Below are 57,671 nucleotides of genomic sequence, written 5' to 3'. Positions count from 1 at the left end.
AGCAAGGAAGAAAAAGACGCGCGCCTGGCGCACCTGCGCGACTTCCAGGCCCGGCACGCGTTTCCCGAGCTGTGGGCGCAGCATCAAAACCGGCCGGTACCCAATCCCGAGCTGGACGCCCTGCCCCCCTGGCAGCGCCCCTCGGCCTACGCCCTGGCCCGCCTCCAGCACGCCGCCCTCACCGGGAAAAACCTCTTCGCCGAGCTTTTGGAAACCGTTTGCTCCTGCTCCTTGGGCCAAATCACCCACGCCCTGTTCGAAGTGGGCGGCCAGTACCGCCGAAACATGTGAGCAAAACACGCTCTTTTTAGAGCCCGTGGTCCATTCCTGGGCTTTTCAGGGCTGCCCCTCGGCTACGCCTAAGGCCAGCGCCAGCGGTACCCCCCACACCCTCGCGGCCAACCGCTGGCACTTGTTGCCGGCGTGGAGCAGAAGCCCAAAAGGGGCCAGATCCGGGTATTCTGCCAAAAACGCAGCAAGCCCAGCCCAGTCCCGCGGGCGCGGGCGGGCGGTAAGCTTAACCTCCAGCGGCCACAGCTTCCCCTGCCATTCCACCACGAAATCCACCTCCGTACCCGACGCGGTGCGCCAGTAGAGGATTTCCGGCTGCGGCACCACACCCTCCCGCCACGCCAGAAGCTCCGCCAAAACCTTCGTTTCCAGCAAGGCACCAGCCACCTCCCCGGCCAGGGGCCGCTCGCGGTGAAATCCGGCCAAAAAAGCCGTCAAACCGGGATCGCAAAGGAAAAACTTCGGCGCCTTCAGCAAGCGCTTGCTGCGGTTGACCGCCAGAGCCGGCAGCCGCAGCGCCAGGTAGGAAGCCTCCAAGAGGTTGAGCCAGCGGTGGGCTGTGGCCTGGGGGATCCCGGCATCCCGGGCCAGCTCCGCAAGGTTCAAGATCTTGCCCCCCCGCAAAGCGGCAAGGCGCATAAAGCGCCGAAAGTCGGCAAGGCGATCAATGGCCGTGAACTGCTGGAGGTCCCGCTCCAGATAGGTGCGAACGTACCCCTCCAGCCACTCCCACTGGAAATCAGCATCGGGACCCAGGGCGGCAGGAGGAAAGCCGCTGCTCATGAGCCACAGGTCATTACAAACCACCGGGAATTGCGTTCCCTCCCACCGCTGGGGATTTTGGAAAAGCTCCTCCCAAAAACCGGCGCGCCCTAAACCAAGGCGCTCGGCTTCGCTAAAGGGCCAAAGGGTGATGTACACCGCTCGCCCCGCAAGGCTTTCGGAAACCTCCCGCAACAAAGCAAAGTTTGCGGAGCCGGTGAGCAAGAACCGGCCAGGCCTCCGGGACACATCCACCTCACGCTTAATGGCCAGCAGGAGCTTGGGGCTTCGTTGAATCTCATCAACTGTAAGCGGTTTGCTGCTGGCCAAGAGGGCAAAGGGGTCCGACTCCGCCCGCTCCAGAACGTCGAAATCATCCAAAGACAGGTATTCCCGAGTCGGCCCGGCCAGTAAAGTGCGGACTAACGTTGTCTTTCCCGTTTGTCGCGCCCCAGTGACCACCACCACCGGGTGCCGGGTTAAGGCCTCCTCGATGCGCTTGGCTAAGTACCGGGGCTTGCGTCCTTTCAAATCATCCACGCTGTGAATGATAAACGTCCATGATGTGGAACGCAACTTCTCGTAGAGGAGAGCTCCGTCACTCCCAACGGCGATGGCGGACCCGATGCCGGACGCCTGGGAACCGGGTTAGGGCCTCAGTTTTCCTGGCCCATCGCCCATATCTCATCCCCTTGGGAAGCCCATTCGGCCGAAACATGTGAGCTTCGCTTAAAGGCCCTGCTACGTGCCTTCCTTTTCCGGCTTGGGCCCGGGTTTGAGGCGGCCGGAGCGGCGGGCGGCCTCCCGGAGCAAAAACTCGATTTGCGCGTTGATGCTCCGCAGTTCGTCGGCGGCCCACCGCTCCAGCACCGCGTAGAGCTCGGGATCCAACCGCAACAGGAACTTCTTCTTTTCCGCCATGGCGCCGGCCGGCGCTTACTGGTAAAGGCTGCCGGTGTTCAGCACCGGTTGCGCTTCGCTTTCGGACACCAGGGCCACCAGCAGGTTGTTCACCATGGCCGCCTTGCGTTCCTCGTCCAGGCTCACCACGCCTTGCTCGGCCAGCTGCTCCAGGGCCATGGCCACCATGCCCACCGCGCCCTCCACGATCTTCTGCCGCGCGGCAATGATGGCTTGCGCTTGCTGGCGGCGCAGCATGGCCTGGGCAATTTCCGGGGCGTACGCGAGATGGGTCAGGCGCGCCTCCATGACCTCCACCCCCGCCACCTTCAGCCTCTCCTGCAGCTCCGCACGCAAATCGTGGGCAATGGTTTCCGGCTCCCCCCGCAGGGAGGGTTCCCCTTCCGGAGCATCGTAAGGGAAACGGCTGGCTAAAGCCCTGATGGCGGTTTCCGATTGGATAGCCACAAATGCCTCGTAGTTGTCCACGTCAAAAAGCGCCTTGGCCGAGTCCACCACCTTCCACACCACCACCGCAGCAATTTCAATGGGGTTGCCGTGGGCATCGTTCACCTTGAGCTTTTCGGAGTTGAAGTTGCGCACCTTCAGGGAAACCTGCGGCCGTACCGCAAAGGGGTTGGCCCAGTGGAAGCCCGCTTCCCGCACCGAGCCAATGTAGCGGCCGAGAAACACCAGAACGCGCGCTTCGTTGGGCTTGACCACAAAAAGCCCCGGCAGCAACAGCCCAAAGACCACGAGCAAGATCCCCAGGGCGGGCCACAGGAAGCCCCAGGCCACGCTAGCCTCAGAGCTCCTTTCGGCCGCCGCCACGCTGGCAAAGAAACGGTAAAGCAGCCAGAAGCTCCACAGGGAAAGGCCCAAAAGCGCCAAAAGCACGGGAAAGCCACTGATTGAAAACGCCTTCTTTTCGTTGATCGGCACCATAGCTCACCTCCGCTTTCAGTATGATATCATCACGCTAGCATTGTCAAGACCCTTGCGGTGTGCGAACCTTGGGGGCGAAAAGGACGTATGAAGCGCAACGGGGGAAGGAGGCTCGCACCATGAAAACCCAGAGGCTTTTGGTTTTCTTGCTTTCCGCTGTTATCGCCGGGCTCTTCTTGGCCTCGTCTGGAGCGGCCAAATTGCCGCCGCTTTTGGACCGGGAGCTTTTTTTTGGCAACGCGGAAATTCTCGGTGCGAAAATTTCCCCGGACGGCAAGTTCATTGCCTTCTTAAAACCCTGGAACGACACCCGCAACATTTGGGTGAAGGGCACCTTCGAGCCTTTTTCCGCTGCTCGGCTTTTAACTGCCGAAACCAAAAGGCCCATCCCCGGCTTCTTCTGGAGCCAGGATTCCCGCTTCATCCTGTTTGTGAAGGACAACGACGGGGACGAAAACTACAACGTTTGGGCGGTAAACCCCCAGGACCCACCGGAGGAGGGCAAACCCACACCCAAAGCCCGCAACCTCACCGACCTCAAAGGCGTGCGTGCCAGAATCTATAGCGTTCCCAAAAAGCAACCGGACATCATTTGGGTGGGGCTCAACGACCGCGATCCTTCCTGGCACGACCTCTACCGCGTGCATATTGCCACCGGTGAAAAGGAGCTTGTTTACAAGAACACCGACCGCATCGTGGGGTGGGAGTTTGACCTGGAGGGCCAGCCGCGCCTCGCTTCGCGCATTTTGGAAAACGGCGACACCGAAATCCTGGCGTTTGACTCCGGGCAGTTCAAGAAGGTTTACGGCTGCTCGGTGCTGGAAACCTGCGGCACCCTGCGTTTCAGCAAGGACGGGAACAAGGTGTACCTGCTCACCAACCGCGGTGAAAACGTCAACTTCATCCAGCTTTCGCTTTTGGATTTGACCACCGGGCAGGAAGAGAAAGTGGAAAGCGACCCGTTGGGGCGGGTTGATCTTGAGGATGCGATCTTTTCCGAGCGTACCGATGAGCTGGTGGGCACCGTGTACCTGGAAGACAAACCCAGGGTTTACTTCCGCGATCCCAGCTGGGCTGAGATGTACGCCTACCTCCAGAAAAAGCTTCCGGGCAAGGTGGTCAACATCTCCTCCATGACCCGGGACGAAAAACTCATGCTAATCACCGCCACCTCCGACACCGAGCCCGGCGAAACCTACCTTTTTGACCGGGAAAGGAAAAAGCTCACGTTCCAGTACCGCATCCGCGAGCGCCTCCCCCGGAAGTACCTGGCCTCGGTGCAACCCATCCGCTACCGCTCTTCCGACGGGCTGGAAATCCCCGCCTACCTCACCTTGCCCAAGGGCATCCCCGCCAAAAACCTGCCGCTGGTGGTGGTGCCCCATGGGGGACCCTGGGCGCGGGATTTCTGGGGATACTCCGGCATGGCGCAGTTTTTGGCCAACCGCGGCTACGCCGTGCTGCAGCCCAACTTCCGCGGCTCCACCGGCTACGGCAAGGCGTTTTTGAACGCCGGCAACAAGCAGTGGGGCGAAAAAATGCAGGACGACATCACCTGGGGTGTGAAATACCTGGTGGAAAAGGGCATTGCCGATCCCAAACGGGTGGGCATCATGGGCGGTTCCTACGGCGGCTACGCCACACTGGCGGGCGTCACCTTCACGCCCGACCTTTACGCGGCGGCGGTGGACATCGTGGGTCCGTCCAACCTCATCACGCTTTTGGAGTCCATCCCGCCTTATTGGGAGGCCATGCGGGTCATTTTCCACGTTCGCATGGGCGACCCCTCCACCCCTGAAGGCAAGGCCCAGCTGGAACGCCAGTCGCCGCTTAACCACGTGGACAAGATCAAAACCCCGCTCATGGTGGTGCAGGGGGCCAACGATCCCCGGGTAAAGAAGAGCGAATCGGACCAAATTGTGGTGGCCCTGCGGGATAAGGGCTTCGCGGTGGAGTACCTGCTGGCCGACGACGAAGGCCACGGCTTTGCCCGGCCGGTTAACCAGATGGCGATGTTTGCGGCGGTGGAAAAGTTCCTGGCCAAGCACCTGGGCGGCCGCTACCAAGCCGATATGCCTCCGGACGTGGCCAAGAGGCTTGCGGAAATTACCGTGGACGTGAGCAAGGTGGAAAAGCCCAAGAAGATCCAAGTTCAAGCTAAGCCGGCGGTGCATGTAGCCCTCCTCCCCGGGACTTTCCGCTACAGCTTGCGGGTGGAAGCCCAAGGGCAAAGCCAGAGTTTCGAGTCGGCGATTTCGGTGCAAGAAAAGGACAACGCCTGGGTGGTCACCGAAACCCTGAAGCTGCCCCAGGGGGAGGTCAGCGACACCGCGGAGGTTTCCAAAGCTGACCTGACCCTCCTGCGGCGCTCGGTCAACCAGGGGCCGCTTTCCCTCACCGCCCATTTTGAAAAGGAAAAGATCACTGGCACCATGACCATGGCGGGTCAAAGCAAGCCTTTTGAAATCGCGCTTTCCGGGCCGGTTATGGCCGATGGGCCAGCCACCGGGCCCACCCTGGTGGCCCTCGCCCAACAGGGTGGGGAAAGCTGGACCTTCTTTCGGGCCGACCTCCTGCGCCAGCAGGCGCAGCCCTGCCAGGTGACGATCTTGGGTGAGGAAACCGTGGCCTGGGAGAGCAGCAGCGTTCCCACCACCAAGCTGGAAATGGTGTGCGGGGAAGGGGAAGACCGGTTTACCTTTTGGGTCGACCGCTCCCGAAATGTTCTGCTGAAGTCTTCGGGTCAATCGGCCAGGATGGGAGGGGTCACCATCCACCGAACCCTTCTCCCTTAAGTTTGCTACCGGTGTTGCCCGCAAAAGCCGGGGCTTCCGCCCCGGCTTTTTGCTGTTTCACTGCCCTGGCAGCAGGCCATACCACCGCGCCGTTTCCTTCTGGTAGAGTAATGCAAGCGCTATGAGCGCTGGCCGTTTGAGGGCGTAGCTATGGAAGTCTTTCTCCAGGGGGTGACCATGAGCGCTCTCGAAATCGTCTCCAACGTTTTTGCGGCCCTAGTCGGTTTTGGCCTCGCGATTGCAGTGTTCTTGGGCGAGCCCCTGAAAGGTCCATCCCGCCGTCGTTCGTTGATCTTCGCGAGCGGCATGCTCGTGACCCTGCTGGCCCTGCTGGTCAACCGCATTTTGGACGGCCCGCGGGGCATCTGGTGGTGGCTGAGTGTGGTGGGAATAGGTGCGGGCTTGGTTGCCGCTGTGGTTTGGATTTTTTTGGCCAGCAAGCAGTGGCCAAAGGAGCAGGAACAACCGCAAGAGCCAAGGCGTTTCCGACCGGTAGCGCTGTTGCTCTTGCCTTTGAGCTTCAGCCTATTCCTTTTGGCTTATCTGGTTTCCGCGCCTTTTGCCCAGGTTGCGTTGGCCCTGCTGGCTTTCGTTGTGGGTTTGTCCTTCACCCACCTGGCCTGGGTAAAAGAAAAGGCAAGCTAAACCTTGGGGCTTGTTGTGCCCGCCGGTAGTTTCTTAGGCGCGCAAAGTGGGCGTCGCCTCTCCCTCCCAGTTCTTTAATTCGTCTTTCGCTGCGTGCTGGCGCATCTTTCATGGAGAAAAGCAGAGTTCTCCCCCGGCTTGCGCTGATGCAATTCCAATAATCGCTCCTAAGCAGTCGCGGTTCCGAAAAGGCCTTCCCCGATTCGAGCAGCAGGGTGTGCATGAATAAAATACATGACCAGCGGTGGCGGAATCGAAAGACCAACGACATGCGAGTTTGGGGTTCCGTAAAACGTTGGAGGTGGTCGATGGATAGACAGGTGGGAAAACCTTTTCTCTGTTTGCTGGCATTGGGGCTTAGCTGGCTCGTGACCGAGCCGGTCCTGGGTGCACCAGAGAGGCAGGCACCCACTCAGGACAAATTCAGGGCGGCCGTGAGCGTCATGCCTCGAGGCTTTGTGCCCAATGCGGGCCAATGGGACCAAAATGCGGCCTTTTCGGCACTGGGCTTTTACGGGGCTACGTGGGTCACCCACGATGGCGAGCTGCGACATGTCCTCCCCGCGGCCTCAGACTGCGAACAACGGGTGGACACGAGGAGGCACAGAGCGCTTCACGAGCAACGTTTTAACCAACCCTGTGAGCCGAAAGCCTGGGTGCTTTCCGAGCGTTTCGTTGGCGGCAAAGTTAGGCAAATTCGAGGGATGGAAGAGCTAGAAGGGAAAGTGAGCTTTTTTATTGGCAACGACCCCCGCAAGCATCAGGCAGGCCTTCCTACGTACCGCTACTTGGACTTGGGCGAGGTCTACCCAGGGATTAGGGTGAAACTGGCCGCCAGCCAACGGACCGTGGAAAAGCTCTTTGAGCTCGCGCCCGGCACCGATCCCGGGAAGATTCAAGTGAAGCTCGAAGGTGCCGAGGACGTTCACCTCAGGGCTAGTGGGGAGCTGATAGTTAAAACGGGCTTCGGAAATGTGGTGCTCTCCAAACCCATTGCTTGGCAGGAAAAAGGCGAAATCCGGCAAGAGGTAGAGGTCTCCTACCGTTTAGACAAACCGCGAAAAGAGTTTGGCTTTTCTCTTGGACCCTATGACCGGAGCAAGTCCCTGTGGATTGATCCCTTACTTCAATCCACATACCTGGGGGGCTCAGGATATGACGCAGCATTTGCCTTAGCCGTTCATCCCCTTACTGGGGAAGTGTATGTCACTGGTGAGACCGCCTCCCTAGATTTCCCGGGTTCGGCGGGCGGCGCGCAGGCAACGTACGGCGGTGGAGCGCGGGACTGTTTCGTGACGCGGCTCAGCCACAGCCTCACTCAAAACCTTCAGTCCACATACCTTGGTGGCACAGGAAATGACGAAGCCTACGCGCTAGCCATTAATCCCAGTACCAACGAGGTGTATGTGGCTGGGACCACCTCGTCTCCTGATTTCCCTAACACAGCAGGTGGAGCGCAGTCCAATCACGCTGGGTTTGGTGATGCTTTCTTGGCCCGCTTCGATGCAAGCCTCGCACAGAATCTTCAATCTACCTATCTCGGTGGATCAGATGGGGAAACCGCACTCGCGGTAGTCATTCACGCGCCGAGTGGAGAGGTGTATCTGACAGGATTCACTTGGTCCGACGATTTTCCGAACACCGCAGGTGGCGCCCAGCCAAGCCCCGGGGGCTGGGCCGATGCTTTTGTCGCCCGCTTGAATGCAAGCCTTACCCAGAACCTTCAGTCCACTTATATCGGCGGCCCATTGAGTGACGGCGGTTCTGCCCTCGCCATCCACCCTGCAACCGGTGAGGTGTACGTGGCGGGCGATTTTGGGTTGCGCGATGCCTTTGTGAGTCGCCTCAGTGCCTCGCTAACCAGTAGCCTGCAGACGAGTTTTTTGGGAGGGTGGATGGTCGACTATGCCACGTCCCTCGCCATTCACCCTCAAACCGGAGAAGTGTACGTGGCCGGCTATACTGAGTCCAGTGATTTTCCGAACACAGACGGTGGTGCCCAATCGAGCTATGCTGGTGGAACTTCCGATGCTTTCGTTAGCCGACTGGATGCTGATCTTTCCACGATTCTTCAGTCCACCTACCTCGGCGGCTTTGGCGAGGACTCTGCAGCAGCTCTGGCAATTCACCCGATTAGCGGGGAAATATACGTAGCAGGGACGACATCGTCGAGCAACTTCCCTAACACCGCAGGCGGAGCTCAAGCGATTTGCAATACGGCGTACGAAGCGGTTGTGGCGCGACTCAATCCGTTGCTCACTGTAAACCCTCAATCCACCTGCTTGGGGGGCACGGGATGGGACTTTGCCTACACAGTTGGGATCTATCCCGTCACAGGGGAAGTTTACGTGGCGGGGAGCACGGATTCCATTGGGTTCCCAAACGCCACCGGCGGTGCGCAGGAAAACTACGGCGGTGGGTTTAACGATGCCTTTGTGGCGCGCTTGACCCCGGCTTTAGCCGCGGTTGCAGATATGCAACCCAGTCTGGGGTTTTTCCCCTCGAGTTTTGGGCCAGGCTCTGTGTACCCAGGCTTGACCTTTTCTTGCACCAACAACGGTCCAGATGATGCTGTGAACGCTACTTGCTCCATTGCCGCATCAGCAGGAACAATTAGTAACTTGACCTGTTTGCCTTCCGTGCCGGTGGCTGTGCTTGCGGTTGGGAGCAGTACTACCTGCACCTTCCAATTCACTGCGCCTGATACACAAGGGGGGCAAGACACCCCACAAACCGGCGTCATGCTTACCGTCACGGCCGGTACGGATAATGAAGCAGATCCTTCCAACAACACCGCCAGCACGGCTTTGCCTATTCCGCTCGTAGATGCGTTGGACGATGCGGCCAGCTTCCCGGCCAGCACCCGCCCGACTTACAACGTCGGGGCGAACGATCAGTACGGCACCGGTAGCTTGCCAGCAAATGCCACCTTTACGTTGCTGGGAACCACTACCTGCCCGTCCTCAAGCATCGGCGCCGGCGGTGTGACCACCTTTCAGGTCCCGGCTTCGGGGACCTGCGTGGTGGCATATCGTGTGTGTGTGGACAACGCCTGCGACACTGCGGAGCTTTTGGTCACCGCCCAGGAACCCATTCCGACCCTGAATGATCACGGGCTAGTGCTTCTTGCAGGGCTCATCGTGGCAGCCGGGCTGTTCTTACTCCGTCGGGCAGCGGTTTAAGAAGCCGGAGGGCGACGGCCCTTCGGCTTCTGAGTAAGCCCGGGGTTGCTTTTCCCGCCGCTTTACGCGGCATTTAAAAGGCCGGCCGTTGTGCACGAAGGACGAAAAACAAGGGCTTACCCCCAGGGGGGCTTGACAAGGGTTATGGTGTACTACTACACTAATACAGTGTGACGGTAGGAGGTGAACGTGAACCTGAACCTGGACCCCACGGATCCCACCCCGCTGTGGAGCCAACTGGCCCAGCGGCTGCGGGAGCTGGTGGCCACCGGACGTTTGGCACCGGGGGATCCCGTTCCCTCGGTGCGGGTGCTGGCCCGGCAGCTCACCCTGAACCCCGCCACCGTATCCAAGGCCCTGCAGGCCCTGGTGGCGGAAGGGGTATTCACGGTGCGCCGGGGCGAAGGCACCTTCGTGGCCCCAGACCCACCCCGCATGTCCGACCAGCAGCGCCGGCAAGCGCTGGCCAAAGCTGCCTTTGGCTACGCGGTGCAGGCCCGAACCTTGCGAGCGAGCCTTGGCGAGGCTCAAGACGCCCTCGCCCAGCAATGGGCCCAGCTCGACCAAAACCGAGGTGAACCATGAGTGAACCGGCCATTCAAGTGCAGCACCTCAGCCTTTCCTTTGGGAAAAAGCAAGTCCTGAACGACGTCAGCTTTTCGGTCAACGCGGGAAGCTTTGCAGTGCTGGCCGGGCCCAACGGCGCAGGAAAAACCACGCTGTTGCGCTGTTTGATGGGCTTTTACCGGCCGGCGCAGGGCACCATCGAGCTTTTGGGACGCCCCCGCAAGTGCCTGCCGGGTCGAGAGGTGGCCTTTGGCGCCGAAGCGTGCGACTTCCCGTCCGACTGGAGCCTACGCCAGCTGGCCCGCTTTCGAAGCCTGGTTGGGGAAGTAAGCCCAGAAGCCGAAAAGGAGTTTGAGCGCCTGCTGGAGCAGGTGAAGCTTTCCCCTTCCCTGAAGGTTTCCCAGCTTTCCCGGGGGCAGCGGAGCCTGGCGCAGCTTGCCTGGGTTTTGGCGTCTCGCCCAACGTTGCTGCTTTTGGACGAGCCCACCCTGGGGCTGGATGTGGTAGCCCGGGACCTGGCTCTGGACCTCCTTTTGGGCTTTTTGGCCGAACAACCGGCCACGGTGCTCTTGGCGACCCAGGACTTAGACCTGGCCGAGCGCTTGGCCGATACCGTGATCCTGCTGCATCAGGGCCGCTGCCACTGGACGGGAACGCTGGAGGCCATCAAGACCCGGTACCAGGTGGTCACCGTTCCCCGCGGTTTTGCGCCACCGGAGCACGAAGCGCCCCTGGTTCGCCGGGATGTGTTGGAGGGCGAGCAGTGGGTTGTACCGGTCACCACCGATCACTGGAAGCGTTGGTTGGAGGACCGCGGAATTTCCGGTCGAACCCCAACTCTCGGAGAAGTGGCTTTTGCCCTGTGGCACGAGCCAAAGGAGGACACATGCGCAAGTTAATGGCAAGCGTGTATTTTTTCTTCCGTTACCACCTTTGGATTGCAAGCCTTGGGCTTGCGGTCCTGTTGGCAGCGGGCTTCTTGGGCCTCTTAGGCCCGGCCCTTTGGGCTTGGCAACCGCAAGACATTCGCCAAGCTTTGGCCCTTCTTTCCCTGGTCGCCTTACCTCCCCTCCTGGCCGCCTTAACCGGAGCCCGCAGCTTCACCACCGCCGAAGCGCTCCAAAACCAGCGGTTCTTGGAAAGCCTGGGCTTGAGCCCGGCGCACCTCTGGTGGGGAGCGTGGGGTGCAAGCCTGATTTTGGCTTTTCTTTCCAGTGTGGTGGGAGCCTTGCCCGCTTTCCGGTTGGCGTTGCGGGAGCTGCCCCGAAGCCCGTGGGACTACCTCTTTTTTGCGGTTTCGGTGGTGGCGTTGTGGGCCCTGGGGCACGTGCTCACCCTCATGCTCCGGGCCCGCACCCTTTGGCTGGCCGCCGATCTAGTAGGGGCCGCGCTGGCAAGCTGGATCTGGTACACCCTCTGGCAGCGCATCCAGAATCGCGTGGGGATGGAAGCGGTGTTGCCGGTGGCGGTGGTCGTTTTGAGCGCCGCCACGATCATCCTGTTGCTCACCAGCTTCCTCACGCTATCGAAGGCCCGAACCCACCTTCCCGCGGCGCACCGAGTGGCCACCCTCGGGCTCTGGCCTTCCCTCATTGCGCTGGCCGTCGTGTTTTTGGGGGTCATGACGTACCTGGAAGCCAGGGCTCCTTACCACCTCCGCTGGGTTTCCATCACCACCCCTGACCCCACCGGTCGGTATTGGTTTGGCTCTGGTGAGGCCTTTGGCCAGCTCAAGCTGCGGAGCACCTTCCTGTGGGACCGGGAAACCAACACCCGCCGGCATTTGCCGGTGGAGCAAGCGATGGATTTCTTCTTCCTGCTTCCCCCGTACCTCTCGTTTTCGCCGGAGGGCACCAAGCTCGCCTACCTGGACGGGGAAACACACTCCCGGTTGCTGCTGGTGGAGCTTGCCAGCGGTGCGCAAAAAACGATTTCCGGCCTCCAGCCCGACAGCACCCTCTGCGCTTTGGGTCCACACGGTCAAACCGCGGTGGTGCGAGAACCGGGGGGAAGCCTGGTGCTTCTCAACCCGCAAACTCTTGAACGGAAAACCCTCTTCGCCGGCTCGAAAAATCCGCGCGCCCTCTGGGTCTGTCGCGCCACCAATTCAATTTTGGAGGTGCTGGGCGGCGAATGGCAGGGCCCGGAAAGCGAAGAAGGCGAACGCCGCCTCCACCTCGCAGCCTGGCGCCTCCCTTGGAGCAACCTAACGCCCCGAGAGCTTTTCTCGCTGCAGTTTGCCGGTCCCTACCGAGACGCGAGCGCGCAAATTGGGGAGGACCGGATGCTGCTCACGCTGCGGGTAGCCGATCCCTTCGATCCCAGCCGCCGCAGCAGCATCGTGTACGTCCACCAGGGTCAAACCCTGTGGCAGCACGATCTGCCAGGCGGAGCCTCCGCCTACCTGGCGGACCCCGGCGTGGTTCTCATCCGCGTCACCGACGATGGTGGAACCGCACGCTGGGTGGACGACAGGGGCACCACCCTCGCGGAGACAACGCTTCCGCTCAAAAGCGGCACGAGGTGCGAGGCCTGGAAGGCAGCCAAAACCCAGTTTGTGCTGGCCTGCCACACCATTCCACTGAAAACCCACTTCCTCCTCTGGAACCCCGGCCAAAACCAAATCCAACCCTTAGCCCAAACCGACACTTACGCCACCGGCTACTGGCGCTCCTGGGTCAGGTACCAGTTCTTCTCGGAGTGGCCTCTCCCCACCCTCCACGGCCAGCCGACCTTCGAAACGGGAGGAGCGCTCTTTGCCCTTGACCCCTCATCCGGCCAGATACAAAAGCTGCTCCCCTAGCGTTACCACGGGTTTTTCACGTGGCAGGCGCGGCCGGTTTTGGCAATGTAGTCCTGGTGGTAGTCCTCCGCCGGCCAGAAGGTTTTGGCCGGCTCCACTTTTGTGACGATCTTGCGCTTGCCGAAGCGACCGGAACCCTCCAGTTCGGCAATGAACGCCAGGGCCTCGCGCTTTTGTTCCTCGTTCACGTACCAAATCCCCGAGCGGTACTGCTCCCCCACGTCGGGGCCCTGGCGGTTTTCCTGGGTGGGGTCGTGCATGTCAAAGAAGGCCTGCAAGAGACGACGGTAGCTGATGCGCTTGGGGTCGTAGGTGACCTTCACGGTTTCGGCGTGGCCGGTGGTGCCGGAGCACACCTGCTCGTAGGTGGGGTGATCCACGTGCCCCTGCATGTACCCCGATTGGGCGTCCAAAACGCCAGGTCCCTGCTGGAAGTAGTGCTCGATGCCCCAAAAGCAGCCGCCGGCAAAGTACGCCACTTCGGTTTTTACGGGCTGGCTTTCCGGGGGCAGCTCCCGACCCCGGGCATAAAAGCGCAGGGCCGCCGAGTTCACGCAGTGCCGCTCACCGGTGGGGGGAGGACCGTCATCAAAAACGTGGCCCAGATGGGCTCCGCAGCGGGCGCAGGTGATTTCCGTGCGCACCATGCCGTAGGAAAGGTCGGGCTTGCGGGCCACGTGCTCGGGGTCAAACTCCCGATAAAAGCTGGGCCAGCCGGTGCCCGAGTCAAACTTGTGGTCGGTGGTGAAGAGCGGCAAGCCGCACACCACGCACACGAAAATCCCAGGCTCCTTAACGTGTAGCAAGCCGCCGCAAAAGGGAGGCTCGGTGCCGGCCTTTTGCGTTACGCGGAACGCCTCGGGGTCCAACCTGGCCGCCAGGCGCGCCACGTCTTCCCGGGGAAGAGGGGTAATGTCGTAACCGGATTTGGAGTAACGGGGCTTCACCTTCACCTCCTGGGTCTGGGACGAGCCGGCATCTGAAAAGCCACCACAGCCCAAAAGCAACACCGCGAGACCCAACCCAAGCTTGCCACCCACGGAAGGTATAACCGCCCTCAGGGCCATTTGCTTCCAACGCCTCCCGCGGGGAAAGCGTACAATCATCAGGGCGATGCCATGTACGAGGCCTTTTACGGTTTGGCCAGCTCTCCGTTTAGCTTGACCCCGGACCCCCGCTTTTTGTTTTTTTCCCGCCAGCACCGGGAGGCCTTCGACAGCATCCTCTACGCCATTCACCGGGGGGAAGGGTTCGTGCAGGTCACTGGCGAGGTGGGGACCGGAAAAACCACCCTTTGCCGGGCGGTGCTGGCCAACGTCCCGGAAAGCTCCCGCACCGCCTTGATCCTCAACCCGGTGCTCACCAGCTTGCAGCTGCTCCGCGCCATCCTCAAGGAGCTGGGGCAGGAAGCCCGGGGCTCGGACCGTTCGCGGCTTTTGGATCGGCTTAACAACTACCTTTTGGAGGAAGCCCACGCCGGGCACCGGGTGGTGTTGTTCATTGACGAAGCTCAGGACCTCCCCGCCCCGCTCCTGGAGGACATCCGCCTGCTATCCAACCTGGAAACCGACGACCAGAAGCTGCTTTTGATCGTGCTTTTGGGGCAACCCGAGCTGAAGGCTAAGCTTGCCTCCCACGGCTTGCGTCAGCTTTCCCAGCGCATCACCGTGCGCTACCACCTCACCGGTTTGCGCTTTGTTGAAACCAAGCGCTACATCCTGCACCGTTTGGCGGTGGCCGGAGCCAACGGCCGCCCCACCTTTTCTACCCCGGCGCTGTGGGCCATTCAGGCCGCCTCCAAGGGCATTCCGCGTCTTGTCAACGCCGTGTGCGACAAGACGCTTCTGGCCGGCTTTGTGGAAGAGACCGACTTCCTGCGACTGCGGCACGTCCGCCAGGCGCTGGCGTCGCTGGGAGGTGGGCGATGAGCCTGGTGAGCGAGGCCCTGCGCAAAGCCCGGGCGCAGCAGCTGCGGCAAGCCGCAGAGGGCGGGCAGCTGCCGCCGGCGGTAGCACCGGCACCTCCAAGGAAGCGAGCCTTGTCTTTTCTGCTGGTGGTAAGCCTGCTTTCGGGCCTGGCCGGAGCCTCACTGGTAGCGATCTTCTGGTCTCACGGGCCGGCCTCACCCAAGCCCCATTTGGCGCCGGCCTCACCCTTGCCCTCACCCCAGCCGGCTCCGGCCATTGCCGCTGCCGTGCCCGTCCCTACGCCGGCGCCGTTGCAAAACCCATTGCCTTCAAGCTCACCCTCCCCCGAAGCGCCCCCGTCTCAGGAAGCTCCCGTGCCGAACCAAGTGCAGTTGCCCAGCGTCCCCCAACCTGTTCCCCCCCCCACGGCTAAGCCGGCGATCTCACAGGAGTTTGCGGTGCAAGCCAAGCTACCCGACAGGGTGCTTACCTTGGACTTTTTGGTTTACGGGCCCACAAGGTCTTTTGCCCGCATCAACGGCCAAGAGGTGGTGGAGGGCAGCACGGTGGCCGGCTTTGTGGTGGAAAAAATCCTGGAAGATCGGGTGATCCTGCGACAGGGCCAGGAAACCGTGGTGCTGAAGACCCGTTAGCGGTCCGGAAAGCACATTGATCCCACCGGGCCTGCGGAGGCCTCCTTTTGCTGACTGCTTAGGGAATCCGCCCAAACCCTGAGGGGCTTCCCAGGAGCACGGCGAGACCACAGGAAACTTTTGCCCTGGCTCCACCAGAGCGAAAAGGCAAAGAATTTTCGGCCAACAAACGAAACCGGCGTTCTAGCCGTGTGATTTTTTTGCGAAACTGTTGGCATCGTCTTAGGGATTTCGGATCGTCGACGAAGCCCTTGACACCCCGTAACCCACCGCTAGCCTAAGGGCCAGGAACGTTGGAGGGGGTTATGTGGGTCTCAAACCTCTCGCATACTTGGACCGCACGCACCTGCACCTTTGGGGCGCTTTTGGCTGCCCTTGTTGGCCTCTTGGCGGCCGGCACCACGGTTTTCGCCGGTGAGCGCATAAACAACCTCCAGGTGCGGGTTCGTTCTTTTGCCACCGGCGCCGACCTCACGGCTCAGGCCCAGGTGGAGGTCAAACCCAAGGAACGCCTGGTTGCTACCATGCAGCAGGCCGCCACCGAGCGGGAGGTGGAGCTGCGGGTTTCGGCACCCGGCTTTCGCCCCCTGGAAACCCGGTTTATGGTGAAAGCCGACGAGCAACTGCCCGTGCAGGTGTGGCTGGATCCCACCGACGGCAGCTTGGAAGCCCTGGCCCAAAGCCTGCTTCGGCGGCTACCACCGGAAAGTGGGGTGATTTACGGGTACCTTTACAACAAAACCAGCGGCCAGCCGTTAGGGGGAGCGCGGGTGGCGTTGGAAAGCCTTGGGCTTGCCACCACCAGCGATGAGCGCGGCTATTTCGAGCTTACCTACCCGGTGCTGGCGCCAGAAGGAGAAGACGTGCCCTGGCGGGATACCGTAGTGATTTCCGCCCCGGGCTTCGTGACCCAAAAGATCGAAGGGGTTCTCTTGCCGGCGGCAGCCCAGCGCTTCATTGAGGACCTGGAGCCGGGCTCCGGGGTTTCGGTGCGCGATGAAACCCCGGCGGCACTGCGCATGGAGGAGCAGGAGCAGCATCAAACGGCCCCGGAACCGCCAGCGCAATTGCCGCTTCCGGCAGCGGTGGACCAAGGCCCGGGATGGAACGCCCAAGCGTTGGGTTTTTCCGCCCGGGCGCAGTTGGTGGGCATGACGCCCCCTTCCACCATTCGCGTGGGCACCAACTGCACCGGCACCTCCTGCTCTTCGGTTTCGGTGATGAGTTTGGAAAGCTACGTGGCCGCCGGTTTAGATGAGGAGTGGATTTCCTCGTGGAACGGCCACGCTTTGCGGGCCGGGGCCATTGCTTACCGTTCGTACGGCGCTTGGTACGTGTACCACCCGTTGGCAAGCAACTACGACATTTGCAGCACTACGTACTGCCAGGTCTTCTCCGCCGACGTGGTCACCAGCACCCAGCAGGCGGCCAACGCCACCGCCGGCTTCATGCTGCAACGAGGGGGAAGCCTGTTTCGGGCTGAGTTTTCGGCGGAAAACAACGCCTGGGATGACCCTTACGATGGGCTCTCCTGCGTGAACAGCGACCTTTCCTGCGGGAACGGCAAAGCCGGTTCCCCGGCGAACTCCTGGCCCTGCCTTTCCGACTCGGTGTGCAGCAACAAGGGCTGCTTTGGTCACGGGCGGGGCATGTGCCAGTGGGGCACCTCACGCTGGGGCTCCCAGGGCAAGCTGTGGAACTGGATCACCGACCACTACTACAACGCCAACGGCGCTGGCTCCGGCATGCGCACCGCTTACATCACCAGCCCCATTACCATGCCGAGCTTTTCGCCCTCACCGAGCGCGGTAAGCCGCGGCGGAACCTTCACCATCAACCTCAACGTGAACAACAGCGCTGGGCTTTCCCACTCGCAAATCATGATTGGGGCCAGCATTTACTCCGCGGCCAGCGGCTACATTTCCGATCCCGGCCACGACAAGAAGGTTTCCCTGGCGGTAGGCAGCAACAGCGTTTCTCGGCTGTTTACCGTCCCCTCCACCGCCCCCACCGGCAGCTACAACCTCATCGTTTCCCTTTGGTACGACGTGGACGGCGACAACGCCATTACCAGCGCCGACTTGCCGTTGCTCACCGCCACCCAAACCGGGGCCATCACCGTTACCAACCCCACCACCAACATCATCAGTGACGGAGATTTCGAAGGCGGGCTTTACGGCTCCTCCAACTATGGAAGCTCCGGCACCACCGGGCCTTGGTCCTGGACCTCCACCGGCAACAACAACCCCATTTCCCAAGACGCCAGCCGCGCTTACGCCGGTTCCTGGCTTGCGTGGATGAACGGCTACGGCTACACCGAAACCGATACCCTGCGGCAAACCGTCACCATTTCCTCCACCGCCACCGCCGCCACCTTGAGCTTTTACCTCAAGGTGGTCACCTCGGAAACCACCACCAGCACCGCCTACGACACCCTCAAGGTGCAGGTGATCACCAGCTCGGGCAGCACCACCACCCTGGCCACCTACTCCAACCTCAACGCCAGCTCAGGGTACATCCAACGCACCTTTGACCTGCTTTCCTTCAAAGGCCAAACCATCACCATCAAGTTCGTGGGTCAAGAGGACAGCTCGCTGGCCACCAGCTTTTACATTGACAACGTGGCGCTCATGGTTTCCGGAAGCTAAGGGCGGATGGCAGTACAAGCCTGAGTCAAGAACAACGCAACCATCGCCGGGGGAGAAAGCCTCACGCTGGTCCCCCGGCTTTTTTGCCCTTTCCCCAAAACCACAGCTTGGAGGTAAAAACCGTTCGGCGGGTGCTGCCTCCTCCTACGTGAAAAGAAGGCCAATGGAGGCGTTTTCCCCTACGCTTGACCCAGAGAAGGCGCCACGCGACCCAGGGAGCCCGCTTGCGGAGCCAGGTGCGTGCGGGGCCCAAGGCTAAAGCTCTTGCCGCGCCAGCTCACGGTGCGGGCAAGCCACGCCCAGGCCCAGGTGACCACCGCCAAATGCTCAGCAACCAGCACCAAACCCGCGAGGCGCAGCCATGGCTCCTTCTCCTCCACCAGCCGCAGGGCCCAGGCCGAAAGCAGGAGCTGCGCAAAAAACGCCGCAATCCAGACACCCGCGGTGAGCGCCCCGGGGGAGAAGGCCAGGGCTAAGCTGGCCAGGGCCAGCGGGAAGAGCAGCGGCTCGCCGCAAAACCCCCAGGGGGCCATGCGGCGGCGGATCATGGCCCAGCGGCGGTAGCGGCCGGCCACCTGCCCCAGAGAAGCCCCGCCGGTCACGTTGTGCACCGGCACGCTTGCCAGCACCACCCCCAGGCCCCGGGCTGCCACCTCCTGCCCGCAGACCTGGTCTTCAGCCAGAAACTCCGCCAGGAACGGAAAGCCACCTAGCTCTTCCAGGGTGCTTCTCCGCAACATCATGCTCTTTCCCACCACGCAAACCCCGGAAAACAAGCGGTGCATGGCGGCGGTGCCACCCATGACGAAGGTGTTTAAAAGCAGCGCGTCGCTCCGGCCACCCCAGCTTTTAGCCCCAGTGCCGCGGATGGGGGAGGAAACCAGACCCACCCCCGGTTGCTCCAGGTGGGCCACCATGTCCCGGAGGGTTTGCGGGTGCAACCGCACGTTGGAATCAGATACCAGAAGCACCGGATGGGAGGCGTAGGGCAGCATGTTGGCAAGGTTGGCCACCTTGGGGTTAGGACCCACCTCGCGGCTATCCGCCACCACCCGGGAGGGGATGTGGGGAAACTCCGCCGCCACCTTGCGGGCCACCGCCAGCGCCGGATCGGAAGCGTCCCGGGCGCCAATGATGACCTCAAAGCGCGGGTAGTCCTGGCGGAACACGCTGCGGAGGTTTTCCTCCAGGTCCGGGTCCAAACCCTTCACCGGCTTGAGGACGCTCACCCCCGGCCAGACGGCCGGTGCCGCCGGAGGTTGCGAGCGCAGCTGCGCCCTTTGGGCCAACACCAAAACCAGCCGCAGCGAAAGCCCCAGCAAAACCAAAGCCAGCAGTGTCAGCTCAACCATGGCTTGGATCTTCCGGCCGGGCCGTGAAGACGCGGTGAAGCCGGCTTTAAGGAAGCGTTAAGGCAGGGCTGTGTTAGCCTTACCAACCCATGGGGAGCGATCCAAATCCTGCCGGGGACGTGTTGCTGGCGGCGGTGGATATGGGGTACGGCCACCTGCGGGCCGCATCGGCCTTGAGCTCGCAGCTGGGGGTGCCGGTAAGCCAGGTGGACCGTCCCCCCTTCGCCACCGCTCACGAAGCCCGCCTGTGGAAGGTGCTGCGTACCGCCTACACCGGGCTTTCCCGGGCCTCCCAGGGGCGCTGGGGGGGACGGACCTTGCGCTGGGTTCTGGAAACCCTCACCGAAATCCCCCGGCTTTACCCTTACCGCGACCTTTCCGCCCCCAACTTGGCCGTGAAGCTGGCCACCGGCTTGATCCGCGCCGGGCTGGGCAAGGAAGTGGTGCGGGTGGTGCGGGAAAAGGACGCCACGTTGCTCACCACGTTTTTTGCTCCGGCGCTGGCGGCCGCCCATGCCGGCCTGCGGCGGGTGGTTTGCGTGGTCACCGACAGCGACATCGCCCGGGTATGGGTCCCCGCCGACCCGGCGGGGCACCCCATCCTCTACTGCGCCCCCAGCGAGCGGGCCGTTCGCCGCCTGCAAGCCTACGGTGTCCCTCCCCACCGGGTGCACCTCACGGGTTTTCCGCTTCCCCCGGAGCTGGTCAACGAAGGCCAGGAGGAGCAGGTGGCGGAGGCCATGGCCCGGCGGTTGGTGCGCCTGGATCCGGCCGGCACCTTTCGCCGGCAGTTTCGAGCCGAGCTGCAGGGGGCCCTGCCGCAGTTGGCCGAGGTTTCATCCCCCGAGCCTCCCCGCCTGACCTTTGCCGTTGGGGGAGCGGGGGCGCAAGCCTTCATGGTTCGGCAGTTCCTGCCCTCCCTGGCCCCCCTTTTGCGAGAAGGCCGGCTGCGCCTGGCGCTGGTGGCCGGGGTGAACGAACGGGTGTTTCGGCGCTTTCAGCAGTGGGTGGCCGAAGCCCATCTTGACCACCTGCCCCCCGCGGTCCTCCAGGTGCTGTGGGAACCCACGGTGGAGGCATACCTCGCTTCCTTCCACCGCTTGCTTGCGGACACCGACATCCTGTGGACCAAACCCTCGGAGCTCACGTTTTTTGCGGCGCTAGGGATCGCCCTGGTGTTTGCCCCGCCGGTGGGGGTTCATGAGGTTTTGAACCGGCGGTGGGCTCTGGAGCGGGGCGCGGGCCTCAAGCAGGAGCACCCCTCGGCGGCCGGGCAGTGGCTGGCCGATTGGCTGGCCGATGGCACCTTAGCCGGCGCTGCGTGGAACGGCTTCCGCAGGCTCCCCCGGCGGGGTGGCAGCCGCATTGCCGAGCTGCTGGCCAGGCTCCACGCCGATCCCCAGGGGCTCTTTTAGGCGGCCTCGGTGAGAAGCGAGCGAAAGCGGGCAAGCTCAGGCAAGCGGCTCACCGCCAGCCGCACCATTTCCCTTTGGCCGGAAAAGTGCCGGCGCACGATCCACGGCGAAAGGGCCCAGGCCAGGGCTCCCAGGGCCTTGAGGCGAAGCCGCTCCATCCTCGAGGAAGCTTGCCGCAAATGCTGGTCAATCACGTGGCGGCGCCCCACCAGGAAGTTGTGCACCAGGAAGGTGCGGGGGGTGGAGTGGTGGCCAACGATCCGGCTTTGCCCCCGGAGGATGCCAGCAAAAAACCCCGAGATGTCCTCGCACGGCACGGCGGTGTACACCGTACCCACCTGCCCGGTGTGGGTGTCGCTGCCCCCCTGCATCCCCTTGCCAAAGCGCACTGCCAGTTCCTCCGCCAGCACGTTGAGGGCCTGCATGCGGCCGCCGTTGCGGGTTTCCAGCACGTCCACCTGCTCCACCAACGCCAGAAACTCCTGGGCTTCAATGGTGGAGAGGTTTTCCCGGTAAAAGGGGTGGTTCCAGGCAAAGAAAAGCCCCTGCTCGCGACAGTACGCCGCTACCGCAAAGGCGTCCTCGCGGCGCTTTTGCAGCTCCCGGTGCTGGGCTTCGTTGTGACCGTAAACGTTGATATGCACCGTGAGCTTGCTCACCGGCAGCTGCGTGGATACCTCCTCGCCTACCACAAAGTCCTTGGCCTCCGGATGGCGACTTAAGAAATCCAGGCACCCGTCAATGGTGTCGTGGTCGGTGATGGTGACGAAGTCCATCCCTGCCGCCTTGGCCCGCTGGTAGATTTCTTCCGGCGTTTCCTTGGGCCGAAAGTTCACCTTGCTCACCCTCGGCACCGGCTCTACCGAAAAACACGAGTGCACGTGCATGTCCATCTTCTTCCAGGTCATCGTTACCTCCCGGCAGCAGCCTGAAGCTGTTGCCGAGGGTAAGGTGACAGGGCCCCATGAAGACCCGGGCAAAGCCATGTCAAGGGGGTGTGAAGGAAAAAGTTTGTATGGCCTATTTAGCTGCGGAAAGCCCAGCGGACCGCCCCCTGCTCATTGCGAGTCTGGCGCTTGCGCAACGCCCACGGGGGATTGCAGCTCCGGTTTGGCCCGCCGGGGGCCCTTGGGGGAGCTGCGGAAGCGCTCATCCCAAAGGTGCAGGAGCGCGAGAACGGGGTGGCGCCAGAGCATGCGGGGACCGGCAAAGCGCATCACCTCCCGCACCCGCTCCCGCGGCTCCGGCTTGTAGCAGTGAATCGGACACTTCACGCAGGTGGGCTTGTCGTCACCGAAGGGACAGCGGTCCAGCCTGAGGTGGGCATAGCTCAGGAGCTCCCGGCATTCCCCACAGAGCTGCGGCCCCCCGTGGTGGGCCCGGCAGTAAATCTGCACCATGGCCTGCAAGGTTTTTTCTTCCCGTCGGCGGCGTCGCCCCCAGTCTCCCATCGCTTCTTATTTTGGGCCCTTACCACTTCCCGTCTTTGCGCCAGCACAACGACCATCCGAAGCTCTTTTGCTCCGCCCCTTTGTTGAGAGCGGGCCAGAAAAAACCTTTCAACCAAAGACGCCCATTGGCGATACCGCTTCGCCACCGCCCCTTTGGCCTTGACTTGATCTTCACATTGGTGTTCACTTTACCCAACAAAAGCCTTCTGGGTGGGTGACCACCGGGGCAAAGGGAGGTCAGGATGATGCGCAAGCTTTTCCTCGTTTGCCTGTTAACCCTCGGCTTGGCAGGGCTCGCCATGGCCTTGCCCCCCAGCGACGAGGGTGGACCGGCGCGGCTTTCCGCCAGCGTTTCGGTGGATCACTATCAGTTTGGGTTGGATGAGCCGCTGGCCGTGCAGTGGAGCCTCACCAACGATAGCGACAAGCCGCTTTACGTGCTCCGCTGGCACACGCCGCTCGCCGGCATTGAAGCCAACATATTTGCGGTGAGCCGCAACGGCCAGCCGGTCATGTACACCGGCAGGCTCATCAAGCGCCCGGAGCCGGGGCCCGAGGACTTTATCAAGCTGGAGCCGGGGGAAACCATCAGCACCACGGTGGACATTTCCGCGGCTTACGACATGACGGTGCGCGGGGAGTACACGGTGCGCTACCGGGCCGAGCGGCTTTTGGTGAAGGAAAGCCCGGAAGGTCCAGAAGTTCAAGCTCTCAGCAGCCAAGCTGAGGAAGCGCGCCTTTACGTGGAAGGCCGGGAGGAGGGCGAGCGGAAGCTGGAGCTGGACCTTTCCGCCATGTACGTGGGCGGCTTTACCAACTGCACCAACTCCCAGCAGAGCACGCTTTCCAGCGCGTTGAACTACGCGGTAACCATGGCCACCAACGGCTACAACTACCTGTTGACCTACGGCAGGACCTCGACCCGCTACAGGTGGTGGTTTGACTACCGCACCGATCCCTCCACCACCTACTTCAACACCGTGAAATCCCACTTTGCGGCCATCAAAGATGCCTTGGCCAACAAGCCGGTTACCTTCGACTGCTCCTGCACCCAAAACTACTACGCCTACGTCTACCCCAGCCAGCCTTACAAGATTTACCTCTGCAACGCCTTCTGGTCGGCGCCCATGACCGGCCGCGACTCCAAAGCCGGTACGCTGGTCCATGAAATCAGCCACTTCTACGTGGTGGCCTCCACCGATGACTGGGCCTACGGCGCCACCGCGGCCCACAATTTGGCCGTGAAAAAACCCAGCAAGGCCATTGACAACGCCGACAACCACGAGTACTTCGCTGAAGACTCCTACTGAGCGTCGCAACTGACGCTTAAAGGCGGGCGGGGCTTCCCCGCCCGCTTTTTCCTTTGTCCCGCAAAGGGTCTAAACTTTTCATGACAGCGCCATGGGGAGGGATTCCAAGCGGTGGCCACGGTCTTAGAGCAGGTCCAAGAAAAGTACGAGCTCCTGGGCAAGATCAAGGAAGGGGGCATGGGCGCCATTTACAAGGTGCGCCACAAGCTCCTGGGTGAAGAGCGCGTGGTCAAGATCATGCGCCCGCAGCTGGAAGGGGACCAGGAGTTTGCGGTGCGCTTCGTGCGGGAAGCGCAAACCCTCATTCGCGTGCGCCACCCCAACATCGCCCAGCTTTACGACTTCTTTGCCGATGAAGCCGGCAACGCCGCCATGGTCATGGAGTACATCCCCGGCATTGACCTGCGGGAGCTCTTGCGCCGGCACGGACCCCCGTCCCTGGGGCTGGCGGTGGAAGTAGCCTTCCAGTCCCTGGAAGCCATTGGCTTTTTGCACCGGCGCAACATGGTGCACCGGGACATCTCCCCGGACAACCTCATGCTGTGCCGCGACGCCGACGGCAAGCCGCTGGTGAAGCTCATTGATTTGGGGATCGTGAAGGTCTTGGAAGCCGAAGCCACCGGCCTGACCTCCACCGGCATGTTCATCGGCAAGGTGCGTTACGCCTCCCCCGAGCAGTTCAAGAGCGCGGAAGGGGCCAAGTTGGATCAACGCTCTGACCTTTACTCCTTTGGCGTGGTGTTGTACGAGCTTCTAACCGGTCGCTTGCCGGTGGTGGGCGACACCGCTTCGGCGCTCATTGCCGCGCACCTCTACCACCCGCCTTTGGGCTTCGACGTCACCGATCCGCAGGGAAGGGTGCCCTCCGACCTGCGGGATCTGGTCTTAAAGCTTTTGGCCAAGGAACCCAGCGACCGACCGGCCAACGCCGAAGCGGTGCAGGAGCTGCTGCGCCAGTTGAAGAGCCGCTACCGCTTTTCCCCGGAAGAGCTGGAAAAGGTTTTGCCTCCTCAGGAGGAGCTGCAGGCCACCGCGCTCACGGCACCACCCACCGCCCCTTCCGGGCAACCTCGAACCCAGACCACGGCCCCCACCGCCGGCTGGGAACCCACAGCCCCCACCGTGCCCGCTCCTGCCCCCACTGCGCCTGCCGTAACCCCCGCCCCAACACCGGCCGTGACCCCTGCACCGCCCACGCAAAAGCCCAAGCGGTGGCTGTGGGTGGCCGCCGGTGTGACGCTAGTGGCCGTCCTGGCAGGCGGGCTACTTTTCGCCCGGCGTTTTTTGCCCAAATCTCAAAGCGCTGCAGCGAACCCCAGCACCGGGGTTTTGGTGGTTCACGCCGTGCCCTGGGCGCGGGTGCTGGCCCTCAAAGACGAACAGGGAAAGAGTTTGCCGCTGCCTTCCGATGCGGTGACCCCGCTGTACCTGCCTTTGCCGCCGGGCAACTACTCCCTGGAGCTTTCCGACCCCGAAACCGGCAAAACCGTGGCCACCACGGTGCAGGTGAGGCCGGGGCTCACCACCCGGTCGGTAATTCCCTTGCGGGAAATCCCAGCGGAGGAGTTCCTCAAAGAGCTGGGGTGGAGGTAAGCCATGAAGCGCATGTGGGTTGCGTGTCTTTTTTCCTTCCTTTTGGCCGGGAATGCCCTGGCCCAGGATCCGGGCTCGGCCATTGCCGCGGCGGAAGCGGCAAAATCGCGTTTCGAATCGCTTTTGGCCGACCCGCAAATGGAAAGGCTGTTTGCCGCCGCGCCGGCTCTTCGCAAGGCTCGTCAGCAAGCCGATGCCAAGCTGGCTCTGGCGTACGACACCCTTTCCCTGGCCCGCTCCCCCTGGGATCGAGCGGCCGCCCGGGAGCACGCCATTGCCGCCCGCATTGCCTTTGAAAAGCTTGAAGCTGAGCTCCGCCGCCGCTGGGAAAAGGCGCAGGCCATCCTTGCCGAGCAGGACCAAATCCGGCGGGAAGAAGCCGAAGCTCGAGCGCTGCGCGCCGAAACCCGCACCCTGGCAGAAAAAGCCAAAGAGCTGCTGGCCCGGCCAGCCCCTTCGGACCCCGAGGTGCTGGAAACCCGGGGGGCGGTGGGACGGGCGCTGAAGGCCTACGAGCAACTGTCTGCGGACGCTTCCCCGGACGCCGTACGCCTGGTCCGGGACATGCTGGCCCAGGCCAACCGCTCCCTGGAGCGCTTGCTTTCCGCGCCTCCTTCCCCTGAGGCCCACCCGGCACCGGAAAAGCTGCAGCGGGCGGTGGCGGCGTTTTTGGCCGGCGATTACCAGCGCACCGTGGATTTGCTTGCCATTCCCGAGCTGGGCGACCCCGAAGCCACCCGCATCGCCTACCTCTTGCGGGGGGCCGCGTACTTTTCCCTTTGGGTGGAAAGCGGGGAAAAGGACCAGACCCTTTACCAGCAGGCCCTGACGGACGTGCGGGAGTGCCAAAAGCTGGGCGGGGCTCCGGCCGCCAAGGGATTTTCACCGCGCTTTTTGGCGCTCTTCCGGTAGGCTCTTCCCGCCCACCAGGCTTTCGCGAACCAAAGTACAATCGCCTCACCTTGTGAGCGTGCGCACAATATGCTAGCGTTGCCCAGGAGCTATTGCCCATGCGTCTTGCCGAGCTTTTCCGCACCAAACCCCTCGAGCAAGTGTTGGCGGAACCCACTGCCGCCAGTGGTCAGCTGAAGCGTGCCCTGGGCCCATGGGATTTAGTGGCCATTGGTATTGGCTGCATCATTGGCGTGGGCATCTTCGTGTTGCCCGGGGTGGAAGCGGCAACCCACGCCGGACCGGGGATCATCCTCTCCTTTGCCATTGCGGCGGCAGCGTGTGCCTGTGCGGCGTTGTGCTACGCCGAGCTGGCGGCCATGATTCCGGTTTCCGGCAGTGCCTACACCTACGGCTACGCCACGCTGGGTGAGCTCCCAGCTTGGATCATCGGCTGGGACTTGATCCTGGAGTACATGGTGGGCGCTTCGCTGGTGGCCATTGGCTGGTCGGCTTACCTGGTGAACTTGCTCAACAACCTCCTGGCTCCCTGGAACATGACCCTCCCCCAAACCTGGACCGCAGCGCCTTGGGGGCCCAACCCCGGCGTTTTCAACCTGCCCGCGGCGGCCATTGTCCTGCTGCTCACCTGGCTTTTGATTCGCGGCATTAAGGAAAGTGCCCAGGTTAACTTGACCATCGTCATCGTCAAGCTGGCGGTGATCCTCGTGTTTATCGCTTTAGCGGCAGGGCATGTGGACCCCAAGAACTGGAAGCCCTTTGCACCCTTTGGCTTTTCCGGCATCGTGACGGCGGCTGCCATTGTCTTTCTGGCCTACGTGGGCTTCGATGCGGTTTCCACCACCGCCGAGGAAGCAAAAAACCCCCAGCGGGATATGCCCATCGGCATTTTGGGCTCTCTGGGTGTCTCCACCCTGCTGTACATGGCGGTGGCGGCGATCATGACCGGCGTGGTGCCCTACCACCAGCTCAACGTAGCGGATCCCGTGGCCCTGGTGCTCAACCACCTGGGTATGCCCTGGGCTTCGGCGTTGGTTTCGGTAGGCGCTTTGGCAGGCATTACCTCGGTGCTTTTGGTGTTGCTTTTGGGACAGCCGCGGATTCTCTTCGCCATGTCCCGGGATGGGCTGTTGCCTGAGGCTTTTTCTCGGGTTCACCCGCGCTTCCAAACCCCCCACATCACCACGCTCACCACCGGCCTCATCGTGGCCACCGCCTCGGCGCTTACCCCCATTGGGGTGGTGGCCGAGCTTTGCTCCATCGGCACCCTCTTTGCCTTTGCCATCGTTTCCGGTGGCGTCCTGGTGTTGCGGTGGACGCGGCCGGAGATCCCCCGCCCCTTCCGGGTACCGCTTTTCCCGGTCATCCCGGCCTTAGGTGTGATCCTTTGCCTTTACCTCATGGTTTCCCTGCCGGGGGTGACCTGGCTGCGTTTTTTGGGGTGGCTGGTACTGGGGCTGGTTGTGTACACCGCCTTCGGCCGCAAGCGCTCCCTGCTCAACCGGCACTGAGGATCCCCTTAAGCTTACGAGCTTCGACTACAATCGAACTATGTCCGGAAGCATCAGTGGGCCGCGTCGGGCCTGAGGGTAAGGACCATGAGCCGGGTGCTTTTGGTGGATGACGATCCCGAGCTTTTGGCCTCCCTTCAGGAGCTGCTGCAAACCGCAGGGTTCGAGGTCATTGCCACCACCAGCGGCCAGGACGCGTTGCGCTTCGTGGAGGAACTCCCCCCCGATGCGGCGGTCTTGGACGTGGTGATGCCGGGCTCTTCGGGTTTTGACCTGCTCCGGCAGCTTCGCGCCCACCCGCAAACCGCGCACATTCCCATCCTGTTTGTGTCCGGGCTTTCGTCGGGCAGGGACCGCATCCGCGGGCTTTCTGCCGGCGCCGACGATTACCTCGTCAAGCCCTTCGAGCCCGAAGAGCTGGTGCTGCGCCTTTCCAAGCTCCTGGCCCGCCACGAAGCCGAAAGGCGCGCTTCCGGCGAGCCCTACCAGCTGGAGGAAGCCCTGGCCCACATCGAACGCACCCTCGCCTCGGGTGGATCGGTACGCGGCATCCTCCTGGGACGCTACCAGCTGGACGCGGTGCTGGGCGAGGGGGGGCACGGCCTGGTGTTCCGCGCCTTCGATCGCACGTTGCTGCGGCCGGTAGCCATCAAGATGCTGCACATGGCCCAGGAGGGGGAAAGCCCCTCCGAACTGCGCTCCAGCCTTCTGCGGGAGGCTGTGCTGGCCGCCAGGCTTTCCCACCCCCACATCGTGGCCGTGTACGACTTTCAGGAAACGCGGCGGGCCGCGTTCATCGTCATGGAGCTGGTGGAAGGGGTGGGTCTGGACCGCTACATCATGGCCAAGGGCGCGCTTTCCCCCGAAGAAACCATCGTCATCGGTCTGGCGGTCGCCCAAGCGTTGGCCTGCGCCCACGGCCAGCGCCTCATCCACCGCGACCTTAAGCCGGGAAACGTGCTTTTGGGGCGTGACGGCGCCATCAAGGTTTCGGACTTTGGCATTGCCACCTTCTTATCCACGCAAGCCCGGGGGCCCGGGGAGATCTTTGGAACTCCGGGCTTTTTGGCCCCCGAGTGTGTGCGGGGCCAGCCGTACGACGAAAAGGGGGACCTCTTTGCCCTGGGGGTGACCCTCTACCTTTGCCTTACCGGCCAGCACCCGTTTTCGGTGGGCAACATCGTAAAAACCCTGGAGCGCACGCTCACCCACGAGCCACCCCCACCCAGCGAGGCAAAACCTGAAGTTCCCGCTGAGCTTTCCCAGCTGGTCATGCGTCTTTTGGCCAAGGATCGAGCCAAAAGGCCGGCTTCCGCCGGGGAAGTGGCCAGCCTCTTCGAGCGCTGGGTTCGGGAGAAGAAACTGCGCTGGATTCCCGACCTGGGGGCTTTGGAGCGCGCCGCCGCCCGCCCCAGCGGCCTGTTCCGCTCGTCGGTTTTCCCGTCGCAAAAAGAGGCCCCAAACCCCCAGGGCCCGTGATAGCCTTTTGCGCCATGAGGAGCCTGTGGGCCACGCACCTTTTCCTGCTTGGCGTTCCCATGGTTTTCTTGCTTTTGAGCTGGCTTTTGTACCTCAAGGGGGGCAAAGATGGGCGCTGATACCACCATCGGCCTGGTGGTTGCCGCCTACATGGCAGCCCTTTTGCTTTTGGGCTGGCTGGCCGCTCGCCTGACCCGCTCCCCTGAGGATTTCTTCCTTGCCGGTCGTTCCCTTGGGGCTTGGGTCACGGCCATCTCCTCCACCGCGGCTTCGGAATCGGGGTGGGTGGTGCTTGGCGCGGTGGGCATGGCCTATAGCGGTGGGGTAAGCGCGCTTTGGTTTGCCCCCGGCTGCCTTGTCGGCTACCTCGTGAACCTCTACCTGGTGGCCCCCGCCTTGCGGCGGGAAAGCGCCCAAAGCGGCGCGCTGACCCTCCCCGACTACCTGGCCTTCCGCTACCCCTCCCACGCCCGCAGCTTGCGGGTAGCTGCGGTGGCGGTGATCCTGCTTTCCCTGGCCGGTTACGTGGCCGCACAAATGACGGCCACCGGAAAGGCCATGGAAGCCATCCTGGGGCTTCCCTACCGCACCGGTATCCTTCTCGGTGGCTTGGTGATCGTGTTGTACACCTTTTCCGGCGGGTTTAGGGCGGTTTCCTGGACCGACTTCTTTCAGGGCCTAATCATGGTTTGCGCCCTGGTGGGCATGCCCCTTCTGGCCCTGGCTGCGGTGGGTGGATACGGCCCGCTGTTGGGCAAGCTGGCCGAGGTGGACCCTACCCTGGTGTCGGTCACGGGCGGTAAAAGCGGAAAGGCGCTGGTTTCGTTCCTGGTGGGGATGCTGGGCATAGGACTTGGCTACCCCGGCCAACCCCACGTGCTCACCCGCTACATGGCCGCGGCTTCCCACGAAAAGATCCGCCAAAGCCAAATTATCGCCATGGTTTGGGGTGTGCTGGTGTTTTACGGGGCAGGGTTTCTGGGCCTGGCCGGCCGGCTGTTGATGCCGCAGCTGGCCACCGCTGGCGATCCCGAGCAGCTCTTCCCGCTTTTGGCCAAGAGCATGCTGCCGCCTCTGGTGGCCGGCGTGATGTTAGCCGCTATCCTCTCGGCGATCATGTCCACGGTTTCCTCCCAGCTTTTGGTGGCCGCTTCCGCCACCTCCCGGGACCTGGTGGAGCAGGTGTTGGGTGCGACACGATCGGGGAAAGCTTCGGTGCTGGCCGGCCGTCTCTCGGTGCTGGCCCTGGGCTTGGCGGCGGTGCTGGTGGCCGTGGGTGAGGTTCGCGTGGTCTTTTGGTTCGTGCTGTTTGCGTGGTCGGGGTTAGGTGCGGCGTTTGGACCGGTGGTTCTCGCCTCGCTCTTTTCCAAAAAGCTCACCGGTGGTGGCGCTTTAGCTGGGATCATCACCGGTTTTGCGGTGACGGTGCTCTGGAAGGTCACGGGGCTTTCCGATTTGGTGATGTACGAGCTACCCCCAGCCTTTGCGCTTGCTGCATTGGCCGCCTGGCTGATAAGCGCCTGGCAGAGCAGGCGGCATTACACCACCGGGTAAGCTACCAATCCCAGGGACGCTTTCCCCAGGCTGGAAGTCCATAACGCCATTGCTTCGCGGGATTTAAGAGAAAACGTTGCACCCGCGCTAGAAAATGTGGGACCCGCGCTCCGCGCGGGTTTTTTGAAGCAGTGCGCAAAGCCGCCGCGGAGCGGCGGCCCCACAAACGGAGCGGCGGCTTTAAAGTTTGGAGATGGAGCGCCACCAAACAAAAAAGTCTCGCGAAGCGAGACAGATTGGTTGCGGGGGCGGGATTTGCCACTCGGCGGGCGGGGTCGGCCGGGGGGTGGCATAGGGAGCTGGCGTCCGGCTTTGCCGGCGCCAGCGTGGGGGTACGGGGGGCCAAGCCGGCCACGGATGGGCGGGGGAGCGTGGCCGTGCCCCCCGCGCGAGATAGCTGGCCGAGACCAAAGAGCGCCACCAAACAAAAAAGTCTCGCGAAGCGAGACAAATTGGTTGCGGGGGCGGGATTTGAACCCGCGACCTTTGGGTTATGAGCCCAACGAGCTACCGGACTGCTCCACCCCGCGCCGCAGCAAGTATTTTAGACCTGCACCGCCAAATGTCAATCCTGTGGGGTAAGCTCGCTGCCCTGCAGGGCTTGCCGCAGCTTTTCTTGATCCTCCGCGGACATGGCCAGGAACTCCACACCGATGTCGTACCGGCCATCTTCCCGCCGGCTCTCGTAAGCCACCCTTGCCTTGGCCTTAAGCACCGAGCCCCGGGTGGAAATCAGGAGCTCCACCGTTTCCTCCAACCCCAGCGGCTGGGGGTGAATGAAAAGACACCCTCCCTGGCCCACCACCTCGGTCTTGCCCAGGTTTTCCGTCTCCCCCGGTCCCAGGCGGCGGACCAAAACCGCAAACTCCGCTGGAAAACGTACAAAGCGGCGACGGTCCCGATCCTCCTCCATGGCTAGCACCCTCGCTTTCCCCTAGCTGAAAGAATAAGGCTTAAGCGCGAGAAAACAAAGCCTCCCCGTCCTGCGCTAGACTTGGCATGTGGAAGAGGTAGCCAGTCAAGTTTACGTTTTGCCGCAAAACCAGCTGGAAGCGTTTATCGAGCGCTACCGCCGGGATACCGGCGTTCCTGAGGTCATGCCGCCGGCCAGCTTTTTCGAGGAGGTCCTGCAGCGGGCCAACGCTTTCGTTCCTTCGGAGGCCGGCTCTTTGCTCTTTGACAACCCCTTTGAGCGCTCCCCCGAAGGCCGGGCGCCTTACCTTTACTTCGTTGCCGCCTTTGGCCCTGCGGCGGCCACCCTTCTGGGCCAGCGCATCGGTGTGGGGGAGGGGGTTGCGGGGTTTGTCTATCGCACCGGGCTGCCCTACCTGGTGAAAGACGTTTCCACCGATCCCAACTTTTGCCCACGCTTTGACGAAAAAGCCGCCTTCCGCACCCGCACTCTCTTGGCCGTGCCTATCCGCCTGGGCGCCACGGTGTGCGGGGTGCTGGAGCTGGTGAACCGCCTGGACGGCCAGCCTTTTGATGAGAGGGATAAGGACCTTTTGAGCATCTTTGCCGCGTACACCGCCGTTTCTCTGCAAAACCTCCTGGACGCCCGCCGCGCCGGGGAAGCGGCCCGCTCGGACGATCTTACGGGCCTGGCCAACGACCGGCACTTCCACCGCCGGCTTGCCGAGGATTTGGAGCGGGCAGACGCCACCGGCAGCCGGGTGGCGCTGCTTTTTTTGGACCTGGACAACTTCAAGGGCGTCAACGACACCCACGGGCACCTGGCGGGAAGCCAGGTGCTCAAGGAGGTGGGCTACGTCTTGCGGAGGACCGTGCGCCTTCCGGGGGTGACTTTGGCGCGCTACGGTGGCGACGAGTTCGTGGTCATCCTTCCCGGATTGGACGTAGATGCCGCCGCCAAGGTGGCGGAAGAAATCCGGCAAGCCATCCGCAAGCAGCCGTTCCTGCGAGGCCGCTTTTCCTGGGCTCCGGGACCGGTGGAGTTTCAGGGTCCCCTTACCTGCTCGGTGGGCGTGGCCGTCTATCCCGACCACGTGCCGCGGGAGGGCAGCTCCGACCAGAAGCGCAACCTGCTCCTGCGCATGGCGGACCAGGCCATGTACCTGGCCAAAAACTCAGGGAAAGACAAGGTGGTGGTGGCCAGGCTCTAAAACCGGAACGCCAAAATGACACCTCGCGGGGCTATGGCCCTACCCCACCGTGGGTGGCACATGATTTGCATTCTCGTCGGATGCGGGCTGAGGCCCGCGAAAGGAGTTTTCACCATGAGACCGAAACGGAAAAGCTGGCTTCTAGCGGTGATGGCCGTGGGCGTGGCGGGTTTTGCCGCCGGCGTGGTGTTCACGGGAGGGTCCAACCTGTCCTCCTCCACTCAGGCGCAAACCGCCCCAGCGGCCTCAGCTTCAAGCCCCCGTACCTTCCCCGACTTTGCCAGCCTGGCCGAGCGTGTGATGCCGGCGGTGCTGGCGGTCACCACCGAAGACGTGATTTCCCCCCGGGACCTGCGTCGCATGCACCCGGATATGGACCCCTTTGAGTTCTTCTTTGGACCTCGAGCGCTCCCCAAGCAAAAAGCCTTTGGTGCAGGGAGCGCGTTCTTTATTTCCGCCGATGGCCTGGCTCTTACCAACAACCACGTGGTAGCGGGCGCCGAGAAGATCTTCGTGTTTACCGACGACCGCACCCGCTTTGAAGCCAAGGTGGTGGGGCGCGATCCCGCCACCGATTTGGCGCTCATCAAGGTGCAGGGGAAGGGCCCCTTTGCCTTTTTGCCGTTGGGCGACTCCGATGCCCTGCGGGTGGGCGAGTGGGTGATGGCGGTGGGCAACCCCCTGGGGATTGGCCAAACTGTAACCGTGGGGGTGGTGTCCGGGAAGGGCAGGACCTTGAACCTCTCCCGCACCACCATGTCCTTTGAAAACTTCATCCAAACCGACGCCGCCATCAACCGCGGCAACTCCGGTGGGCCCCTCATCAACCTCAAGGGCGAGGTGGTGGGGATCAACACCGCCATGAACGCTGGTGCCGAGAACATGGGGTTTGCGGTACCGGTGAACACCGCCAAGGCCATCCTTCCGCAGCTGAAGGAAAAGGGCAAGGTGGTTCGTGGGTACTTGGGCGTCAACATCACCGACGTCACCGCCGAGCACCAAGAGGCGTTTAACCTGCCCTCCCGGGAGGGAGCGCTGGTCCACGACGTGATGGAGGGAAGCCCGGCGGAAAAGGCGGGGCTCAAGCACGGGGACGTCATCGTGGGCATCAACGGCAAGCCCATCAAGTCCCAGCGGGAGCTCATTGACACGGTTGCCTCCATGCCTCCGGGTACCAAGGTAGAGCTGGAGATCATCCGCGAAGGCAAGCACAAGACGCTCACCGCTACCCTTGCCGAGCGCAAAGGCGAAGGTGAGGATGAAGAAGAGGGGGAAAGCGAAACACCCCAGGAGGCAGCGGCTCGCCTGGGGCTGGACGTCACCGACCTTAACGCCCGCCTGCGCCGCCAGTTTGACATCCCCAACAGCGTGGACGGGGTCCTGGTGCAAGACGTGGAGGACCTCTCGGTGGCCGACGAAGCTGGCATCATGCCGGGTGATGTGATCCTGGAGGTCAACGGCCAAGCGGTGGACTCGGTGGACGAGTTCAACCAGAAGCTGGAGAAACTGCGGTCCGGTCAAGCCGTACGGCTGTACCTGTACCGCCAGGGAAGCAAGCGTTTCGTGGTGTTCCGAATGCCGTAACAAGCCCTCCTCCTTTCCCAAAGCCCTCGGTTCGCCGGGGGCTTTGTGTTTTTGGAGGTGAAACGTAGAATGAAGGCGGAGTGAGCCCATGGCGAAAAGCGGGCGCGTGCTCGTCGTTGACGACCAACCGGCTAACACCGAGGCATTGGCACAGGCGTTGGGGCCGTTGGGGTACGAGGTTTGGCAAGCCCTGGATGGCCCCACAGCCCTCTTGCTGGCCAAAGAGCGGCTGCCTGATGTGATCTTGCTCGACCTGCTCATGCCCGGCATGGACGGCTTTGAGGTGTGCCAAAAGCTCAAGGAGGAACCCGAGACCCGCCTTTTGCCGGTGGTGGTGCTCACCGGCTTGGACTCCCGGGAGGCCCGGCTCAAAGCTTTGGAAGCGGGCGCCACCGACTTTTTGGCCAAGCCCTTCGATCTCGTGGAGCTGGAGGTGCGCGTCCGCAACCTGGTGCACTACCGGCGGCTCATTCAGGATCTGGATGATGCCGAGCGCATGCTCTTTGCCGTGGCCCGGGCCGTGGAAGCCCGGGACGAGGGCACGGGGGAGCACTGCGACCGCCTGTCCCATCTGGCGGTTTGGCTGGGTCAAAAGCTCGGCCTTAACGAGGACGACCTGAAAGCCCTGCGCCGCGCTGGCTACCTTCACGATATCGGCAAAATCGGCATTCCCGACGCCATCCTCCACAAACCCGGCCCCCTCACCCCGGAGGAGTGGAAGATTATGCGCTCCCACGTGGACATCGGCGTGGGGATTTGTGCGCCGCTGCGCACTTTGCAACCGGTGCTCCCCATCATCCGTCACCACCACGAGCGCCGGGACGGCTCCGGCTACCCCGATGGGCTCAAGGGTGATGAGATCCCCTTTCTGGCGCGGGTATTCCAGGTGGTGGACGTCTTTGACGCCCTCACCTCCTCGCGCCCGTACCGCAAGGCCCTTCCGCCCCAGGAGGCGGTGCGCATTTTGCGCGAGGAAACGGCGCGCGGCTATTGGGATCCCCACATCGTGGAGGTTTTTGCCCGCAGCTTGGAAGAAGCGGGCTACCAGGTACCCACGCTTGCCCTTGGCGGAAACCGCAAGGTGGAGTAAAGTAGCGCGGGCGCCGCGTCCGGCGCCGCCTCTTATGTGGGAATGTTGAGGCTCCCGTTGCTGCAGCAAAGAGCACAACGAGTGCCCAAGGAGCAGCCTGAATGGGTGAGACCGTAGCAAACAATCAAGGCGTATCTCAAAGATCAGGCCGGCGACGGCGTGCCCGCAGTCGAAAGCGAAAAGCCCAAAACGCCAGCTTGCGCCCGGTGGAGGGGTTTTTGCGCATCAACGAGGAGGGACAGGCCTCGCTGGTCCACCCCTCCCGCCGCTTCCTCCCCCAGGCCAGCGACCCCCTGGTGGATGGGCGGCTCCTGCAGCAGTGGCACCTGCAGAGCGGGCTCAGGCTGGCCGGCGAGGCCGCTCCCGTCAACGGCAGCAAGCTGGTCATGACCCAGCTCACCGCCATCGAAGGGCTGCCCCCCGACGAGTACCGGGCCAAAGCCGTCCCTTTTTCCGAGCTCACGTCCATTGACCCCACCGAGCGGTTTTGCCTGGAAACGGATCCCGACGTCCTGGAAACCCGGGTCATCGAGCTTTTGGCCCCCATTGGCAAAGGGCAGCGCTGCCTCATCGTGGCCCCACCCAAGACCGGCAAGACCACGCTCCTGCAGCAGCTGGCCCACGCCATTGCCAAAAACCACCCGGAGGTGCACATCTTCGTGCTTTTGGTGGATGAACGACCGGAAGAGGTCACGGACTGGACCCGGAGCGTGGTGCGGGGCGAGGTGTTCGCCTCCTCTTCCGATCAGGACGCGGCTTCCCACGTGGCGGTGGCGGAAATGGTGCTGGAGCGGGCCCGGCGGCTGGTGGAGCTAGGGCAGGACGTGGTGGTGTTCATGGATTCCCTCACCCGCCTTTCCCGGGCGTATAACAACTTGCAAAAAGGCTCGGGCCGCATCCTTTCCGGCGGCATTGACGCCCGCACCATGGAAAAGCCCAGGCGGTTTTTTGGCTCGGCCCGCAATGTGGAAAACGGCGGTTCCCTCACCATCGTGGCGACCTGCCTGGTGGATACCGGCTCCCGCATGGATGAGGTCATCTTCCAGGAGTTCAAGGGCACCGGAAACATGGAAATCGTGCTCACCCGCGACCTCTTCGAGCGCCGGATCTTCCCCACAATTCACATTTCCGCCTCCGGCACCCGCAAGGAGGAAAAGCTCTACCCCCGGGAAGAGGTGGAAAAGCTCTACCTCCTGCGGCGCGCTTTGGCCAGCCTCCCCAACCACGAAGCCATGCAGCTTTTGCTTTCCAAGCTCAAGCAGTACCCCACCAACCGCGACTTCCTCGCCAGCCTGAAGCCTTAAAAAAAACTCGCGGGCGCCAAGGCGCCCGCGAACAGTAAAGGTCTTACGATCTTGCGCTACTTCGTCAAGTCCACAAAAAACGTGAGCGTGGCTGTGGTTTTGACCCGCACCCCGCCTTTGGTGGCCGGGCGGAAGCGGTGCTTCTTGGCCGCCGCAATGCACGCCTCGTCAATCCCCAGCCCAGCCACCGGGAAGCCGCGGAGGATCTCTGCATCCTCCACCACCCCCCGGGCGTTTACCACCACCTTGACGATCACCGTGGCCTTCTGGTTCACGCGGGCACGGGTGGCCGCCATGGGCAGCTCCGGCTTGGCCTCCACGATTTTCTCCGGCAAGGTATCCACTTCCGAGGGGTCAAAGAACTGGTTTTCCTGCACACGACCTGCCGGCGCTGCGGGCGCCGGCGCCGGCGCCTGCGCCACCACCGGGGCCTTGGTGGGCTCGGGGGTGGGGGAAGGTGCCACCGTAGGTATCGGTGACGGGGCGGCCGCAACCTCCACCGGCACCGGGGTGGGGGTGGGAGCTACCGTGGGCACAGCGGTAGGAGCAGCCACCGGCGGGGCCACCACCGCCCGCGCCTTTTCCTGCTGCACCCGGGCCAGCTCAGCTTCCGTGCGCCGTCGCTCTTCTTCCCGCTGGGCCAACAGGCGCTGAGCCTCTTCCAAACGCTTTTGTTCCTCCGGGGTGAGCTTTTGCGCGCCAGTGGCGGCCTTCTTTTGGATGTCCGCAAGCTGCTGTTTGAGTGCCTCGGTTTCCTGGCGGGAACGCTCCAGCTCCTGCCGCAGCGCCTCCTCGCGCTTGGCCAGCTCTTCCATGACCATGGCCTGCACCTGCCGGCGGGTCTCCTCCTCGCTGGGGCCCTTGGGGCGGGTGAGCAGGTACCCCAGCGCGCCAGCAAGCACCACGATCACGCCAATGGCCACGTAAAGACCGACGCGGCTTCCCGGCGCCGCGGCCACCGCAGCGGGGGCGGGAGCGGAAGGGGCCTTTGCGGGTCGGTAGTACGGGGTGACATCCAGGGTCTTTTCCCGCTGCAGCTCCCGGTCCTCGTCCTCAATTTCCTGGCGGTACAAGCGGTCCATGAACAGCGCCAGGTTGAAGGTGGTTGGCGCGTACGCCCCGCCGTACAGGAGCTTTTCCAGGTCCCGCTTAAAGTCCACCGCTGAGGAGTAGCGTTCCTCCGGACGGGTGGCCAGAGCCTTGCGGAGAACCGCAGCCACATCGTCGGGAACCGGCCCCTCGTCCAGGGCCAGCTGCGGTTGGGCCACCGCTTGCGCTCGCGCCTGGGGATCGGCCGACAAGGGCTGACCCGCCAGCAACTGGTAAAGGATGGCCCCCAGGGAGTAGACGTCTCCCCGCCGGCTGGGGTGACCCGTGGCCAAAACCTCCGGGGCCAGATAAGGGGCGGCCAGCTCCTGCATCCCCACCCGGTCCAGGTTGGCCAGAAGGCCTCGTGCCAGGCCAAACCCGGCCACCCTGGCCTCACCGTCGTTGGAAAGCACCACCAGATGCGGCACCAAAAAGCCGTGAATCACCGGCTCGCCCTGATGCTCCAGGGCCAACGCTGCGGACAGCGCTGCCGCCAGCTTTTCGGCAATCAACAAGCAGTTGTCAATGGCGACCGGAAACTGCTCCTGCTGCACCCGGGCCAAAAGCTGGTCCAAGGGCTGACCCGGGAAGTAATCCCAAGCCAAAAAAGGCACGCCGTCGGCTTTGCCCACGGTGGCGCCGGAAACCACGTTGGTGGCTTTCAACGTCTTGCCGATCTCTTCCGCCAGGGGAAACTCGGCAGCCAAGGCTTGGCGATCGAACCCGCTCTGGTCGAAGCGCCGGAGCCAAACGATGCGCTTGAAGCCCGTGGCTTCCATTTCCCCCGCCCGCCACAGGGAGCCCAGCGCGTCCTCGCTGCGCTTTTTCAGAAGGAGAAAATCACCAAACGTCGCGTAGCCTTGTGCCATGGCCATCCCTCCCCTGTCACCTTTCAAAAGCTAGCACCCCAACACTGCCAGGTCAACCACCAACGCCGTTGCCGCCTGTCCTCTCCCTGCGCAAAGCCAAAAAAGCCTCCAACAGCAAAGCGGCGGCCAAGGCGTCCAGCTTTTCCCGCCTTTTTCTTGCCGGCACCCCGCTTTCAGCCAGAAGCGCTTCCGCCTCCTGGGTGGTTCCCCGCTCGTCCCAGGTGGTGACGGGCACGGGAAGCAACTGGGTCAGCACCGCCACCACCTGGCGAACCCTGGCTTCCCCGCGGCTTTGCCCGGAGCGGGTGGTGGGCACGCCCACCAGCACCGCCTCCACGTTCCAGGACTGCACCAGCTTCGCCACCCGCTGGGCCAGCTCCTGAGGGGAACCAAAGGGAATCGCCATTTGCGGCGTGACCACCCTTTCTTCGCTATCGGAAAGGGCCACCCCTACTCTTTTGGCGCCAACGTCCAAAGCGAGCCAACGCACAGCGGCAGTGTAGCGGCTTTTCGGCGTTACAATTTGCCGGGAGGTGGCAGCCATGGAACCCGTTTACATCGTTAGCGCCGTTCGTACGCCCATCGGCAGCTTTCTTGGGCAGCTGTCCGCGTTGCCGGCCCCGCGGCTGGGGGCCCTGGCCATTTCCGAAGCGGTACAGCGAGCGGGGATTGAGCCCCAGCTGGTGGATCAGGTCATCATGGGGAACGTGCTGCAAGCTGGAGTGGGGCAAGCCCCTGCCCGGCAGGCCATGCGCTTTGCCGGCCTTCCCGACAGCGTGCCGGCGGTGACCCTCCACAAGGTGTGTGGCTCGGGCATGCGCGCGGTGATGATGGCCGCCAACGACCTGCGGGCGGGGGACGGCGCCATCATGGTGGCCGGGGGCATGGAGTCCATGTCCAATGCCCCATACCTCCTGCCAGGCGGGCGCAAGGGCTATCGTCTGGGTCACGGTCAGGTTTTGGACCACATGGTTTTCGATGGGCTTTGGGATCCCTACGGCGATAAACACATGGGCAACTGCGCCGAGCTTTGCGCCCGGGAATACGGTTTTTCCCGGGAAGAGCAGGATGCCTTTGCCCGGGCTTCCTACGAGCGCGCCATCCGCGCCACCGAACAGGGTGACTTTGCCGAGGAAATCGTGCCGGTGGAGGTGAGCGCGGGGAAAGGGCAAACCACCGTGGTTTCCCGGGACGAGGAGCCTTTCCGCGCCGATTTGTCCAAGATGCCCTCTCTCAAGCCCGCCTTCGAGCAAGGGGGTACCGTCACCGCGGCCAACGCCTCCAAAATCAACGACGGGGCCGCGGCCCTAGTGCTGGCCACCGAAACCGCCGTGAAGGCCCACAACCTCAAGCCCCTGGCCCGGGTGGTGGCCCACGCTTCCTTTGCCCAGCACCCCGAGTGGTTCACCACCGCCCCTGTAGGGGCCATCCGCAAGGTGCTGGAGCGCGCCCATTTGCGCCTGGAGGACATTGACCTCTTCGAGGTGAACGAGGCTTTTGCGGTGGTGGCCATGGCCACCATGCGTGAGCTGGCCATCCCCCACGAAAAGCTCAACGTGAACGGCGGTGCCGTGGCCCTGGGCCATCCCATTGGGGCCTCCGGCGCCCGCATCCTCACCACGCTCCTCTACGCCTTGCGCCGACGGGGCTTGAAGTTGGGGCTGGCGGCCATCTGCATTGGCGGTGGCGAAGCCACTGCCATGATCGTTGAAAACCTCGCGTGATCCTCGCTTCCCTCGTCCTCTTGGCTGCTACCCAGGTGCAGGGGCCGGTGGAGGTGACCGCCCGGCGGCAACAGTGGATTGCCGAAACCCTCTGGTGCGGCATTGGCGACGTGGTGGTCAAGTACCAGGACATCACCCTCCGCGCCAACCAGCTGGAGGTTGACACCAAGACCCTGAAGCTTCGGGCAGAAGGCAACGTGATCTTCGACCAGGGCCCCAACCGCTTGGCATGTCAGCGGTTGGAGTTTGATCTCAACACGAAAACCGGCACCTTTCACGAGGTGGACGCGTTTTTTGCCCCCACCTACCACTTCCGCGGGGAAACCGTGGAAAAGCTCGACGAGGACCACTACCGCTTCCGTCACGGGATCTTTACCTCCTGTGCCCTGGACGATCATTACCCACCCTGGCAAATTACCGTGCGGGATGCCACCGTGCAGTTGGAAGGCTACGGCCACTTCCGCGGGGCTGCCCTATGGCTGAAACGGGTCCCGATCTTCTACACCCCGCGCTTGCTTTGGCCGGTCATGCGGGAACGGGCGGCGGGGCTTTTGGTGCCGAGGATTGGCTATAACAACCGTCGCGGCGCCTACCTGGGTAACGCGCTTTTCTGGCCTCTTGGTCGCTCCTTCGATACCACCTTTTACTTTGACCTCTTCAGCAAGGGCTACGTGGGCCTAGGGCAGGAGCTGCGCTGGGCGCCCACAGAAAACGCCTACGGCGAGTTTTTGGTGAACTACTTCCGCGACCCCGATAGCAAGCGCTGGGAGTGGAAGCTGCAGGGCAAACACCGCCAGCTCCTCCCCGGCGGGTGGTCCATCAAGGCTGACGCCCTGGACCTCTCCAACATGGACTTCTTCCAGAGGTTCGAACGCACCTTTGACCCCAACGCCCTCCGCCGCCTGCCGGTGTTCCTCACCGTGACCCGCACGGTGGGGCACCAGACCTTCAACTTCCGCCTGGATCACGAAAAGACCTTCTTCCAGCCAACCCCAAATACCACCTCGGTGGTGGTCCTGGAGCGGCAACCCCAGGTGGAGTACCGGCTCCGCCCCACGCAGCTGGCAGGCTCGCCGCTGTACCTGTCGGCGGTGGCGGAAGCCTCCCACTTCCGAATTAACCGCTCGGCCACGCTGCGGGGTAAGTACTCCCGCGTTGACCTTTTCCCGCAGCTGGCGGTGTTGGTGCCCAGCCTGCCCTGGTTTTCGCTTACCCCCACGTTGGGTGCCCGGGCCACCTACTACACCGCCACCTACACCCGTGACCGCCAGGCGCTGGCCGATCAGTCGCTGCTGCGCCGCTACGGCACCGCTGGCTTGACGCTCACCGGCCCCAGCTTTTCCCGCATCTTTGCCACCAAAGACACCAAGCTTAAGCACCTCATCGAGCCCCGCTTGGAGTACGTTTACGTTTCCGACCCCGGCCCGCAGGAAAGGGTGCCGCTTTTCGACGAAAGGGACGGGGTGACGGTATCCAACCGCCTGCGCTGGACCGTGGCCAGCCGGCTTTTTGCCAAAACCGCCAACGGCACGCGGGAGCTCGGCTCGCTGGAGGTTTCCCAGGACTACTCGTTTTCCCAGCCGCTCACCACCCGCTACTCCCCCCGGCAGCAAAGCCAGCGGGGACCCCTGGGCTTGGCCCTGCACGTGAACCCCAGCGACAACCTGCTCCTCGACGCCCGGGCCAGCTACGATGCCATAACCAGCAAGCTTTCCTCGCTTTCCCTGGGCAGCATCCTGCGCTCCCAGAAAGGCTACGTGAACGTCACGTTCTTCTCCAGCTTCGACCCGCGAACCGGAAACACCAACTCCTCGCAGCTGCAGCTGTTTTTGGGCAGCACCGCCGAGGGCCCCTGGCGCTGGCAAAGCATGGTGGCTTACGACCTCTGGAAGAAAGACCTCCTCCGCCAGGAACACACCGTGAGCTACCGCGGGAGCTGTTGGGCGGTGAGCGTGCAAATCCGCGACTACCGCATCCCACCCCACCAACTGCGGGACTACCGGATCATGCTGGACCTCACGGGCATCGGCACCTTGTTTGACATCCGCGGGGGTCTCGAGGCCTTTGGCAAGTAGGCGTTTCCCTTGCGCCCTGGCGGGTTTTCCGCTAATCTCTTGCTCCCAGGTCGGGGCGTAGCTCAGCCTGGTAGAGCACACGGTTCGGGACCGTGTGGTCGGAGGTTCAAATCCTCTCGCCCCGACCATCCTCGAATCCCACCCACGTTGGCACGATCCTCGCATTGAATTCGACGCCGGTACACCGGCGCGAGGGGGTACGCATGAGGATTGGAAGGTCTTGGTTGTCAGTGGTCGCAGCGGCGCTGGTTGCCACCAGCGCCTGGAGCCAGGGCACGGTAAGCCCGCAAGAGGTGGTCACCCGGGCCTGCGAGGCCGCCGGTGGGGTCTCCAACTTTCGCAAGCTGGGTTTTTTGCGAGCGGAAATAACTTCCCATGAGGTCACCCAGGACGGCCAAACTTCAAGCACGAACAAGGTTTTGGTGTTCAACACCGAGGCCATTGCTCCCGTGCGTCTGGAACTGCCCGGTCTGGGCGTGGTGGCCGGCGATGACGGCTCCGGCGGCTGGGCTTTGGTGAAGGGACGCCCGGACCCCCGGCCCTCCACCACGGTGATGGTGAAGCGCATGGTAACCGCTGACGCCTTTCCCCTGCTTCTGCCCTGCAGCCTCACCTGGCCAGGGGTCGCGGTCACCGAGGTGGCACCCGCGCAGCTTGGCGACCGGCCAACTTGGCGCCTCACGGTCACCCTTGCGCGCAACTTCTTCCACACCCCCCAAATTGCCACGGTTTGGACCGTGGATGTGGACCGGGAAACCTACCAGGTGCTACGGGCTGAAAGTCCCTACACTGATTTGGGTAAGGGGGTGGTGGCCGATGGCATGCGCTTTTCCTGGGGCGGCTTTGTAACCGTGGCCGGCGTTCGCGTGCCCACCCAGCAAACGGTGGTGGGGCTCGATCCGTTGGGCCAGGAGAAAACCCACACCCGGCGGGATACCGTGAAGTGGGAGCGTTTGGCCACCGAGAAAACCGCCGACCTCTTTGAAAACCCCATTCCCCCCGAGCAGCGCCCCAGGCTCCCGGTGGGCAAACCGGTGAACATGCCCAATAATCCCCCGCCGCCCCGGCCTTAAGAGGCCAAAGGCAAAAGCATCCGCACTTCAAGACCCGGCGGGAGGTTGCGGGCTTCGGCCCGGCCTCCCGCCTTTTGGCACACCCGCCAAACCACCGCCAAGCCCAGCCCCGAACCTTCGCTGGTGGTGGAAAAGTGCGGCTCGAAAAGCCTGGGCAGGTGTTCCTCGGCAACCCCACCGGCGGTATCCCGCACCGACACCACCGCCCAGCCCCCCTCCCTGGCCAGCGCCACCGTGATTTCACCGGGCCCACCGGCCAAGGCTTTGGCCGAGTTGTCCAGGAGGTGCCGCAAAGCCCGCTGCAGCCAGGAGGGGTCCGCCACCACCGAAAGCGGCTCTTCCGCCGGCCGGAAAACCACCTGCACGCCCCGGCGGGCCAAAACCCGGTACTCCTCCACCACTTCGGCAGCCAAGTGGGAAAGATCCACCGGCACCGCCTCCCACTGCTCCAGCGCCACCAAGTTGGAAAAGCCCTGGGAAACCTCCTTCAGCCGCGCCACCTGCTGCAGGATTTCCTCCACCGCCAGCCGCGCCACTTCCACCACATCCTCCGGGCCTTTGGCCAGGGCCGCCTGCAGCTCCTCCACCCACAAGCGGATGGGCGTGAGTGGGTTTTTCACCTCGTGAGCCACAATGCGGGCAAGCTCGGTGAGGGAAGCCAGCCGCTCCGCCCGCGCCACCTCCGAAAGGTCCTCCAGCACCAGGCAAACCCTGCGGCTTTCGCCGGAAAGAGGCACCGCCGTAAGGTTCCACACCGCATCGGCTTGTCCCCGCGGGAACAACCTGGCCGAAGCCGGTGTGCCGGCCTGGGCGCGGGAAAGGGTCTCGGAAAGCGTGGGGCCGAAGGAGGCCACCAAACGCGGCAAACCCGCTTCCGCGCCCAGCTTTTTGGCGGCAGCGTTGGCCAGCACCACCGCATCCCCCTCCACCACCAGCACGGCGGCGGAGAGGTTTTCCAGGACCCTTTCCAAAAGGTCCCGCTGGCGCTGCAGTTCCTCTTGGCGAGCCTGAACCTCCGCAGCCATGGCGGTGAAGGCTTGCGCTAACGTGCCAAATTCGTCGTTGCGGAACTCTTGAGGAGCAAGCGTTGCCTGTTCACCTCGCCCCAGCCTTCGCGCCGCTTCCACCAGGCGCTCCATGGGGGCGGCCAGCCCGCGGGCCAAGGTTTCCGCCGCCCACAGGGCCAGAAAGGCCACCGCCAAGCCGGTGGCAAAAAACCACTCCCCGGGGGAAAAGCGGCTGCCCACCACCTCGGTCAAACCCAGCACCGCGACCACCAGGTTTTGGCTTTCCCGGCGCACCGGCAGAAAAACCGAAACCGTGCCGTTCACCTGCACCACCGGCTCCCGCCAGCGCCGCACGGTGCGGATGTACGCCTCCGGTGGAGGGAGCATGGGAACACCGCCGGTGAGGGCGGCGTCGGGGCGGCTGGTGACCGCAAGCAGGCTGGGGCGGTACACCGCCACGGTGACACCCAAATCCCGGACCAAGGTCCCCAAAAGCTCGCCCCGGGGCCCTTCGGCCATGGCCGTGCCCAGGGCCCTGGCCACCTCCAGCCGCACCTGCTCGCGCTCGCGGATCCACTGCCCCGGCAGCACGTTGGCCAAAAGGAATAGCGGCAAAAAGGCGCTGGTAAAGGCCAAAGCCCGCAGCCGTCCGGCAAAGCTGGCCCGCTCCCGCCACCACAGCGCCAGCCGACCCCGCACCTGCCACAGAAACAGCGGGGCAAAGGCCCAGAGGCCCAGGGCCACCACCAGCAGGAAGAAATCGGGAAGGGCGGGACGCATCCACGGCACCGCCAAAACCCAGTCGCCGTAAGCCCGGAGATAGGTGGGCACCGAGCGGTTGCCCACGATGGCCGAGCCCCACCACCGCTCCCGGGCCAGGGCTTCGCCCACCACCGCCGGGGGCAGCGGTCGAAACGGGGCACCCCGGGACATGGGGGAACCACCCCGATCGAAGGCTGCCACCGGCACGCCCACCCCCGAGGCCGCCAGCGCCGCCAGCACGTCGTGGGGTGGTGGCGGGGCCAGAAGCCGCAAGCGGAAACCGGCGGCCAGCTTGCGGGAGGCCAGCTCCTGGTCCCCCGCTTCCCCCAGCATGCCGGCTTCCCCCCAGGTGGCCACCGGCTTGCCCTCGGGGTCCTCCAGCACCAAGGCGGTCCCGGGAAGCACCTCCTCCACCTTGGCAAACGCCGCCAGCTCCCCCAAAAGCACCAGCCGCATGCCCGGGGCCGCCGCGGCCAGCTCCGAAAGCCTCCCCTCGGGTAACGAGCCCACCAGCGCCCGGGCCACCGAGCGCACCTCCCCCCACCGCGCCAGGGTGCTTTCGGTGCGGGCCAGGATGGCGTTGCGGGTGGCCCCGTCCCCGCCACCCGCCAGAGCCGCCGCCACCCCCAGGCTGGCAAAAGCCGCCCGCCCCTTGGCCGGCGCCGTGAGCGCCAGGAGCACCACACCAAAAGCCAGCCAGGCCCCGGAAGCGGTAGCCATGCCCCAGGCGAGGATCGGCCAGGTGAGCCAAAAGAGGTGCAAAGGCCGCCCGGGAGCCGGCAACAGCAAGACCAGCGCCACCAGCGCCAAGAGGTTGGCCAGCAAGACCAAAGGCGGGGGGAACAACGAAAACGCCAAAACCGGCTCCCCAAACTCCGCCAACAGCGGCGGAAGGGCCCACACCACCAGGCCGGCCAGGAGAGCACCGGTGACGCTGGCGAGCTTTTGCTTTTGCTTGGGAAAAGCCAAAAACAGCAAAGCCGCCGCCATCACCATCACCGCCGGCGCCAAGCCCACCGGCAGCCAGCCCACCGCTACCGCTGCCGCCGCCGCCAGCAGCAAGCCCCAGCGGAAAAAGCCAAAGGCGGCGTAGGCCAGCGGCACCAGCACCAGGGCCGCACCGGAAGCGGCAAGACCCCGTCGCACCCCCGGCCGCACCTGCAACCGCAAGGTGGGTCTTGCTTCCAAAGCCTCCACCAGCTCCGGCACCACCATGTGACCCCAGCCCGCGCTCACCCCTAAAGCCGAGCGGCTGCCGCTTTGGGGCAGGGACACGTTGGCCACCAGGCTTCCCACCACCCTCCCCGACTCGTACACCGGCTCGCGGCAAAAGAGCACCACCTCCCCCACCCAGGCTTCCGGGACCACCGCCCGGTCCCCCACCGGGCGCCACTCCAGCGGCAGCCGGGGGCGCTCCCCAACCCAAGCCACCGGTTCACCCCGTCCGTCCACCAGCACCACCCCACCCACCCCTGGCGGCAGGCGTTCCCAGCGTTCTCCCAGGATGGCAAAGGGCTTTTCCGGCTCGGCTTCGGCGCCGGTCCCGGCCAAGAGCTGGCCCAGGCGGGGTTCCTGCGCCAAAAGCGCTAGCTCCCCCGAAAGCCGCTCCACCTGGTGCCAAAAGCGCTGTTCCAGTGCCTTCGGCGAGGGAACCCGACGGGAGGCCAAATCCACCCCCCAAGCCACAAGGACCACGGCCGACACCACGGCGGCCAAAGCCCTTCGCCGCCACAGGCTCCAAAGGGCAAAAGCAAAAAGCAACAGACGGGGGATGAAGGACACGAGGGGGAGCTCAGGCCAAGGCCCGGCGGCAAGCGCGGCCAGCAGCCCCGCGGCCAGCACCCGCCCGGTCACGACCCCAGCATGGGGATGCGAATGCCGTGCCTCTTGGCGCAGGCTATGGCCTCCGGATAGCCGGCATCCACGTGGCGCATCACCCCGGTCCCGGGATCGGTGGTGAGCACCCGGGAAAGCCTTCGGGAAGCGGCTTCCGTCCCATCGGCCACCACCACCATGCCGGCGTGCAAGGAGTAGCCGATCCCCACCCCGCCCCCGTGGTGGAAAGACACCCAGGTGGCGCCGGCGGCGGTGTTCAAAAGCGCGTTGAGGATCGGCCAATCGGCAATGGCATCGGAGCCATCCCGCATGCCTTCGGTTTCCCGGTTGGGGGAAGCCACCGAGCCAGCGTCCAGGTGATCGCGACCAATGACGATGGGAGCTTGCACTTCGCCCCGGGCCACCAGCTGGTTGAGAACCTCACCAAAGCGGGCCCGCTCCCCATAACCCAGCCAGCAAATGCGCGCCGGCAGGCCCTGGAAGTGCACCTTCTCCTGGGCCATGCGGATCCACCGGCACAGGGACTGGTTTTCCGGGAACGTTTCCAAAATGGCGCGGTCGGTGCGGTAGATGTCCTGGGGATCCCCGGACAGCGCCACCCACCGGAACGGCCCCTTCCCTTCGCAAAACAGCGGGCGGATGTAAAGCGGCACGAAGCCGGAAACCTCAAAGGCGTTTTCCACGCCGGCCTTCAGCGCTTGCCCCCGCAGGTTGTTGCCGTAATCGAAGGTCACCGCCCCGCGCCTTTGCAGCTCTAGCATGGCCCGCATGTGCTCGGCCATGGTGCGGTAGGCCTCCCGGATGTAGCGCTGGGGATCGGAAGTGCGCAACTGCAACGCCTCCTGATAGCTCATGCGGTTGGGGACGTAGCCGTTGAGCTCATCGTGGGCCGAGGTTTGGTCGGTGAGAACATCGGGCACCACGTTCCTCTCCAAAAGCCTCCGCAAAAGATCGGCGGCGTTGGCCACCACCCCCACCGAGCGAGCCTCCCCTTTGGCCTTGAGCTCCAAGGCACGGTCAATGGCGGCATCCAAATCGTGAAACTTCTCGTCCAGATAGCCGGTGGCCAGGCGCTTGTCAATGCGGGCCTCGTCCACCTCGGCGGCCAGGAACGTGCCCTCGTTCATGGTGGCCGCCAGCGGTTGGGCTCCGCCCATACCGCCAAGCCCGGCAGTGACCACCAGCTTGCCCTTGAGGCTGCCACCGAAGTGTTTGCGGGCCGCTGCCGCAAAGGTCTCGTAAGTTCCCTGCAAAATGCCCTGGGTGCCGATGTAAATCCAGGAACCCGCGGTCATTTGCCCGTACATGGTGAGACCAAGGGCTTCCAGCCTCCGGAACTCCTCAGCGGTAGCCCAGCGGGGGACCAGGTTGGCGTTGGCGATGAGCACCCGGGGGGCATCCTCATGGGTGCGGAAGATCCCCACCGGTTTTCCCGACTGGACCAGAAGCGTTTCGTCGTTTTCCAGCTCTTTGAGGCTTTCCACCAAAGCCTCAAAGCACTCCCAGTTGCGGGCAGCCTTCCCTGAACCCCCGTACACCACCAGGTCCTGGGGCCTTTCCGCCACCTCCGGATCCAGGTTGTTCATGAGCATGCGCAGGGCAGCCTCCTGCCCCCAGCCCTTGCAGGTGAGCTCGCTGCCTCGCGGTGCGCGCACTGTACGCGGTCCTGCCATACCACGCCTCCCGCCCGTGTCAGGGCATGGTAATCCTAGCGCTTACTGGGGCGAAAGGGGAACCACGAAGCCTTCTGGACAGTGGGCCAACGCGGCTTGCGTAACCGCCGCGAGCTTTTCGGCCGGGGTCCAGAACAACACGCTCCCCCCGCCGCCCGCGCCGCAGGCCTTGCCGGCCCACGCTCCCGCCGAAAGCCCCGCCGCCAGCACCGCCGAAAGCTCCGGAGGGGCCACCTCCGGGGCCAGCTGCCGGCGGGCTTCCCACTCCTTGGCAATGGCTGCGCCCACGGCTCGAGCTTCGCGCTGGACCAGGGCTTCCCGGCACTCCCGGGCAGCCTCGGCAATGGTGCTGAGCAACGCCGCCACCCTGCGGTCCCCATCCACCCGGGCCCGGTACACCTGCCAGTTCACCAGCCCAGAGTGATGGGTAATGCCGGTGAAAACCACCAAAAGGTGCGCCGCCAACCACCTCCGGCCCACCGGCAGCCGCTCAATGACCTCCCCTCCAGGGCGCAGATGAATGGCCAAAACCCCAGGAAGCAATGCGGGGTAGTAGTCCTGAACCCCCGTGGGGGCCTGCAGGACCCGGGCTTCCAGGTCCTTGAGGGTCGCCACCAGCTGCCGCCGAGGCAGCTTCTGCCCACAAGCGCCCAGGCAAGCCCGGGCTAACGCCACCGCGTACACGGAAGAGCCGCCCAGCCCCGAACCCACCGGCAGCTGCTGCAAAACCCGCACCCGCACCCCTCCTTGCGGCAAAAAATGCCCCACCACCGCCGCCGTGAGGTCGTGCTCCGCATCGGCGGGGGAAAGCTCCTGCTGGACCCCGCCCACCTCGTGAACCACCCAGGCATCGGCGCAAGGCTCCAAAACCAAGCGCACCCCGGCCGAAAGGCTTACGTTGAGCGTGAGGCTTTGCGGGTGGAAACACCACAGCGGCCAGAGATCCAGCGTGCCCCCGGCCAAATCCGCGCGAGCCGGGGCAAAAACTTCAACGGCTGGAAAGCCCGGCAAAGGCAACCTCCAGTTGACCCTTTTCCAGCACCGCCGGGGCGGGGCAAGCCAACGCCGCCTCCAGCTTCATCTTTGCGGCATTGAAGGCTTCCAGGGCTTTTCCCGCAAGAGGCGGTGCGGGGTCGCTGCCGATGCGCGCGGGGTTGAGGTACCGCCCGTTTTGCGTGACCCGGTAATCCAAATGGGGACCGGTGGCCAGCCCCGTGGACCCCACGTAGCCGATGACCTCCCCTTGACTCACCCGCCGCCCCACCGTAAGCCCGGAAGCAAAGCGGGAAAGGTGCAGGTAAGCGGTGGTAAACCCTCCGGCATGGCGTATTTCCACGGTTTTTCCGCCACCCCCTTTCCACCCCACAAAGCGCACCACCCCATCGGCAGTGGCGCGCACCGGCGTGCCTTCCGGAGCCGCGTAATCCACCCCAAAGTGCGGCAGCCTGCGGCCCAAAATGGGGTGGCGCCGGGAAAGGGAAAAGCCCGAGGTGACGCGGGAATAGGGAAGCGGGGAGCGCAAGAACTGGCGTTTTAAGGGCCGGCCCAGCTCGTCGTAGTACCCCGCCTTGCCCTGGTGGAGGTACCTAAAGGCCCGGTACTCCTTGCCCTTGTTCACCAGCGTGGCGGCCAAAATGGGTCCGTACCCCAAAAGCTCGCCCTCGCTTTCCTGGCGAACAAAAAGCACCTTCACCTGGTCCCCGGGTTGCAAATCGCGGTGGAAATCCACCTGCCAGGCAAAGACCTCGGCCAGAGCGATGGCCAGCTCGTCTCGCTCGCCAAAGGCCGACACCGTGCCAAAGAGCGAGCCGGAAATGGCACCGCCTTTCAGGAGCACGGTTTCCGTGACCGGACGCTTCTTCACCTCGGCGGTGACAACTCCCGGCCCGGTTTTGGTCAACACCAGCTCGTCCCAGCCCAGCGTAAGGCGAAGCTCGTGAAGTTCCACACCCCAGAGGCGGTAGCAGACCACCGGTGCCCAAGCGGGCAGCCGACGGGGGTCCAGCTTGGTAGTAGCCTGGCGAACCCACAGCGCGGCCTCCGCTTCCCCAAGACCTAGCCGCCCAAACATGTCCGCCAGGGTTTCCCCCGGGTGGAGGCTGGTGCTGTGGGGCAGGTCCACCGCCGGCAGAGGCTTGACCGACAGGGGAGTTCTGGTGGCTTGCAGCGACTCTTCCTGGCAGCCCCCCATCACCAGCGGGCAGACGAGCACCACCAGCCGCCACCACCTCATGGTCGGGCGAGCGTCTCCATGAGCTTGCGGACGCTGGCCGGGTCAGGGCCGGCGGTGGTTTGCACTTCCCCACCTGGAGCGAGGACCAGCACCACCGGCGCCCGGCTGGCCCCCAGCTTGCGCAGCAAAACCCCGCGGCGGTCCACCACCCGCGGCCACGGCCCCGGGCCCAGCGTGGCCGCGGCCCGTTCCACTTCCGGCTCCTGGAAGATCACCACCGCTCCGGCAAAGCCAGCAGCCCCAAAACGCCGCTCCACCTCGCGGATAAGCGCCACGAACTGCGGGTCCTGCGGCACCCAGCTGTTCCACAGCACCACCACCGAGCGGTTCTCGGTCAGGTTTTCAAAGAAAAAAGGCTTGCCGTCAACGGTGACCAAGGCCTCGGCGGCCAGCAGGCTAAAGGCGAGGAGGACGCGCACGCCCCATGCTAGCAGAGCTGAGGTCGCCAGGGGAAACGCCGTGGGCTACTGCAGGTGCTTATCTTCTGTTTTTGCAGCTTTTTCCTTGCCCACCAGGTCGCCGGAGCGCAGGCGCCGGGGGGCGTGGCGGAGGTAGTTGTGGCGCTGGCCAAAGGCCAGAAGGGCCTTTTCCAGGGCTCGCCGGCCGCGGTAAAGGCGGGACATCACGGTCCCCAAAGGAATGGCGAGGATCTCAGCGATTTCCTTGTAGCTGTAACCCTCGATGTCCGACAGCAACACCACCACCTTGTAGCTGTGAGGCAGGCTCTTGATGGCGGCCAACACCTCTTGATCCCAGGAGCGCTCCAACAGCTCGTCCTCAGGGCTCTTCTCCGGCTCGCTGAGGATTTGCCCCTCCATGGTTTCTTCGAGCTCAGCAAAGTCCGCCTGTGGAGGAACCGCCTTTTGGCGCCGGTAGAGGTTGATGAAGGTGTTCTTCATGATCTTGAAAAGCCACGCTTTGAGGTTGGTGCCGGGCTGAAAGCGCCCCCAGTGACGGAAGGCCTTCAGGTAGGTCTCCTGCACCAGATCCTCGGCGTCCTCGCGGTTACGGGTCAGGCGCAAGGCTGTCTTGAGGAGTTGCTCCCGGAACGGGAGCTCGCTGAAATCAGCCCAAAGGTTAGCGCTCACCCGACACCTCCAGTTAAAGGATACGGAAACCGAGACAGGGTGTCAAGACCGCCGCAAAGGTAAAACCCACTGGCCCCAAGGGCCAATGGGTTCAACGCTTACCTGAAGCTAAGCTCGTCTTAGGCCAGCACCCTGAACGCGATAAGCAACGCGTAAAGCACCAGCGACTCGATAAAGGCCAGGCCCAGGATCAACGCCAAGCGGATGGCGCCGGCGGCACCGGGGTTGCGGCCCAAAGAGGTGCACGCCGCCGCAATGGCCTTGGCTTGCCCAAAGGCCCCAGCAAAAGCCGCGATGCCCAACACAAAAGCCGCCGAAATGTACTGCCACTGGCTCTTACCCGGGACCGCCCCAGCTTCCTCGGCAGCGCTTGCCGGCAAAGCCAGCGCCATAGCCAACAGAACCAAACCCAAAACAAGCCCTTTCCTCATACGTCCTCCTTCTGCCTTTTTAGTGTTCCTCCGCCGTCACCCCCGCGATGTACACCGCGGTCAGCATGACGAAAATGAAGGTCTGGATGGTCGAACCCAAAATTCCAAGGCCCATAAGCGGCCAAGGGATGGCAAAGGGGATCAAAGCCGTAAACACCCCGGTTACCGCGTGCTCTCCGAACATGTTCCCGAAAAGACGAACGGAGAGCGAAAGGATCCGCGCCAAATGGGAGATGATCTCCACCGGAAGCATGAGCGGCGCCAGCCACCAAACCGGCCCGATGAAGTGCTTGAGATGGCCCAAAAGCCCGTTGTGCCGGATCCCCACCGCGTTGTAAAAGATGAAGGTGGTCAGCGCCAACGCAAAGGTGGTGTTCAGATCTGCAGTGGCCGGCTGCAGGAAGAAGAAAAGGCCGAAGATGTTGCAGGTAAAGATGAAAAAGGTCAGGGCGGCAATGTAAGGCACGTAGGCCCGGCCGGTGCCGTGCCCAATGACGTCCTCCGCCAGGCCCCGCAACCCGCCCACAATGACCTCCATGGCCTGCTGCAGGGAGGAAGGGTGATCCAGCGAAAGGTGGCGCTTCACCCAGGTGCCTACGGCTGCAATCACCACCACCGCAAACAGGGCCATGATCACGTGATCGGGAAGCCACACGGGTTCGCCAAGCCCAAGTGACTGCTGCCAGCCCGGCGAAGGCTCGCCAAAGAGACGCAGCAAAAGGGCGTTGATTGGCTTGTAGAGGATCGAATGCTCGTGCTCCATCAAACTCCCCCTTAAAGCCCTACTTGCTCCGCACGCCGGCCCAGGTCCAGCCAACAACCGCCAGCGTCAAGCCTAAAGCCACCGCCCAAAGCTCCACCTGCCGCCGATACACAAAAAGAACCGCGAAAGCTCCTGCTAAAAAACCCATGCGGCCTGCCGCCTGCCAGAACAGGGGCCTGGTGAGCCTCGGACGCCCCGGCTGCAGCACCTGCCAAAGCACGTGCTCCAGCCAAAGCCCGCTGATGATAGCGGTGAGGAAGCTGAGCGTCAAGACGAGGGCAGCCCCGGGCCGGTGGGTCAAAAGCAACACCACCGCTGCTGCCCCCGCCAGGGGGGCACTCACAGGAAGGCCCGAGCCCATGACCTTCACCCTTCGTCCTCCTCCTCGCGGGAAAGCCTGAAGGCCACCCGCACGGCGTTGACGAATCCCGCCACCACCCCGAAACCGGAAAAGATGTAGGTCAGGTAGGGCTCGGTGCCAAAGACCCTATCCATCCACGAACCCCAGAGGTACCCGATGCCCAGGGCTATGGGAAAGGCAATGCCAATGCTGGAAGCCTCGGCTAACCGCCTGGCCGCTTTGAGCTTTTTCTCCCGATCGCGGGGCGCCGTCACCAGGGAACAATCATAGCCGCCGGCGCCAGAAACGCCAGCGCCGAGGTGGGGTAAACCCCGAAGAGCAACGTGGCCAAGGCACAAACGGCCAAAGCCCGCACGCCCCAGGCCTCGCTTAAGACGGCCACAGCCTCACCTTCCTCGGCGCTTGCCAGGTACATCTCCTTCACGATGCGGAAGTAGTAGTAAAGCGAAACCGCCGACATGATCACGCCCACCACCGCCAGCCAGGCGTATCCGGCATGCACCGCCGCGGCAAAGAGGTAAAGCTTGCCCATAAATCCAGCGGTGGGGGGAATGCCGCCCAGAGAAAGCAGGAAAAGCAGCATGGCGGCAGCCGCCAAAGGTTGCCGGCGGGCCAGCCCGCGAAAGTCGTTGACCTTTTCACCGGCGTACTCCTTCGAGGCCAAAAGCACCACCAGGCCAAAGGCGCCCAGGTTGGTGACGGCATAAACGAGCATGTAAAAGAGCACCGCTTGAGTCCCCAGCGCCCCACCGGAAACCACGCCCAGCAGTGCGTAGCCGGCGTGAGCAATGGAGGAGTACGCCAGCATGCGCTTGACGTTTTCCTGGGTGAGCGCCGCCACGTTCCCCCACACCATGGTGGCTGCGGCCACCCAGCTCAAAAGCAAACGCCAGTCCGGAGCCGCCGGCGCCAAACCCACCCACAGTACCCGCACCAGCATGGCAAAAGCGGCGGCCTTGGGTCCCACCGAGAAAAACGCGGTCATGGGCGTGGGGGCACCCTCGTACACGTCAGGGGTCCACACGTGGAACGGCACCGCCGCCACCTTGAAAAGCAGCCCCGAAAGCAGCAGGAAAACCCCCGCCGTGGCCACCACCGAACGCGGACCCGCTGCCAGCTTCCCGCTCACCTCCGCAAGGCTCAAGCTGCCCGTGACCCCGTAAATCAGAGAAAGGCCGTAAATCAGGATACCCGAGGAGAGGGCCCCCAGCACGAAGTACTTGGTAGCCGCCTCGTGGGACTTCACCTCGCCGCGGAAATAGCCGGCCAAAATGTAGGAGGAAAGCGCCATCAGCTCTAAAGAAACGTAAAGACCGGCCAGGTGCACTCCGGAGGCCAAAAAGCTCATGCCCAGGGTGGCAAAAAGGATCAGCGCGTAGTACTCCCAGGGGGCTTGCTGGGCACGCAAGAGGAAAGGTCTCGACAGCCAAACCACCAGCAACGCCGAAAGCAGAAACAGCAAGCGGAAGAAGAGGGCAAAGCGATCCAGCTGCAACATCCCGGCAAAAAACGTCTCGCTCCCCCGCTCCCCCACCACCACAACCCCCCCCATGGCCGAAAGGAGCCCCAGGTTGGTGAGGAAAAACGCCACCCGCTCGGAGGGTCGCCCCACCACCCCCACCAGCAGGATGAGCATGCCCATGCCGGCCAGGAGCAGCTCGGGGAGCAGCACGGAAAGTTGCGCGTTCATGGCCTACTCCGCAACCCCGTGGCCGGGTTTTTCCGCCGGGGGCGCCGGCAGACTGGCCGCGGGCGCTTGCAGGTACTGGGGGTCCACCACCTGCACCACCCGGCGGATGGAAGGCTCCATGATCTTGAAGAACGGCTTGGGGTAAAGGCCAATCCAGAAACAGAGCACCACCAACGGGATGAGGGTCCACTGCTCGCGGAGGTTGGCATCAGGGAGGTTCTTGTTTTCCTCGTGCACCACCTCCCCGAAGAACACCCGCTGGTACATCCACAGCATGTACGCCGCCCCCAAAACGATGCCGGTGGCAGCGGCCACCGCCCACCAGGTGTTGCGGTTAAAGGCCCCCAAAAGGATCGTGAGTTCCCCCACGAACCCGTTCAGCGTGGGAAGACCAATGGAAGCCATGGTGATGATCATGAACAGCGTGGCGTACACCGGCATGACCTTCGCCAAGCCGCCAAACTCCGAAAGCCCCCGGGTGTGCCGGCGCTCGTAGATAATCCCCACCAGCAAGAACAAGCCGCCGGTGGAAAGCCCGTGGTTGATCATTTGCAAAAGCGAGCCGGAAAGCCCCTGGGGGTTTAAGGCGAACATCCCCAGCATCACAAAGCCCAAGTGGGAAACCGAAGAGTAGGCCACCAGCTTCTTCATATCCTGCTGGGCCATGGCCACCAGGGCGCCGTAAATGATGCCGATGATGGCCAAAGCCACCATCCACGGCACCGCCCAGCGGCTGGCCTCCGGCAAAAGCGGCAGGGAAAACCGCAAAAACCCGTAGGTCCCCATCTTCAGCAAAACCCCGGCCAGGATCACCGAACCGGCAGTGGGTGCCTCCACGTGGGCGTCCGGCAACCAGGTGTGGAACGGGAACATCGGCACCTTGATGGCAAACCCCACGAAAAACGCCAGGAAAATCCACTTCTGCAGGGACAGGGGCATGGAAGGTGCCACCTTCATGAGCTCGGTGACATCGAAGGTGGGGGCGTTGCCCAGGCCAGGAAGGCCCACCAAAGCAAAGCCTGACGAGTTATAGAAGTAAAGGGCCAAAATACCGATGAGCATGAGCACCGAGCCCACCAGGGTGTAAAGGAAAAACTTGATGGCCGCATAGAGCTTGCGCGGTCCGCCCCAAATCCCAATCAAAAAGTACATTGGGACCAGCATTACTTCCCAGAACACGTAAAAGAGCACGAAGTCCAGCGCCATGAACACGCCCAGCATGCCGGTTTGCAGCACCAAAAGCCAAACGTAGTACTCCTTTTCCCGGTGGGTGATGGCGGTAAAGGAGGAGTACACGGCAATGAAGCCCAAAAGCGTGGTGAGAAGGATTAAAAGCACGGAAATGCCGTCAACACCAAAGAAGTACTGGGCACCAATGGCCGGGATCCACGGCTTTTTGTAAACGAGCTGAAAAGGTTCGCCGTTGGGATCGTAGCGGAACCACAGGGCCAGGGAAATCAGAAAATCCGCACCGGCGAAAAGCGTGGCCCACAGCTTAATGGCCTTGGTGTTTTCCTTCTTGATGAAAAAGATGATGAAAAGCGCGCCCACGAGCGGCAAGTAACAAATGATGTTCAACAGGTTGGAGAAAAACTCCATGGACCCCTCCTCCTTACCGTGAGAGCAACCACGCGGCGACCATCGCCGCCAAAAAGCCAAAGGTCATGATCAGCGCGTAACCCTGCACCAATCCCCACTGCACCCGCCGCAAGATGCGGCTGGCCACCTCGTAAAACTTGGCCACCGCATTGACCAGGCCGTCCACCACGTGCAAATCGAAAAACCCGGACAGAAACGATGTTCCCACCGTCACATCGCGGGTGCCGTTCACCGCGCCGTCCACTACCTCGGAATCAAACGCAAAACTCACCCGCGAAAGGCCCAACGTGCCGGCCACCACCGTTGCCCCGTACAGCTCATCCACGTAGTACTTGTTGGCCACCAGCTGGTACAGGCGGGGGAAACGCTCTGCGAAGCTCCGTGGCACGGCAAAAGCCTGCTCGCCGGTGTAAAAGCGGGTGGCGAGAAAAATCCCCAGCACCGCCACCCCCACCGAAAGCAAAATGAGTGCCCACTCCAACCCGAGACCCACGTGCCCCACCTCCACCACCGGCGCCGTCTCGTGCAGGAAGTGCTCGAAGAGGTTCACATCCACCCCGAACGTCAACGCCTTGCCCATGCCCACAAAACCCACCACCACTGAGCCCACGCCCAAAATCCG

General features: G+C 63.3%; 45 protein-coding genes, 2 tRNA genes and 2 pseudogenes (1 of these 49 running past the window's edge). 25 read left to right on the top strand and 24 right to left on the bottom strand.

From position 1 onward, the window contains the following. Positions 1–291, top strand: the 3' portion of a protein-coding gene (gene icmF, locus EG19_RS10280; RefSeq protein ID WP_038050117.1) for a fused isobutyryl-CoA mutase/GTPase IcmF. 3,135 nt of this gene lie to the left of the window's left edge; the window shows 291 of its 3,426 coding nt (coding positions 3,136–3,426); the start codon falls outside the window, past its left edge; the stop codon is at positions 289–291. A gap of 45 nt (positions 292–336) precedes the next feature. Here the strand turns inward: icmF and EG19_RS10275 are convergent, their stop codons facing one another. The 3 genes from EG19_RS10275 to EG19_RS10265 all read right to left on the bottom strand — a co-directional run bounded on the left by EG19_RS10275 (position 337) and on the right by EG19_RS10265 (position 2,898). Further along, entirely contained in the window at positions 337–1,593 is a 1,257-nt protein-coding gene (locus EG19_RS10275; protein WP_152544035.1) for an ATP-binding protein, read from the bottom strand. Positions 1,594–1,794: 201 nt separating this feature from the next. Then, complete coding sequence (locus EG19_RS10270) at positions 1,795–1,974, bottom strand: hypothetical protein (RefSeq protein WP_038050115.1); 180 nt, start codon at positions 1,972–1,974, stop codon at positions 1,795–1,797. A 15-nt stretch (positions 1,975–1,989) separates the two neighbouring features. After that, positions 1,990–2,898, bottom strand: a complete 909-nt coding sequence (locus EG19_RS10265; protein WP_081800112.1) for an SPFH domain-containing protein — start codon at positions 2,896–2,898, stop codon at positions 1,990–1,992. A 119-nt stretch (positions 2,899–3,017) separates the two neighbouring features. Here EG19_RS10265 and EG19_RS10260 point away from each other — a divergent pair. The 6 genes and pseudogenes from EG19_RS10260 to EG19_RS10235 form a co-directional block, all read left to right on the top strand. Continuing rightward, a pseudogene (locus EG19_RS10260) lies at positions 3,018–5,036 on the top strand (S9 family peptidase); the annotation flags it as partial. Positions 5,037–5,870: 834 nt separating this feature from the next. Continuing rightward, the gene (locus EG19_RS10255; RefSeq protein WP_152544034.1) at positions 5,871–6,338 is read left to right on the top strand and encodes a hypothetical protein; all 468 of its coding nucleotides are present in this window, start codon (positions 5,871–5,873) and stop codon (positions 6,336–6,338) included. A 221-nt stretch (positions 6,339–6,559) separates the two neighbouring features. Then, positions 6,560–9,520, top strand: coding sequence for a DUF7948 domain-containing protein (locus EG19_RS10250; RefSeq protein ID WP_456119746.1), 2,961 nt, complete (start codon positions 6,560–6,562; stop codon positions 9,518–9,520). A 189-nt stretch (positions 9,521–9,709) separates the two neighbouring features. After that, on the top strand, positions 9,710–10,105 hold the full coding sequence (locus EG19_RS12865) for a GntR family transcriptional regulator (RefSeq protein ID WP_053335211.1): 396 nt from the start codon (positions 9,710–9,712) through the stop codon (positions 10,103–10,105). After that, the gene (locus tag EG19_RS10240; protein ID WP_038050108.1) at positions 10,102–10,986 is read left to right on the top strand and encodes an ABC transporter ATP-binding protein; all 885 of its coding nucleotides are present in this window, start codon (positions 10,102–10,104) and stop codon (positions 10,984–10,986) included. Before EG19_RS12865 ends, EG19_RS10240 begins: the two co-directional genes overlap by 4 nt. Further along, positions 10,974–12,890: a hypothetical protein gene (locus tag EG19_RS10235; RefSeq protein WP_038050107.1), complete on the top strand. Its 1,917-nt coding sequence runs from the start codon at positions 10,974–10,976 to the stop codon at positions 12,888–12,890. The genes EG19_RS10240 and EG19_RS10235 overlap by 13 nt, the downstream gene beginning before the upstream one ends. 2 nt (positions 12,891–12,892) lie before the next feature. Here the strand turns inward: EG19_RS10235 and EG19_RS10230 are convergent, their stop codons facing one another. Beyond that, positions 12,893–13,957, bottom strand: coding sequence for a bifunctional methionine sulfoxide reductase B/A protein (locus tag EG19_RS10230; RefSeq protein WP_081800110.1), 1,065 nt, complete (start codon positions 13,955–13,957; stop codon positions 12,893–12,895). A gap of 51 nt (positions 13,958–14,008) precedes the next feature. Between EG19_RS10230 and EG19_RS13450 the strand changes: the two genes are divergently transcribed. From EG19_RS13450 to EG19_RS13730, 3 genes are all read left to right on the top strand, one after another. Beyond that, the gene (locus EG19_RS13450; protein ID WP_038050104.1) at positions 14,009–14,818 is read left to right on the top strand and encodes an ExeA family protein; all 810 of its coding nucleotides are present in this window, start codon (positions 14,009–14,011) and stop codon (positions 14,816–14,818) included. Next, a complete protein-coding gene (locus tag EG19_RS13445; protein ID WP_038050103.1) occupies positions 14,815–15,450 on the top strand; it encodes a GspB domain-containing protein in 636 nt (211 codons plus the stop codon). The genes EG19_RS13450 and EG19_RS13445 overlap by 4 nt, the downstream gene beginning before the upstream one ends. 305 nt (positions 15,451–15,755) lie before the next feature. Then, on the top strand, positions 15,756–18,098 hold the full coding sequence (locus EG19_RS13730) for a SpoIID/LytB domain-containing protein (protein ID WP_053335210.1): 2,343 nt from the start codon (positions 15,756–15,758) through the stop codon (positions 18,096–18,098). A gap of 179 nt (positions 18,099–18,277) precedes the next feature. Here the strand turns inward: EG19_RS13730 and EG19_RS10210 are convergent, their stop codons facing one another. Continuing rightward, entirely contained in the window at positions 18,278–19,450 is a 1,173-nt protein-coding gene (locus EG19_RS10210) for a ceramide glucosyltransferase (RefSeq protein WP_053335209.1), read from the bottom strand. Between the two features lie 89 nt (positions 19,451–19,539). On the opposite strand from EG19_RS10210, the gene EG19_RS10205 reads away from it, so the two are divergent. Then, positions 19,540–20,865, top strand: coding sequence for a glycosyltransferase family protein (locus tag EG19_RS10205; RefSeq protein WP_038050102.1), 1,326 nt, complete (start codon positions 19,540–19,542; stop codon positions 20,863–20,865). Here EG19_RS10205 and EG19_RS10200 read toward each other — a convergent pair. Both EG19_RS10200 and EG19_RS10195 read right to left on the bottom strand, forming a co-directional pair. Next, entirely contained in the window at positions 20,862–21,773 is a 912-nt protein-coding gene (locus EG19_RS10200) for a PHP-associated domain-containing protein (protein WP_038050100.1), read from the bottom strand. The genes EG19_RS10205 and EG19_RS10200 overlap by 4 nt on opposite strands. Positions 21,774–21,923: 150 nt before the next feature. Further along, positions 21,924–22,316, bottom strand: a complete 393-nt coding sequence (locus EG19_RS10195; RefSeq protein WP_053335208.1) for a nitrous oxide-stimulated promoter family protein — start codon at positions 22,314–22,316, stop codon at positions 21,924–21,926. A 242-nt stretch (positions 22,317–22,558) separates the two neighbouring features. Between EG19_RS10195 and EG19_RS10190 the strand changes: the two genes are divergently transcribed. The 6 genes from EG19_RS10190 to EG19_RS10165 all read left to right on the top strand — a co-directional run bounded on the left by EG19_RS10190 (position 22,559) and on the right by EG19_RS10165 (position 30,675). Next, on the top strand, positions 22,559–23,626 hold the full coding sequence (locus EG19_RS10190; RefSeq protein WP_038050098.1) for a M35 family metallo-endopeptidase: 1,068 nt from the start codon (positions 22,559–22,561) through the stop codon (positions 23,624–23,626). Between the two features lie 111 nt (positions 23,627–23,737). After that, positions 23,738–25,219, top strand: a complete 1,482-nt coding sequence (locus tag EG19_RS10185) for a serine/threonine protein kinase (RefSeq protein ID WP_038050097.1) — start codon at positions 23,738–23,740, stop codon at positions 25,217–25,219. A gap of 3 nt (positions 25,220–25,222) precedes the next feature. Beyond that, on the top strand, positions 25,223–26,131 hold the full coding sequence (locus EG19_RS10180) for an AAA family ATPase (RefSeq protein ID WP_038050096.1): 909 nt from the start codon (positions 25,223–25,225) through the stop codon (positions 26,129–26,131). A gap of 98 nt (positions 26,132–26,229) precedes the next feature. After that, positions 26,230–27,642, top strand: a complete 1,413-nt coding sequence (locus EG19_RS10175; RefSeq protein ID WP_038050095.1) for an amino acid permease — start codon at positions 26,230–26,232, stop codon at positions 27,640–27,642. Positions 27,643–27,729: 87 nt separating this feature from the next. Next, positions 27,730–29,121 (top strand): protein kinase domain-containing protein, encoded by a 1,392-nt coding sequence (locus EG19_RS12855; protein WP_053335207.1) that lies wholly within the window; start codon positions 27,730–27,732, stop codon positions 29,119–29,121. 108 nt (positions 29,122–29,229) lie between these two features. Further along, the gene (locus tag EG19_RS10165; protein WP_053335206.1) at positions 29,230–30,675 is read left to right on the top strand and encodes a sodium/proline symporter; all 1,446 of its coding nucleotides are present in this window, start codon (positions 29,230–29,232) and stop codon (positions 30,673–30,675) included. A 453-nt stretch (positions 30,676–31,128) separates the two neighbouring features. On the opposite strand, the gene EG19_RS10160 is transcribed toward EG19_RS10165, so the two are convergent. Next, positions 31,129–31,205, bottom strand: a tRNA-Met gene (locus EG19_RS10160). Between the two features lie 35 nt (positions 31,206–31,240). After that, positions 31,241–31,588 (bottom strand): PilZ domain-containing protein, encoded by a 348-nt coding sequence (locus tag EG19_RS10155; RefSeq protein WP_152544031.1) that lies wholly within the window; start codon positions 31,586–31,588, stop codon positions 31,241–31,243. Between the two features lie 88 nt (positions 31,589–31,676). On the opposite strand from EG19_RS10155, the gene EG19_RS10150 reads away from it, so the two are divergent. The 4 genes from EG19_RS10150 (at position 31,677) to rho (ending at position 36,776) form a co-directional block, all read left to right on the top strand. Further along, on the top strand, positions 31,677–32,798 hold the full coding sequence (locus EG19_RS10150; RefSeq protein WP_053335205.1) for a sensor domain-containing diguanylate cyclase: 1,122 nt from the start codon (positions 31,677–31,679) through the stop codon (positions 32,796–32,798). Between the two features lie 114 nt (positions 32,799–32,912). Continuing rightward, positions 32,913–34,382, top strand: coding sequence for a Do family serine endopeptidase (locus tag EG19_RS10145; protein ID WP_161685559.1), 1,470 nt, complete (start codon positions 32,913–32,915; stop codon positions 34,380–34,382). Positions 34,383–34,470: 88 nt separating this feature from the next. Next, on the top strand, positions 34,471–35,472 hold the full coding sequence (locus EG19_RS10140; RefSeq protein WP_038050093.1) for an HD domain-containing phosphohydrolase: 1,002 nt from the start codon (positions 34,471–34,473) through the stop codon (positions 35,470–35,472). 101 nt (positions 35,473–35,573) lie between these two features. Continuing rightward, complete coding sequence (rho, locus tag EG19_RS10135; protein WP_081800108.1) at positions 35,574–36,776, top strand: transcription termination factor Rho; 1,203 nt, start codon at positions 35,574–35,576, stop codon at positions 36,774–36,776. 56 nt (positions 36,777–36,832) lie between these two features. Here the strand turns inward: rho and EG19_RS10130 are convergent, their stop codons facing one another. Both EG19_RS10130 and ruvX read right to left on the bottom strand, forming a co-directional pair. Beyond that, on the bottom strand, positions 36,833–38,734 hold the full coding sequence (locus EG19_RS10130; RefSeq protein WP_161685556.1) for a TonB family protein: 1,902 nt from the start codon (positions 38,732–38,734) through the stop codon (positions 36,833–36,835). Positions 38,735–38,786: 52 nt separating this feature from the next. Continuing rightward, positions 38,787–39,224, bottom strand: coding sequence for a Holliday junction resolvase RuvX (gene ruvX, locus EG19_RS10125; RefSeq protein WP_038050134.1), 438 nt, complete (start codon positions 39,222–39,224; stop codon positions 38,787–38,789). A gap of 52 nt (positions 39,225–39,276) precedes the next feature. Between ruvX and EG19_RS10120 the strand changes: the two genes are divergently transcribed. The 4 genes from EG19_RS10120 (at position 39,277) to EG19_RS10105 (ending at position 43,606) form a co-directional block, all read left to right on the top strand. Beyond that, on the top strand, positions 39,277–40,458 hold the full coding sequence (locus EG19_RS10120) for a thiolase family protein (RefSeq protein ID WP_038050091.1): 1,182 nt from the start codon (positions 39,277–39,279) through the stop codon (positions 40,456–40,458). Beyond that, entirely contained in the window at positions 40,455–42,533 is a 2,079-nt protein-coding gene (locus EG19_RS10115) for an LPS-assembly protein LptD (protein WP_038050090.1), read from the top strand. The genes EG19_RS10120 and EG19_RS10115 overlap by 4 nt, the downstream gene beginning before the upstream one ends. A gap of 51 nt (positions 42,534–42,584) precedes the next feature. After that, a tRNA-Pro gene (locus tag EG19_RS10110) sits at positions 42,585–42,661 on the top strand. Between the two features lie 75 nt (positions 42,662–42,736). Further along, positions 42,737–43,606 (top strand): hypothetical protein, encoded by an 870-nt coding sequence (locus EG19_RS10105; RefSeq protein ID WP_152544030.1) that lies wholly within the window; start codon positions 42,737–42,739, stop codon positions 43,604–43,606. On the opposite strand, the gene EG19_RS10100 is transcribed toward EG19_RS10105, so the two are convergent. The 13 genes and pseudogenes from EG19_RS10100 to EG19_RS13725 form a co-directional block, all read right to left on the bottom strand. Next, a complete protein-coding gene (locus tag EG19_RS10100; protein ID WP_038050088.1) occupies positions 43,603–47,229 on the bottom strand; it encodes a sensor histidine kinase in 3,627 nt (1,208 codons plus the stop codon). The genes EG19_RS10105 and EG19_RS10100 overlap by 4 nt on opposite strands. After that, on the bottom strand, positions 47,226–48,884 hold the full coding sequence (gene hutU / locus EG19_RS10095; RefSeq protein WP_038050087.1) for a urocanate hydratase: 1,659 nt from the start codon (positions 48,882–48,884) through the stop codon (positions 47,226–47,228). The genes EG19_RS10100 and hutU overlap by 4 nt, the downstream gene beginning before the upstream one ends. 42 nt (positions 48,885–48,926) lie before the next feature. Beyond that, positions 48,927–49,895, bottom strand: coding sequence for a GHMP family kinase ATP-binding protein (locus EG19_RS10090; protein ID WP_038050086.1), 969 nt, complete (start codon positions 49,893–49,895; stop codon positions 48,927–48,929). Further along, positions 49,873–51,117: a M23 family metallopeptidase gene (locus EG19_RS10085; RefSeq protein WP_053335201.1), complete on the bottom strand. Its 1,245-nt coding sequence runs from the start codon at positions 51,115–51,117 to the stop codon at positions 49,873–49,875. Before EG19_RS10085 ends, EG19_RS10090 begins: the two co-directional genes overlap by 23 nt. Further along, positions 51,114–51,536, bottom strand: coding sequence for a TlpA family protein disulfide reductase (locus EG19_RS10080; RefSeq protein ID WP_038050085.1), 423 nt, complete (start codon positions 51,534–51,536; stop codon positions 51,114–51,116). Before EG19_RS10080 ends, EG19_RS10085 begins: the two co-directional genes overlap by 4 nt. A gap of 45 nt (positions 51,537–51,581) precedes the next feature. Then, positions 51,582–52,205: a sigma-70 family RNA polymerase sigma factor gene (locus tag EG19_RS10075; protein ID WP_038050084.1), complete on the bottom strand. Its 624-nt coding sequence runs from the start codon at positions 52,203–52,205 to the stop codon at positions 51,582–51,584. Between the two features lie 119 nt (positions 52,206–52,324). Then, complete coding sequence (locus tag EG19_RS10070; protein WP_038050082.1) at positions 52,325–52,636, bottom strand: ATP synthase F0 subunit C; 312 nt, start codon at positions 52,634–52,636, stop codon at positions 52,325–52,327. Positions 52,637–52,655: 19 nt separating this feature from the next. Then, positions 52,656–53,399 (bottom strand): F0F1 ATP synthase subunit A, encoded by a 744-nt coding sequence (gene atpB / locus EG19_RS10065; RefSeq protein ID WP_053335200.1) that lies wholly within the window; start codon positions 53,397–53,399, stop codon positions 52,656–52,658. A 19-nt stretch (positions 53,400–53,418) separates the two neighbouring features. After that, positions 53,419–53,769 (bottom strand): hypothetical protein, encoded by a 351-nt coding sequence (locus tag EG19_RS10060; RefSeq protein ID WP_038050080.1) that lies wholly within the window; start codon positions 53,767–53,769, stop codon positions 53,419–53,421. Next, positions 53,766–54,014: an AtpZ/AtpI family protein gene (locus tag EG19_RS10055; RefSeq protein ID WP_038050078.1), complete on the bottom strand. Its 249-nt coding sequence runs from the start codon at positions 54,012–54,014 to the stop codon at positions 53,766–53,768. The genes EG19_RS10060 and EG19_RS10055 overlap by 4 nt, the downstream gene beginning before the upstream one ends. Beyond that, positions 54,011–55,450 (bottom strand): NADH-quinone oxidoreductase subunit N, encoded by a 1,440-nt coding sequence (locus tag EG19_RS10050; protein WP_038050076.1) that lies wholly within the window; start codon positions 55,448–55,450, stop codon positions 54,011–54,013. Before EG19_RS10050 ends, EG19_RS10055 begins: the two co-directional genes overlap by 4 nt. A gap of 3 nt (positions 55,451–55,453) precedes the next feature. Continuing rightward, on the bottom strand, positions 55,454–57,049 hold the full coding sequence (locus EG19_RS10045) for an NADH-quinone oxidoreductase subunit M (protein ID WP_081800106.1): 1,596 nt from the start codon (positions 57,047–57,049) through the stop codon (positions 55,454–55,456). 13 nt (positions 57,050–57,062) lie between these two features. Beyond that, positions 57,063–57,671 (bottom strand): annotated as a pseudogene (locus tag EG19_RS13725) (hypothetical protein); the annotation flags it as partial.

The organism is Thermoanaerobaculum aquaticum (assembly GCF_000687145.1).
GTDB lineage: Bacteria > Acidobacteriota > Thermoanaerobaculia > Thermoanaerobaculales > Thermoanaerobaculaceae > Thermoanaerobaculum > Thermoanaerobaculum aquaticum.
This window is presented reverse-complemented; position numbering and strand designations above follow the sequence as displayed.

Excerpts from the sequence above, each read along its gene's own strand:
- EG19_RS10270 (WP_038050115.1), bottom strand. The coding sequence starts at position 1,974 with ATGGCGGAAAAGAAGAAGTTCCTGTTGCGGTTGGATCCCGAGCTCTAC.
- EG19_RS10265 (WP_081800112.1), bottom strand. The coding sequence starts at position 2,898 with ATGGTGCCGATCAACGAAAAGAAGGCGTTTTCAATCAGTGGCTTTCCC.
- EG19_RS10255 (WP_152544034.1), top strand. The coding sequence starts at position 5,871 with ATGAGCGCTCTCGAAATCGTCTCCAACGTTTTTGCGGCCCTAGTCGGT.
- EG19_RS10250 (WP_456119746.1), top strand. The coding sequence starts at position 6,560 with ATGAATAAAATACATGACCAGCGGTGGCGGAATCGAAAGACCAACGAC.
- EG19_RS10240 (WP_038050108.1), top strand. The coding sequence starts at position 10,102 with ATGAGTGAACCGGCCATTCAAGTGCAGCACCTCAGCCTTTCCTTTGGG.
- EG19_RS10235 (WP_038050107.1), top strand. The coding sequence starts at position 10,974 with ATGCGCAAGTTAATGGCAAGCGTGTATTTTTTCTTCCGTTACCACCTT.
- EG19_RS10230 (WP_081800110.1), bottom strand. The coding sequence starts at position 13,957 with ATGGCCCTGAGGGCGGTTATACCTTCCGTGGGTGGCAAGCTTGGGTTG.
- EG19_RS13450 (WP_038050104.1), top strand. The coding sequence starts at position 14,009 with ATGTACGAGGCCTTTTACGGTTTGGCCAGCTCTCCGTTTAGCTTGACC.
- EG19_RS13445 (WP_038050103.1), top strand. The coding sequence starts at position 14,815 with ATGAGCCTGGTGAGCGAGGCCCTGCGCAAAGCCCGGGCGCAGCAGCTG.
- EG19_RS13730 (WP_053335210.1), top strand. The coding sequence starts at position 15,756 with ATGTGGGTCTCAAACCTCTCGCATACTTGGACCGCACGCACCTGCACC.
- EG19_RS10210 (WP_053335209.1), bottom strand. The coding sequence starts at position 19,450 with ATGGTTGAGCTGACACTGCTGGCTTTGGTTTTGCTGGGGCTTTCGCTG.
- EG19_RS10205 (WP_038050102.1), top strand. The coding sequence starts at position 19,540 with ATGGGGAGCGATCCAAATCCTGCCGGGGACGTGTTGCTGGCGGCGGTG.
- EG19_RS10200 (WP_038050100.1), bottom strand. The coding sequence starts at position 21,773 with ATGACCTGGAAGAAGATGGACATGCACGTGCACTCGTGTTTTTCGGTA.
- EG19_RS10195 (WP_053335208.1), bottom strand. The coding sequence starts at position 22,316 with ATGGGAGACTGGGGGCGACGCCGCCGACGGGAAGAAAAAACCTTGCAG.
- EG19_RS10190 (WP_038050098.1), top strand. The coding sequence starts at position 22,559 with ATGATGCGCAAGCTTTTCCTCGTTTGCCTGTTAACCCTCGGCTTGGCA.
- EG19_RS10180 (WP_038050096.1), top strand. The coding sequence starts at position 25,223 with ATGAAGCGCATGTGGGTTGCGTGTCTTTTTTCCTTCCTTTTGGCCGGG.
- EG19_RS10175 (WP_038050095.1), top strand. The coding sequence starts at position 26,230 with ATGCGTCTTGCCGAGCTTTTCCGCACCAAACCCCTCGAGCAAGTGTTG.
- EG19_RS12855 (WP_053335207.1), top strand. The coding sequence starts at position 27,730 with ATGAGCCGGGTGCTTTTGGTGGATGACGATCCCGAGCTTTTGGCCTCC.
- EG19_RS10165 (WP_053335206.1), top strand. The coding sequence starts at position 29,230 with ATGGGCGCTGATACCACCATCGGCCTGGTGGTTGCCGCCTACATGGCA.
- EG19_RS10155 (WP_152544031.1), bottom strand. The coding sequence starts at position 31,588 with ATGGAGGAGGATCGGGACCGTCGCCGCTTTGTACGTTTTCCAGCGGAG.
- EG19_RS10145 (WP_161685559.1), top strand. The coding sequence starts at position 32,913 with ATGAGACCGAAACGGAAAAGCTGGCTTCTAGCGGTGATGGCCGTGGGC.
- EG19_RS10140 (WP_038050093.1), top strand. The coding sequence starts at position 34,471 with ATGGCGAAAAGCGGGCGCGTGCTCGTCGTTGACGACCAACCGGCTAAC.
- rho (WP_081800108.1), top strand. The coding sequence starts at position 35,574 with ATGGGTGAGACCGTAGCAAACAATCAAGGCGTATCTCAAAGATCAGGC.
- EG19_RS10130 (WP_161685556.1), bottom strand. The coding sequence starts at position 38,734 with ATGGCACAAGGCTACGCGACGTTTGGTGATTTTCTCCTTCTGAAAAAG.
- EG19_RS10120 (WP_038050091.1), top strand. The coding sequence starts at position 39,277 with ATGGAACCCGTTTACATCGTTAGCGCCGTTCGTACGCCCATCGGCAGC.
- EG19_RS10105 (WP_152544030.1), top strand. The coding sequence starts at position 42,737 with ATGAGGATTGGAAGGTCTTGGTTGTCAGTGGTCGCAGCGGCGCTGGTT.
- hutU (WP_038050087.1), bottom strand. The coding sequence starts at position 48,884 with ATGGCAGGACCGCGTACAGTGCGCGCACCGCGAGGCAGCGAGCTCACC.
- EG19_RS10085 (WP_053335201.1), bottom strand. The coding sequence starts at position 51,117 with ATGAGGTGGTGGCGGCTGGTGGTGCTCGTCTGCCCGCTGGTGATGGGG.
- EG19_RS10070 (WP_038050082.1), bottom strand. The coding sequence starts at position 52,636 with ATGAGGAAAGGGCTTGTTTTGGGTTTGGTTCTGTTGGCTATGGCGCTG.
- atpB (WP_053335200.1), bottom strand. The coding sequence starts at position 53,399 with ATGGAGCACGAGCATTCGATCCTCTACAAGCCAATCAACGCCCTTTTG.
- EG19_RS10050 (WP_038050076.1), bottom strand. The coding sequence starts at position 55,450 with ATGAACGCGCAACTTTCCGTGCTGCTCCCCGAGCTGCTCCTGGCCGGC.
- EG19_RS10045 (WP_081800106.1), bottom strand. The coding sequence starts at position 57,049 with ATGGAGTTTTTCTCCAACCTGTTGAACATCATTTGTTACTTGCCGCTC.